General features: G+C 52.1%; 38 protein-coding genes and 7 tRNA genes. 12 read left to right on the top strand and 33 right to left on the bottom strand.

Going from position 1 to position 44808, the window contains the following annotated elements:
- The first annotated feature begins 499 nt into the window (after positions 1-499).
- The 8 genes from WH50_RS15325 to WH50_RS15290 all read left to right on the top strand — a co-directional run bounded on the left by WH50_RS15325 (position 500) and on the right by WH50_RS15290 (position 8171).
- Entirely contained in the window at positions 500-1018 is a 519-nt protein-coding gene (locus WH50_RS15325; RefSeq protein WP_110188089.1) for a FixH family protein, read from the top strand.
- A 2-nt stretch (positions 1019-1020) separates the two neighbouring features.
- Complete coding sequence (locus tag WH50_RS15320) at positions 1021-3474, top strand: heavy metal translocating P-type ATPase (protein WP_110188088.1); 2454 nt, start codon at positions 1021-1023, stop codon at positions 3472-3474.
- Between the two features lie 5 nt (positions 3475-3479).
- A complete protein-coding gene (ccoS, locus tag WH50_RS15315; RefSeq protein WP_110188087.1) occupies positions 3480-3719 on the top strand; it encodes a cbb3-type cytochrome oxidase assembly protein CcoS in 240 nt (79 codons plus the stop codon).
- Positions 3716-4405, top strand: a complete 690-nt coding sequence (locus WH50_RS15310; protein WP_110188086.1) for a sulfite exporter TauE/SafE family protein — start codon at positions 3716-3718, stop codon at positions 4403-4405. The genes ccoS and WH50_RS15310 overlap by 4 nt, the downstream gene beginning before the upstream one ends.
- A 67-nt stretch (positions 4406-4472) precedes the next feature.
- Positions 4473-5879, top strand: a complete 1407-nt coding sequence (hemN, locus tag WH50_RS15305) for an oxygen-independent coproporphyrinogen III oxidase (RefSeq protein ID WP_110188085.1) — start codon at positions 4473-4475, stop codon at positions 5877-5879.
- Between the two features lie 243 nt (positions 5880-6122).
- On the top strand, positions 6123-6896 hold the full coding sequence (fnr, locus tag WH50_RS15300) for a fumarate/nitrate reduction transcriptional regulator Fnr (protein ID WP_279305940.1): 774 nt from the start codon (positions 6123-6125) through the stop codon (positions 6894-6896).
- 178 nt (positions 6897-7074) lie between these two features.
- A complete protein-coding gene (locus tag WH50_RS15295) occupies positions 7075-7608 on the top strand; it encodes an adenine phosphoribosyltransferase (RefSeq protein WP_104154205.1) in 534 nt (177 codons plus the stop codon).
- A gap of 254 nt (positions 7609-7862) precedes the next feature.
- Entirely contained in the window at positions 7863-8171 is a 309-nt protein-coding gene (locus WH50_RS15290; protein WP_110188090.1) for an ArsR/SmtB family transcription factor, read from the top strand.
- A 51-nt stretch (positions 8172-8222) separates the two neighbouring features.
- Here WH50_RS15290 and WH50_RS15285 read toward each other — a convergent pair whose 3' ends face one another.
- From WH50_RS15285 to leuC, 18 genes are all read right to left on the bottom strand, one after another.
- Positions 8223-10964, bottom strand: a complete 2742-nt coding sequence (locus WH50_RS15285; RefSeq protein ID WP_110188083.1) for a bifunctional acetate--CoA ligase family protein/GNAT family N-acetyltransferase — start codon at positions 10962-10964, stop codon at positions 8223-8225.
- Between the two features lie 179 nt (positions 10965-11143).
- Positions 11144-11599: a flagellar basal body-associated FliL family protein gene (locus WH50_RS15280; RefSeq protein WP_104154210.1), complete on the bottom strand. Its 456-nt coding sequence runs from the start codon at positions 11597-11599 to the stop codon at positions 11144-11146.
- Positions 11596-12819, bottom strand: coding sequence for an O-succinylhomoserine sulfhydrylase (locus WH50_RS15275; protein ID WP_110188082.1), 1224 nt, complete (start codon positions 12817-12819; stop codon positions 11596-11598). Before WH50_RS15275 ends, WH50_RS15280 begins: the two co-directional genes overlap by 4 nt.
- Before the next feature lie 219 nt (positions 12820-13038).
- Positions 13039-14553, bottom strand: a complete 1515-nt coding sequence (gene purF, locus WH50_RS15270) for an amidophosphoribosyltransferase (protein ID WP_110188081.1) — start codon at positions 14551-14553, stop codon at positions 13039-13041.
- A 67-nt stretch (positions 14554-14620) separates the two neighbouring features.
- Positions 14621-15115, bottom strand: coding sequence for a CvpA family protein (locus tag WH50_RS15265; protein WP_104154214.1), 495 nt, complete (start codon positions 15113-15115; stop codon positions 14621-14623).
- Positions 15116-15211: 96 nt separating this feature from the next.
- Entirely contained in the window at positions 15212-15865 is a 654-nt protein-coding gene (locus tag WH50_RS15260; protein WP_110188080.1) for an SPOR domain-containing protein, read from the bottom strand.
- Positions 15866-15989: 124 nt separating this feature from the next.
- Complete coding sequence (folC, locus tag WH50_RS15255) at positions 15990-17279, bottom strand: bifunctional tetrahydrofolate synthase/dihydrofolate synthase (RefSeq protein WP_110188079.1); 1290 nt, start codon at positions 17277-17279, stop codon at positions 15990-15992.
- Between the two features lie 178 nt (positions 17280-17457).
- Positions 17458-18351 (bottom strand): acetyl-CoA carboxylase, carboxyltransferase subunit beta, encoded by an 894-nt coding sequence (gene accD, locus WH50_RS15250; protein ID WP_104154218.1) that lies wholly within the window; start codon positions 18349-18351, stop codon positions 17458-17460.
- Positions 18352-18442: 91 nt separating this feature from the next.
- Positions 18443-19246 carry a tryptophan synthase subunit alpha gene (gene trpA / locus WH50_RS15245; RefSeq protein ID WP_110188078.1) on the bottom strand — a complete coding sequence of 268 codons (804 nt, stop codon included), beginning with the start codon at positions 19244-19246 and terminating at the stop codon, positions 18443-18445.
- A 9-nt stretch (positions 19247-19255) separates the two neighbouring features.
- Positions 19256-20476 (bottom strand): tryptophan synthase subunit beta, encoded by a 1221-nt coding sequence (trpB, locus tag WH50_RS15240; protein ID WP_243410125.1) that lies wholly within the window; start codon positions 20474-20476, stop codon positions 19256-19258.
- A complete protein-coding gene (locus tag WH50_RS15235) occupies positions 20460-21089 on the bottom strand; it encodes a phosphoribosylanthranilate isomerase (RefSeq protein WP_110188076.1) in 630 nt (209 codons plus the stop codon). The genes trpB and WH50_RS15235 overlap by 17 nt, the downstream gene beginning before the upstream one ends.
- A 123-nt stretch (positions 21090-21212) precedes the next feature.
- Positions 21213-22055, bottom strand: coding sequence for a tRNA pseudouridine(38-40) synthase TruA (gene truA / locus WH50_RS15230; RefSeq protein WP_110188075.1), 843 nt, complete (start codon positions 22053-22055; stop codon positions 21213-21215).
- Between the two features lie 144 nt (positions 22056-22199).
- A complete protein-coding gene (locus tag WH50_RS15225) occupies positions 22200-24620 on the bottom strand; it encodes a FimV/HubP family polar landmark protein (protein WP_110188074.1) in 2421 nt (806 codons plus the stop codon).
- A gap of 241 nt (positions 24621-24861) precedes the next feature.
- On the bottom strand, positions 24862-25881 hold the full coding sequence (locus WH50_RS15220) for an aspartate-semialdehyde dehydrogenase (RefSeq protein ID WP_110188073.1): 1020 nt from the start codon (positions 25879-25881) through the stop codon (positions 24862-24864).
- Between the two features lie 295 nt (positions 25882-26176).
- Complete coding sequence (gene asd, locus WH50_RS15215) at positions 26177-27289, bottom strand: aspartate-semialdehyde dehydrogenase (RefSeq protein WP_110188072.1); 1113 nt, start codon at positions 27287-27289, stop codon at positions 26177-26179.
- A 208-nt stretch (positions 27290-27497) separates the two neighbouring features.
- Entirely contained in the window at positions 27498-28577 is a 1080-nt protein-coding gene (gene leuB, locus WH50_RS15210) for a 3-isopropylmalate dehydrogenase (protein ID WP_110188071.1), read from the bottom strand.
- A gap of 141 nt (positions 28578-28718) precedes the next feature.
- The gene (gene leuD / locus WH50_RS15205; RefSeq protein WP_110188070.1) at positions 28719-29357 is read right to left on the bottom strand and encodes a 3-isopropylmalate dehydratase small subunit; all 639 of its coding nucleotides are present in this window, start codon (positions 29355-29357) and stop codon (positions 28719-28721) included.
- Between the two features lie 10 nt (positions 29358-29367).
- Entirely contained in the window at positions 29368-30792 is a 1425-nt protein-coding gene (leuC, locus tag WH50_RS15200) for a 3-isopropylmalate dehydratase large subunit (RefSeq protein WP_110188069.1), read from the bottom strand.
- A 173-nt stretch (positions 30793-30965) separates the two neighbouring features.
- On the opposite strand from leuC, the gene WH50_RS15195 reads away from it, so the two are divergent.
- The 3 genes from WH50_RS15195 (at position 30966) to phaC (ending at position 34209) form a co-directional block, all read left to right on the top strand.
- Positions 30966-31847 (top strand): LysR family transcriptional regulator, encoded by an 882-nt coding sequence (locus tag WH50_RS15195; RefSeq protein WP_110188068.1) that lies wholly within the window; start codon positions 30966-30968, stop codon positions 31845-31847.
- Positions 31848-32001: 154 nt separating this feature from the next.
- Positions 32002-33129 carry a poly(R)-hydroxyalkanoic acid synthase subunit PhaE gene (locus tag WH50_RS15190; protein ID WP_110188067.1) on the top strand — a complete coding sequence of 376 codons (1128 nt, stop codon included), beginning with the start codon at positions 32002-32004 and terminating at the stop codon, positions 33127-33129.
- 12 nt (positions 33130-33141) lie between these two features.
- The gene (phaC, locus tag WH50_RS15185) at positions 33142-34209 is read left to right on the top strand and encodes a class III poly(R)-hydroxyalkanoic acid synthase subunit PhaC (protein ID WP_110188066.1); all 1068 of its coding nucleotides are present in this window, start codon (positions 33142-33144) and stop codon (positions 34207-34209) included.
- 100 nt (positions 34210-34309) lie between these two features.
- Here the strand turns inward: phaC and phaR are convergent, their stop codons facing one another.
- The 3 genes from phaR to rpsA all read right to left on the bottom strand — a co-directional run bounded on the left by phaR (position 34310) and on the right by rpsA (position 37754).
- Positions 34310-34801, bottom strand: a complete 492-nt coding sequence (gene phaR, locus WH50_RS15180) for a polyhydroxyalkanoate synthesis repressor PhaR (RefSeq protein ID WP_104154239.1) — start codon at positions 34799-34801, stop codon at positions 34310-34312.
- 577 nt (positions 34802-35378) lie between these two features.
- Positions 35379-36023, bottom strand: coding sequence for a hypothetical protein (locus tag WH50_RS15175; RefSeq protein ID WP_110188065.1), 645 nt, complete (start codon positions 36021-36023; stop codon positions 35379-35381).
- Between the two features lie 78 nt (positions 36024-36101).
- On the bottom strand, positions 36102-37754 hold the full coding sequence (rpsA, locus tag WH50_RS15170; RefSeq protein WP_104154245.1) for a 30S ribosomal protein S1: 1653 nt from the start codon (positions 37752-37754) through the stop codon (positions 36102-36104).
- A gap of 328 nt (positions 37755-38082) precedes the next feature.
- Here rpsA and WH50_RS15165 point away from each other — a divergent pair, with 328 nt between their 5' ends.
- A complete protein-coding gene (locus WH50_RS15165) occupies positions 38083-38394 on the top strand; it encodes a hypothetical protein (RefSeq protein WP_133251337.1) in 312 nt (103 codons plus the stop codon).
- A 12-nt stretch (positions 38395-38406) separates the two neighbouring features.
- Here the strand turns inward: WH50_RS15165 and WH50_RS15160 are convergent, their stop codons facing one another.
- The 12 genes from WH50_RS15160 to WH50_RS15105 form a co-directional block, all read right to left on the bottom strand.
- Positions 38407-39153, bottom strand: coding sequence for a hypothetical protein (locus WH50_RS15160; RefSeq protein WP_110188063.1), 747 nt, complete (start codon positions 39151-39153; stop codon positions 38407-38409).
- A 127-nt stretch (positions 39154-39280) separates the two neighbouring features.
- A tRNA-Ala gene (locus WH50_RS15155) sits at positions 39281-39356 on the bottom strand.
- Between the two features lie 11 nt (positions 39357-39367).
- Positions 39368-39443: transfer RNA gene (locus WH50_RS15150), tRNA-Glu, on the bottom strand.
- A 17-nt stretch (positions 39444-39460) separates the two neighbouring features.
- Positions 39461-39536: transfer RNA gene (locus tag WH50_RS15145), tRNA-Ala, on the bottom strand.
- A gap of 11 nt (positions 39537-39547) precedes the next feature.
- Positions 39548-39623: transfer RNA gene (locus WH50_RS15140), tRNA-Glu, on the bottom strand.
- A gap of 14 nt (positions 39624-39637) precedes the next feature.
- A tRNA-Ala gene (locus tag WH50_RS15135) sits at positions 39638-39713 on the bottom strand.
- 11 nt (positions 39714-39724) lie between these two features.
- A tRNA-Glu gene (locus WH50_RS15130) sits at positions 39725-39800 on the bottom strand.
- A gap of 16 nt (positions 39801-39816) precedes the next feature.
- Positions 39817-39892: transfer RNA gene (locus tag WH50_RS15125), tRNA-Ala, on the bottom strand.
- A 124-nt stretch (positions 39893-40016) separates the two neighbouring features.
- Positions 40017-41504, bottom strand: coding sequence for a glutamate--tRNA ligase (gene gltX, locus WH50_RS15120; RefSeq protein WP_110188062.1), 1488 nt, complete (start codon positions 41502-41504; stop codon positions 40017-40019).
- 188 nt (positions 41505-41692) lie between these two features.
- Entirely contained in the window at positions 41693-41983 is a 291-nt protein-coding gene (locus WH50_RS15115; RefSeq protein ID WP_207780331.1) for an Rdx family protein, read from the bottom strand.
- A gap of 17 nt (positions 41984-42000) precedes the next feature.
- Positions 42001-43239, bottom strand: a complete 1239-nt coding sequence (locus tag WH50_RS15110; protein WP_110188060.1) for a CaiB/BaiF CoA transferase family protein — start codon at positions 43237-43239, stop codon at positions 42001-42003.
- The gene (locus tag WH50_RS15105; RefSeq protein WP_110188059.1) at positions 43239-44414 is read right to left on the bottom strand and encodes an acyl-CoA dehydrogenase; all 1176 of its coding nucleotides are present in this window, start codon (positions 44412-44414) and stop codon (positions 43239-43241) included. Before WH50_RS15105 ends, WH50_RS15110 begins: the two co-directional genes overlap by 1 nt.
- Positions 44415-44808: the final 394 nt, after the last annotated feature.

Here is a 44808-nt window from a genome sequence, read left to right as displayed (position 1 = left end):
CCGTTTTATCGGGCCGGTGCAATAACCTAACAGGCTGTTGAAAAACGTTATCGAGGCAGCAGAGACAAGGAAATACCCCGAGGGCACAAGAAACAGGCGAAAAAGCGGAGTTTAGTGGACTAAATGAGCATTTGACTCGCTTTGCTCGCCCCTTCGGGGCCGTGCTAAAGCACGTTCAGCCTTCGGCTGTGAGCCTGTTTTTGACGCGGTATTCGGCAACGCAGATAGATTTTCAACGACCTGCTAAGGTGGGTAGCCAGAACGAATCCAGACGCTGGCGACGCACTTGAATTTTTACTCGCCTCCAGCCGCAGGTCAGTTTCTGAGAACGTGCTGACGATCTCACGAGCGGGAGCCAAGCAAGGTGAAAAGTGCTGAGGAAGCGGAGTTTGGCTGTCCTGAATGAGTATTCCGCAGGGCTTTTCAACGCAGTGTGGCCGACGCACAGCAGATCGTGAACATGTTCTGATATGCGCCGGCCTGACAACAGGAGTGGATCATGCCTAGTGTAGAAGGCGCTAAACCCTGGTATCGACAACCCTGGCTGTGGTTTGTCCTGACGCCAGTGATGGCCTCAATGGTAGTGGGCTCGAGCTTTGCCATTATCTCTGCCTATACCTTTGATGGTGTGGTCAAGGATGAGTACCGCATTGCAGCCAAGGACACACTGGCTGTCACCGCCAAAACCGACAAAGCGCAGTCACTAGGGCTGCACGCCACCGTCAAACTGGATGACATGACCGGAGAAATCGTTGCTGACCTGCAATCGACCCAGATTAGCTTCGACTACCCACAGACCTTGCTGCTGGATATTGTGCATCCGACCGACCAGCATGGTGATCTGGTGCAGCCTCTGCGGCAGGTGGCGGGTGGCCATTATATTGGCCAGCTGGGGCATACCCTGCTGGGCAAGCGCTATCTGGTTCTGCATCCGCAGGATGACAGCTGGCGTGTGCAGGCCGAACTGCATCCACCCTATACCGAACCCGTCACACTCACCCCTCAGCGTTTCAACTGACGATGCCCCATAGCTGCTTTCATTGCGGTCAACCGCTGCCTGCTGATACCACCTGGTTCGTGACGGTTGGGGGCGAGCCCAAACCCATGTGCTGCCCCGGTTGTCAGGCCGTCTGCCAGACCATCATGGATGCAGGCCTGGGTGACTACTACCAGCACCGGCAGCAGGGTAATCTGCCAGCTGATCTGGCGCCGCAGTCGCTGACCAGCGAGCTGAGTGATGAGCTGCAGCTGTTTGACCAGCAGGCGCTGCAACAGGATTTTGTCGAAGATACCGGGCAAGGACACAAACGAGCCGTATTTATTGTCGAAGGAATTACCTGTGCTGCCTGCATCTGGTTGCTGGAACACAGCCTCAGAAAGATACCCGGTGTAAAGCAGGCAACGGTGAACCTCACCACGCATCGCGCCACCCTCGAATGGCATCCTGATCAGGTGCTGATAAGCCACCTGCTCGGCACTTTCTACCGACTTGGCTACAAAGCGTACCCCTATCAACCCGATGCCGAGGAAGCGCGCAATATCAAGGAAAGCCGCAGTGCGCTATTCCGCCTTGGTGTCGCCGGTATCGGCATGATGCAGGTGATGATGTACGCAGTTGCCCTTTACGCTGGCGCACTGCAGGGCATGGAAACCAAACAGGCGCAATATCTGCGGCTGATCAGCCTTATTATCACCACCCCTATCGTCTTCTATTCCGCGCAACCCTTCTTTATCGCTGCCTGGCGTGATCTGCGCAGCCGTCACCTGACCATGGACCTGCCCGTCTCCCTGGCTATCGGCATTGCTTATCTGGCCAGCCTGTGGTCAACCTTTGCAGGAGGGGGTGCGGTCTACTTTGACTCCATCACCATGTTCACCTTCCTGTTATTGCTCGGCCGCTTTGTGGAAATGCGCGCCCGCCACCGCATGGGTAAAAGCGGCAACCAGTTAAGTTCCATTCTGCCCACCAGCGCAGTGCGCCTGAACAGTGAAGGTGAACAACGTGTGGCGGCAAGAGACTTACTGGCGGGTGATCGTATTCTGGTCAAACCCGGCCAGCTGATACCCGCTGACGGCATGGTCGAGTCGGGCCATAGTACCGTTGACGAGGCCATCATTACCGGCGAATCGGTGGCTATCGTCAAAGCGCCCGGCTCTCAGGTGCTGGGCGGTGCGATGAATGTCACCAGCCCGCTGACCATCAGGGTGCAGAAGGTTGCGCAATCCACACGCGCCTCTGCCATTGCCTTTCTGCTTGAGCGCGCCTTTGCGGACAAACCCCGTACCGCGATTATTGCCGACCGGGTAGCAAGCCGGTTTGTACTGGCCGTGCTGATCGTATCAGCGCTGGTGGCCATTGTATGGAGCGTGATTGATCCGGCAGATGCCTTCTGGGTCACGCTGTCAGTGCTGGTGATCACCTGTCCCTGTGCACTGTCTCTGGCCACTCCCACCGCGCTGACTGCAGCAACTACGGCATTGCGTCAGCGTGGTTTTCTGATTACACGAGGACATGTGCTGGAAAGTCTGGCCAGCATCACGCACGTGGTATTCGACAAAACCGGCACGCTCACGGAAGGCAAGCTTGTGCTGCACACCACCCAGCCTCTGACTACCATGAGCGCCGCAGACTGTCGCGTGATCGTTGCCGCACTGGAACAGGGGTCAGAGCATCCTATCGCCCATGCGTTCAAACCCTATCAGGAAAAAGCAGCAGACAATCTGCAGAATCATGTCGCTCAGGGCGTCGAAGGCAGTATTGCCGGTACCGTCTACCGCTTTGGCAAAGCGGACTTTGCTGCCGAAAAGCTAGCCACAACGCCTGCCTCCCCGTCGGAACACGGCCAGTGGTTATTGCTCTGTGATGAGTATCAGCCGCTGGCGTGGTTTCAGCTGACCGACGCTTTGCGCCCTGAAGCTCATGAGGTGGTCAGCCAGTTATTACAGCGAGGTATTCATGTCAGCCTGCTGAGCGGTGACCAGCCTGCCCCCGTTGCGGCCGTTGCGGCACAGCTGAATATTTCAAACTGGTTTGCCGGTGTTTCACCTGAGCAGAAGCTGGAAAAAATCACAGCGCTGCAGGCTGCGGGCGAACAGGTATTAATGGTCGGTGACGGCATCAATGATGTGCTGGTTCTGGCCCAAGCTCAGACATCGGTCGCCATGAACCAGGCAACCGATCTGGCCAAAACCAGTGCCGACAGCATGCTACTGAGAGCCGACCTGCGCCTGCTGCTACAGGCCATGGAGGTTGCACAACAGACCCGCCGCATCATCTGGCAAAATATCGGCTGGGCCATTGGTTACAACCTGCTGGCATTACCTCTGGCAGCATCAGGAATGATCCCGCCCTATCTTGCTGCTGTCGGCATGGCCAGCAGCTCGCTGATAGTGGTGTGCAATGCCATGCGCCTCGGTCGGGACAAAAGGCTCACTACACCAAACTCCCCCTCCCTTTCCACCCAGCCTGCGTGAGTGCCATGGACATAATGTATCTGTTGATTCCTATCGCGCTGCTGTTCATCGGGCTGGCCATGTATTTCTTTTTCTGGTCCGTCAAGAACGGTCAATATGACGATCTTGACAGCCCGGCACACCGCATTCTGTTTGATGAAGACAAAGACATGATTCCTCCTGCCCCCTACAGAGGCGAGCATGAAGAGCAGGCGCAAGCAGAAGTCTCTGGCGCCAAGCATGACGATTCACGGCAGCAACCATGATCAGTCTGGACCTGAGCGCGGCTTTTCTTATCGGCCTGATGGGGGGCATGCATTGCTTTGGTATGTGCGGGGGCATCATGACCGCGGTAGCAATACAAGCACCCACTGCTCAACGCCTACCCCTGACCACTGCCTACAATCTGGGGCGTATCAGCAGCTATATGCTGGCCGGTGCTGCCAGCGGGGCACTGGGTGCCACACTGGATTTACACCAGTTTCCGATATTGCGCCTGCTGGCCGCTGTGATGCTGATTCTGATGGGCCTGTATCTGGCTGGCTGGTCAACATGGCTTAGCCATGTCGAACAGGCTGGCCGCGGTCTCTGGCGCTGTATCAGCCCCCTGGGGAAACGCTTGCTACCCGTCAGGAACGTCCGGCAGGCGCTGGCTCTCGGCATGATCTGGGGCTGGCTGCCCTGCGGGCTGGTGTACAGCACCCTGACCTGGAGTCTGGCCAGTCACTCCTGGCTGGATGGCGCCCTGATCATGGGTCTGTTCGGGCTGGGGACGCTGCCGGTGATGCTCGCCACCGGCTGGTTCTCCCATAGTTTGAAAGGACTGGTGCAACAGCAGTGGTTACGCCGTCTCGGGGGGATGCTGATACTGCTGTGGGGCTGCTATAACCTGAGCCTCACCCTGCCCTCCATGATTCCTGCACTTCCTTTACATCTTTCTGTCAGCCATTGATCTGGATCATGCTGAGGTGTAACTGAGCTATCTATACTTTGCCGTGGAGCTAAACAGGAGCCAAACTGTGAGCCACGTCAATCTTTCTCCCTTACCCGACCTGCATCCTGTCTGGGTGCCGGAACTGATCAGCCGCTATGACAGCGCTGGTCCCCGCTACACCTCATACCCGACCGCGGTGGACTTTCGTACTCTGGAGGGCAACGACATCCTGCAGCATGCTGCGGCCAGTATTCGCGCCGAGGCACCGCTATCGCTGTATTTCCACATCCCCTTTTGTGAACACGTCTGCTATTACTGCGCCTGCAACAAGGTCATTACACGTCAGCACCAGCGTGTCAGGCCCTATCTGGACAAGCTCTATCAGGAAATAGCCTTCTATGCTGAACGTTTTGCTGGAGGGCGTGTTGTTGAGCAACTGCATTTTGGTGGTGGCACTCCCACCTTCCTGAGTGACACGGAGTTGCAGGAAGTGATGGCAGTCATCCGGCGCCATTTCACTCTGCGTGATGATGACCTGGCCGATTACTCCATCGAGATCGACCCCCGCACTGTGACTGGCGAAACCCTGAAGGTATTGCGTGATCTGGGCTTCAATCGCCTGAGTTTCGGTATTCAGGACACCAATCCCGCCGTTCAGACTGCGGTTAATCGCGTACAGCCTATCGAGCAGGTGGCCGAGCTGCTGCAACAGGCCCGTCAACTGGGATTCCGCTCGATCAATTTCGATCTGATCTACGGTCTGCCATTACAGACCCCTGACAGCTTTGCCGAAACCCTGGAAACCGTTATTGCCCTTTCGCCTGATCGACTCTCTGTATTCAACTATGCTCATCTTCCTGATCGCTTCCGCCCGCAGCGGCATATACGCACTGAAGACCTGCCAACACCACAGATGAAACTGAGCATTCTGCAGCACTGTATAGAACGCCTGGATCAGGCAGGCTATCAGTACATCGGGATGGATCACTTCGCCAAGCCGGACGACGAACTGGCGATGGCACAACGTGAAGGTAAGCTGCATCGCAACTTTCAGGGCTATACCACTCGTGGAGACTGTGAGCTGCTGGCCATGGGTGCATCTTCCATTTCCCAGGTGGGTGATACCTACTTCCAGAATATGCACGATGTGGGGCAATGGTCTGACGCTCTGGACAATCAGGGCAATGCGATTTGTAAAGGTATTCAGCTAAGTTACGACGACCGTGTACGCCGCGCGTTGATTACTCAACTGATCTGTCACTTCCAGTTGGATACCGCAACCTTCGGTGCAACCTGGCAGATCAACTTCGATGAGTACTTTGCAAAAGAGCTCAATGCGCTCAGTGGACATATAAACGATGGTCTGATATCCATAAGCGCTGGCTCTCTGACAATATTGCCACCAGGACGACTGCTTATCCGGTCGATCTGTATGCTGTTTGACAGCTACAGGCAAGCACAGATTGAACAGCGTTTTTCTCGGATCATCTAAGAACGCGTTCACGACCTGCTGCGCGTCGGCCACACAGCGTTGAAAAGACCTTCGGATGCTCATTTAGGACAACTAAACTCCGCTTCCTCAGCTCTTTTCACCTTGTTTGGTCTTAGCTCGCAAGATCGTGAACATGTTCTGATAAGTCCAGAGATTTTTTTCCTTCACCTGTGCACGCACATACACCATACTGTCACACCTGACAGTTGGTTCATTTTTTAAATTACGTGCAGGGAAACGATTATGGCTGAGCACCCCCACATGGAACCGATCATTCGTAATATCAAACAGGCTCACTGCCAGCATTGCAGCCTGAACTCTCTGTGTCTGCCGCTATCCCTGAGCTTTACCGAGATGGATCGCCTGGATGGCATCATCGATAAAAGCCGCCCGCTGAAGAAAGGCGAACATCTGTTCCGTCAGGGTGATAATTTCTCATCCGTTTTTGCCGTACGCGCCGGTGCCATCAAAACCTACACGGTTACCGATGAGGGTGAAGAGCAGATTACTGGCTTCTATCTTCCCAGTGAGCTGCTGGGACTGAGTGGCATCCACGAATCACAGTACCCGGTTTCTGCCAAAGTGCTGGAAACCACTACTGTCTGTGAAATTCCCTTTGAGAAGCTGGATACCCTTTCCGGGCAACTACCGGAGCTGCGGAAAAACTTGCTACGTACCATGAGCAAAGAAATTCGTGAAGAACAGCAAATGATGCTGTTACTGAGCAAGAAGAATGCTGATGAACGCGTAGGTACCTTCCTGGTGCGTCTATCTCAACGATTCAAACTGCGTGGTTTCTCTGCTACTCATTTCCGTCTGCCCATGTCACGTAACGAAATCGGCAACTATCTGGGTCTGGCAGTAGAGACAGTGAGTCGTATCTTCACCCGCTTCCAGAAAAATGAACTGATCGCGGTTGAAGGCAAAGACATTCGTGTGATTGACCTGAGCGGCCTTTATGCCGCAGCGGGTGAGTGTGAACACGTAGACACCCATGTACTTGCCAAGCAAGCCTGATAAGTGATAGCCGCCTGTGAGCGATGAGGCTGACTCAAAGCAGACTCTTCGCGAGCAGGCAGCGGGTTTCTCAGCCAGCCAGTTTGAGGTAACCTAGGCAGGAATTATCCATTCGGTTTATTCCGGCCATCTGATCCTGCCCTGTGCAGGATTTTTACTCTCTAAGGATCAACCAACCATGGCTTTTGATGCTTCCTACGTAAAGTCAGTGATTCGTGCCCTGCCTGACTGGCCTGAGCCTGGCGTCACTTTCCGTGATATCACGCCCATTTTTAAAGATCCTAAAGCATTACGCACAGTGACTGACGGCTTTATTGAGCGCTACGTCACTTCCGATATCACCCACATTGCCAGCATTGACGCACGTGGCTTTCTGGTGAGTGCCATTCTTGCTCACCAGCTCAATAAGCCGCTCATTCTGGTACGCAAAAAAGGCAAACTGCCCGGCGACACCATCAGCCAGTCCTATGACCTTGAGTACGGCAGTGCAACCCTGGAAGTACAGACTGATGCCTGTGGCCCCGGCGACAAAGTACTGATTTTTGATGATCTGATCGCCACAGGTGGCACCCTGATTGCCGCCTGCTCGCTCGTCCAACGCCTAGGCGGCAGCGTCAGTGAAGTTGCTTCCATCATCGACCTGCCAGGTTTGCAAGGTTCCCAGAGACTGCAAGACTCCGGCGTGTCAGTATTCTCTCTGATTGCATACTGATGCTGAGCTCGCTCCGGATGCCGGAGCGAGCCTTTCCCGGAACAGCTCATCGCTTTTAGCCGCCAGTCTTGATACGCATCAGCACACCCTTCCCGGCTAAATTGCACAGCTCCCTTCGATACAGTACGATGTTGCAAGATGTAACCGAGCACAGAGTGCTGACAGTATCTTCTGAAAATCCTTTGTCTCCAGACTCTGCTGTTTGAGGAGAACATTGTTTGAATAGTGCCACTCAGCCAAACGCCACCTATGGCATGACACCAGAAACGCTGGAAATGATGAAAAGGAATGCCTCTGGCGCGGCTAAAGTCCTCAAAGCACTAGCCAATGAAAGCCGTCTTCTTATTTTGTGCTATCTGGATGGCAAGGAGCTTTCGGTCACAGAACTCAATACCTGCCTTGATCTCAGTCAGTCAGCACTGTCACAGCATCTTGCTGTGCTGCGCCGGGATGGGCTGGTTAAAACCCGGCGAGAATCCCAGACCATTTACTATTCCTTGTCCGGTGATGTCGCCAGTCAGATTATCCGCACACTTCACGACACCTATTGCCCTGAGATGTAAGCAGGCTGAAACCGCACTTCTCTTGCACATAGGCATATGAACCTGACGACATCACCCCAACGATAAGCGATGGAACTGCCAGTCCTCTTGAGGCGGGTTAAGAGGTAAGCGCATATCCACCACCTCTTCTTCAGCGTTGTAGGAATTCTGAAAGCCAAGTGACTTGGCCAGCTTCTGCATGCCCAGATTCGTCGGCAATGTTGACCCCACCAACTGCAACGTGCCCCGGCTGCGGCAATACTCGGTGATCTTGTTCATCAGCAGCCGCCCTAACCCCTCTCCCTGCATGTCATCCCGGATCACAATCGAAAACTCCGCTGTAACGTTATCCGGGTCGGTGATGGCACGCACCACGCCCAATGTCTCGTACTCGTAGCTCTGGTCTTGCTTCAGTGCGGTCGCGATAAAAGCCATCTCTCGGTCGTAGTCAATCTGTGACCAGTTTGCCAGTTCAGAATGATTGGGTACTGAGCGACTGTAGAAATAGCGCAAACGCACGGTTTCCGGGCTGAGACTTTTATAGAACTGCAGATGTGCTGGCTCGTCTTCGCCCCGAATGGGCCGCAGCTCCACCTCTCTGTTGCTTTTCAGCAATGTAGCCCACTCACGCAAATGCTCCGGATAGGCGGGAATGCATAAGGGTACCGGCTCTCCCAGCGAGACACTGACGTCGACAGCGAGTAATCCTTGTTTGTTTAACAACAGTGGATTGATCTCAAGTGCTTTGACCACCGGCAAGTCCACCACCAGCTGCGATAGCTTGACCAGCATCTGGCACAGGGTATTGATGTCCTGATCAATCCTGTAGCTGTTTTCCTGAATAATCCGGTGCACTCTGCTTTGCTCGATCAGCAAGCGAGCCAGCGACATGCTCAGAGGTGGCACCCCTAACTGACGATCACCCAGAACATCAACGGTGTAACCACCCACACCAAAAACGATCAGCGGACCAAAAACCGGATGCTGGGTTATGCCCACATGCATCTGCATGGATTGAAAGCCACGTTTCATCTGCTGAACGACAAAGCCATCCAGCTCGTTGTCCTGATAGCGCTCACGCATACGATAATCGAGGCGAGTGACGCGGCGTCGGATCTCGTCCTCTGAATACATATCCAGTGCCATGTCCTGCCAACGTTTGGTCAATAGCTGGTCATAGGCAAAGGGATAGCGATTGTCCTTGTGCAGAGCCTTGACTGCGACCCCCTCCTCGTAAAACCGCCCGACTTTTAGCACTTCTTCAACTGAGGTCGCGTAAGAAGAATGAGCAGAGGGAATACCGTAGTAGTTGACCAGCTCCATGGACTCGGCATGGGTAAGGTAGTCCCGGCCACTGCTATGAATACCATCCACCAGCGCTTTGGCACGCATGCGATGAATGGACTGCTCCTGCAGTACATAGTTGGGTGGCGTTTGTCGCGTCACTTCCTGATTGCGGCGGTATTCAACCATGTGCATAAAGCCTTCTACCGCTTTTTCAGGAGTGATATAGGTCGGAATACCTGCGGCACTTAACAAGTTACGTGCCGGTATGGCACTGGCTCTTCCCATCCAGCTGGTTAGTACCTGGGTGGATGCAGACTTCTGCACCCTGATAATCGCTTCAGCCGTCTGTACGCAGGGCGCCAGACGAGTCGGTGCATGAATCATCAGCACCGCATCCACATTCGGATCACGACTGACAATCGACAGCGCCCTGGCAAACTGCTCAGGCGTTGCCGTCGCATTGAGATCAACAGGATTAGCGCGACTCCAAAAAGGCGGTAGCACCTCAGCCAGATCAGCAACGGTCTGCTCTGACAACTGCGCCAGCTTGCCACCTTTACGTATCAAGGCGTCGACCGCCAGTGCATTCGGCCCCATGCCGTTGCAAATCAACGCCAGCCGGTCACCTTTCAACGGCTTGCTGCGGCTTAGCGTCTCCAGCGCATTAAAAACTTCATCAGAGGTTGTCACCCGCACGACCCCTGCCCGGCGCAACACGGCATCGTAGACCTGATCTTCACTGACGACACCACTGTCCACTGCACTCTGTAATGCCCCAGCCTGATGCAGAAAGGCACTTTTCAGAATGAGCACCAGTTTATTTCGTGCTGCCGAGCGTACCGCCGAGACAAAGTGTCGGGCATTGGTAATACGATTGAGCTGCAACACGATGGACTGGGTATATGGATCCGCCGCGAGGTAATCGATGATGCTGGGCAGATCGACATCGACCGAGTCGCCAATGGTAAGAAAATGGGAGAAGCCAATCCCCTGACCTGTCGCCCAGTCGATCATGGCGGTACCGACAATACCGGACTGGCCGACGTAGCCCACTTTCCCTTTCAGTACATTGAGATGGCTGTAACTGGCATTCATATTGTGGCCAGGAACCAGTATTCCCAGACAGTCTGGCCCCATGATGCGAATACCATAGGGCTTCGCAGCTTCTTTAACCGCCTCACGCAGGGGTCGGCTTTCCTCGCCCTGAGCAAGATAGCCACCACTCAGAATAATGGCAGCACGTACCTCGCTGGCACCAAGCTTACGAATCAGTTCCGGAACACGCTCAGGAATAGAGCAAATGACCGCCAGATCTGGCAGTTCAGGTAAGTCGGCAAAACCCCGATAACAAGGAACACCGAATACGGTTTCCGTTGCCTCGCGGTACACCACATAGAGATGCCCTTCAAATCCGCTTTCCTGCAGATTCCGAACGACCACGCCGCCGAGATTATCAGGCTCCTCCGTGGCACCAAAGACCACGATGGATTTTGGTTTGAAGAATCGTTTGAGGTATTTGGTACTCAATTCATCTCTCCTGACCATAAGTAAGCGGCATCTGCTCCCCATACTCCGGAGCACATCGGTCCACTACACCTGATAACTACCCATCCGTCTTAGCAGCAGATAATGACATTACGGCTGCAAAGGCAACACCATGCATTATGGGGTGGCGAATCTGACAAGCCGTTGATCAATATCAGAGATCATTGTGCCTTACGATCAACCCACAGATGATCGACCAGCACACGCTGAATCTGCATCTTGGGATCTTCTTCCTGCAAGCCCTGATTGACGAAGTCCCGCACCTGCATCAGCACCAGCTCACGGCTGCGTTCATCCTTTACTGACTGCATATTCACCTGAGCCAGAGCGAGATTGAGATAGTGTTGTACCAGTGGCATGTGAGACTGCAGACGCTTCTTGGCATCCACAGAAGCGGCCTCTAGCGTAATGGAGATATCCATGCGCACCGCACCCGGCACCGCGAGCTGTGTCTCAGGAACCTGTAGAAAATGCTCCGGAATCGGGTCGCGATTTCCTGACGGGGAAATCGCGCCTTCAAACTGCAGTACCTTGGCGAAGTCGGAGTTATCCGACTTGTCACAGCCTGCCAGCAGCAGGCATACGGCGACGCCAAGGTAGCGCAGGCGGACGGTCATAGATGGTCAAGACCACGTGCCAGATCAGCTTTGATATCGTCAATATCTTCCAGACCAACGGAGACACGAATCAGGCTTTCCTTGATGCCTGCTTCAGCTTTCGCTTCGGCAGTCATCTTGCCGTGTGTCGTTGTTGACGGGTGAGTAATCGTGGTTCGGGTGTCCCCCAGGTTACCCGTAATGGAGATCATGCGCGTGCAATCAATAACCTTCCACGCCTCGTCCTGCCCACCCTTCACCTCAAAAGCAAGCAAACCACCAAAACCTTTCTGCTGACTACGCGCCAACTCATGCTGTGGATGGCTCTTAAGACCAGAGTAATACACCCTGGATACCTTGGGATGCTGTTCCAGCCACTCAGCCAACTCCTGTGCACTGGCACTGTGTGCCTGCATACGAATACGCAGTGTCTCCAGCCCCTTGAGGAATACCCAGGCATTGAATGGGCTCATACTCGGGCCAGCGGTACGCAAGTAGCCGAATACTTTCTCCATGTCCTGATGGTTACCAATCACCACCCCACCCAGGCAACGCCCCTGTCCATCGATATATTTGGTGGCAGAGTGCACCACAATATCTGCACCCAACTTCAGAGGCTGTTGCAATGTTGGTGTCAGAATACAGTTATCGACTGCGACTTTGATGCCATGTGGACGTGCGATGGCAGCCAGTGCACGAAGATCAGCCACTTCGGCCAAGGGATTGGAAGGGGTTTCAAGAAAGAACAACTTGGTGTTGGGTTGCACTGCGGCTTCCCACTCTTGCGGCTTGTTCACATCCACATAAGTGGTCGTGATACCAAACTTACCCAGATATTTGTCGAACAGAGCAATGGTCGATCCAAACACGCTACGAGAGCAGACGATATGATCACCCTGCTCCAGCATCCCCAGTGTCAGGCTGGAAATGGCCGCCATCCCGGAAGCGGTCGCGACGGCACGCTCACCACCTTCCATCGCTGCAATACGCTGCTCAAAAGTACGGACAGTGGGATTGGTGAAACGAGAGTAGATATTGCCATCGGCATTTGGGAATCGGCGTGCAGCTTCTGCCGCACTGCTGAATACGAAGCTTGATGTTGGGAAAATCGCTTCGGCATGCTCAGCTTCCATGGTCCGCACATGTCCAGCGCGCACTGCCAGAGTATCTTGCGCTGCCCCTTCGAGGTCATTTTGCAAACGGGCCAGAGGATCATTAGAAGAAAAAGACTGCTCAGACATTTGCGGTAAATCTCCACATAAATAGACCAGCCGTGACGACACACAGCCTGACGGTCAAATGACGGATACGATACCAATTCCTGCCAGTATTAATCCAGCACGGCAGTGACTCCGCGTGTGGCCAGTTAACACAAATAACTCGCTAAACGAGCGATGCTCACAAATGACAACGCCACCCGAAGGTGGCGTTGTCATTTAGTCAATATCTGTCCCGCACATTTAGCTCAGGCGTTTGAGCATGTCTGCGGTTTCATTGTCACCAAGCTCTTCGTCAAATTTGGCGCCATCGTTACGAGCCGCTTCCAGTTTGGCAAAATACTGCTCATCAACGTCACCAGTAACGTAGTCACCATCAAATACAGAGCAGTCAAACTGGATCGCGGGCGTATCGGCACCGGCCGTTGATTCAATCAGATCACCAAGATCCTGATATACCAGCCAGTCAGCACCAATGTACTCAGCCACTTCTTCGTCGGTACGGCCGTGACCGACCAGCTCTTTAACTGCTGGCATATCAATACCGTAAACGTTTGGATAGCGAATGGCAGGAGCGGCCGAGGCGATGTAGACCTTCTTAGCGCCACACTCGCGTGCCATCTCAATAATCTGTCGTGAAGTGGTTCCACGCACGATAGAGTCATCCACCAGCATGACAACACGATCGCGGAATTCGAGCTCAATCGGGCTCAGCTTCTGCCGGACGGACTTCTCACGAATTTTCTGCCCGGGCATGATAAAGGTACGACCGATATACCGGTTTTTGACAAAGCCTTCACGCATCTTCACGCCCAGCTTAAGCGCCATTTGCATGGCCGCTGTACGGCTGGTATCGGGAATAGGAATGACAACATCAATATCATGTTCGGGACGTTCACGCAGAACCTTGTCTGCCAGAAACTCGCCCATACGCAGACGAGCTTTGTAAACAGAAATACCATCGATAATGGAGTCAGGACGCGCTAGATAGACGTGTTCAAAGATACATGGGCGGTATTCGGTGTGTTCTGCACAGACTTGGCTGAACAGCTGTGCATCTTCACTGAGGAAAATCGCTTCACCGGGTTTAACGTCACGCAGCAACTTGTAGCCACCGCCAATCAGTGCACAACTTTCGGATGCCACCATGTACTCAGGCTTACCAGCGGTCTCGCGCACACCAATACACAGAGGACGAATACCGAAGGGATCGCGAAATGCCAGAATGCCATAGCCGGTAATCATGGCCACAACAGCATAAGCTCCACGAACACGCTTGTAGACCTGGCCCATGGCACTGAACAAATCTTCCGGCGTCAGCTTGAGCTTGTGCAGAATCTGCAGCTCGTGAGCCAGAATATTGAGGAGCACTTCGGAATCCGAAGAGGTATTTAAATGACGCAGATCCTCACGGAACAGATCTGCTGCCAGCTCTTCGGTGTTAGTCAGGTTGCCATTATGAGCAAGAGCAATACCGTAGGGAGAGTTGACATAGAAGGGTTGGGCTTCAGCGGAGCTTGAACTGCCAGCGGTGGGATAACGCACATGCCCGATACCGATGTTACCTACCAGCTGCTTCATGTGACGGGTGCGGAAAACATCTCGCACTTGCCCATTGTCCTTGCGCAGGAAGAAGCGCCCATTCTGACTGGTGACCATCCCGGCCGCATCCTGGCCACGATGTTGTAGCACCGTAAGTGCGTCAAATATTTCCTGGTTAACATGGGAATTGGCAACGATGCCGACAATACCGCACATGAAATACACCTCAGTTGAACATGCTTAGCCAGCACCGCTTTCGGGCAGGCATCTGTCAGTGAAACTATCAGCTTCCTACTGACAGTATGGCTCCCGACACATCTTTAAGAAGGCCAAGAGACCAGGACTCCATCATCTTGAATTCAGGCACCAGTCGTGACGACTGCCACCAGTAGTCATTGACTACGGGCGTGTAAGATAACAAGGCCACCGCTACCACAATCAGCACACACCCCCGGGCAATCCCGAAGGCCATGCCCAGCACGCGATCAGTTCCACTTAAACCCGTCGCTTTCACCAGCTCTCCGACCAGGAAGCCAATCATCGCGCCGACAATCAGCGTAATGATAAACAGGGCGATGAACGCTGATGCCACCCTGATGGAGGGTGTTGCTATATATGGGGTCAGGAGCACACTAAGCTGGTCTGTGAACAGGCGGGCAATTACAAATGCCACGATCCAGGTCAGCAGAGATAAGGCTTCGCGCATGAAGCCGCGCGTCAGGCTGATCAGTCCGGAGACTCCGATGACCCCAAGAATCACCCAATCCGCCCAGTTCATTTACTACTCCTATCCCGATGGCGTGCGCATTCTAGCAGAAGCGCCTATACAGATCACTGGCTTTGAAAAATCGAACCACTTGGTTGATTTTTGCCGTTATTTCGGCACCTGATAACGTACGATCATCGCATCCAGCTTCACCTGTTGCTTGATCTGCGCACGAATGCTTTCCAGCTTGCCACGATCCAACTCGGGGCCGACGAATACCCGGTGCAATGTGCCATCAAAGCTCTGATAGGCCTTGAATCCGGAGTCCATCAGCTTTTTCTGCAAGCGATCCGCATTGGTCTGATCCTTGAAGCTCGCTAACTGCAAAGCCCAGGCAGCGGGCACCCCCTGAGTATCCATCTGCACCTGCGGTGCAGTCTCCTTAATCGCTTTAGGCTCAGCTGGTGGCGGCGCTACCGCAGGTTTAGGAGCAACTGTTTCAGCTACGACCGGCTGAGCAGGCTGAGCAGGCTGAGCCACCGATGGAGGTGGGGGAACGACAAGCTTGGTAGCATCTGCACTCTCAACACTGGGCTCAATGCTGCTATTCGCCACCGGAGGAACCGTTTCATCCAGTTCAGATACCGGCTGCTGAGGCTGATAGGTATCAATCGCAGGCACCGCCGGACGAACCGGCATAGCCTCTGGTACCGGTGGTAAAGAAGGCAAACCTGCACCATCCCAAAAACTAACTGCCCAAAACGCAACCACGATCAATAATGCAGCACCACCAATAATTCGGTGCCGAAGCTCAATTGGCATAGGTAACTCCTCCCCTTCCGCAGGGAACCACACAATATTCCGTTAACGAATCCAACTAATATCTAAAAAGGCCGGGTGAAGCACCTCCTCACCCGACTACCTGCCCATTGACAGCACAAATACATTAGCCTGCGAGCATTTTCTCCAGTGCCATCGACACGGTATAGAAAGAACCAAACACAACAATCAGGTCATCGGCACTACTGACATTAATCAGTGCACTGAGAGCCTCTTCCACTGTATCTGCCTGAGCAATCGACGCCTCAGAGGTCAGGTGAGCTACACGTCTGGCCATCCCTTCTGCGGTTTGACCGCGTGCACCCTGCAATGTCAGCAGTTGCCAATGGCCAATTGAGCTGGCCAAAGCGCCTAAAACACCCTCGATATCTTTGTCAGCCAGCATTCCGCACAACGCATGGACCTTACGGCCCTTTGCATTCCGAGCGAGCCACTTTGCCAGATGTCTTGCCGCTTCCGGGTTGTGGGCGACATCCAGCAACCAATGACGATTCTGCCACTCCATATGCTGAAAGCGCCCTGTCAGGGTCGCATGACTCAGAGCATGGCGACACTGTTCATCAGTCAGCTCAATGCCAAGCCATTTAACCGCTTGCAAGGCCGGAGCCATGTTTCTGACCGGTAGCTGAGGAGCCGGGATGTGATCCACATACCAGGGCCGACCATCCGGTAGCTGTCCGTAACAACGATAATCACCATTGCCCTCATCGATACCAAAGGATTCACCGATTTTCATCAGACGAGCTGCAATTGTCTGTGCATGCTCGGCCAGAGACTGCGGCACATCAGGCTCAGCACACAGCGCCAGGCGATCTGGCCGGAATATACCTGCCTTCTCAAAGCCGATAGCCTCACGATCACTGCCCAGCCAGTCCGTGTGATCCAGATCCACTGAAGTCACTATGGCAACATCACCACTGACGATATTAACTGCATCGAGGCGGCCACCAAGCCCGACTTCCAGCACCGCCAGATCCAGATTCGCGCCTGCCAGCAGCAGTAGCGCAGCAAGGGTTCCGAACTCAAAATAGGTGAGCGAGATCACCTCGCCCTGCTGCGACAGCGCTGTTTGACAGGCCTCAATGCGCTCAAACACCGCGCACAGCTGCTCATCAGTTACACTCTTGCCTTCAATCGCGACACGCTCGTTGTAACGCAGAAAATGAGGTGAGGTATACGTGCCTGTTTTCCAGCCTGCAGTCATAGCCAGCTGGCTGATATAGGTTAAGGTTGAGCCCTTGCCATTGGTGCCGCCAACCACAACCACCTTTTTAGCAGGCTGCGGCGCTCCCAATGCTTGCCACACCTTCTGTACCCGATCCAGACCCAGATCTATCGCTGATGGGTGCTGTTGCTCCATCCAGGCCAACCAGTCATTAAGTGTGCGCTGTGTCATTATTGAATCCACTGGGATAAACCCTGCCAAAGCCAATCATCTTCCCGGCAAGCGTTTCTGTACGTTAACAAAAATAACGCCGACTCCATCAACCCTGATCGGATCAACGGAAAGTCGGCGACATTAGGGTGCCAGACTCAGCACCACAGCACTCCGGAGGCTTTCACCCCGGCCACTGTTATTCCTCTGCTTCTTCCTGAACTTCCTTGATTTCAGGAAGATGGCTCAATTTACGCAGAATCGAACCCAGACGCTCGCGCATCTGTTTGCGGTGCAGAATCATGTCCAGAGCACCATGACTCAGCAGGAACTCACTGCGTTGGAACCCTTCTGGCAGTTTCTCACGCACCGTCTGCTCAATAACACGGGGGCCGGCGAAACCAATCAAAGCATTGGGCTCGGCCACGTTCAGATCACCCAGCATCGCCAAGCTTGCAGACACGCCACCAAAAACCGGGTCGGTCATGACAGAAATATAGGGCACACCGTTTTGCTTGAGTTTTTCCAGTGCGGCACTGGTCTTCGCCATCTGCATCAGAGAGAACAGTGCTTCCTGCATGCGCGCACCACCAGAAGCCGCGAAGCAGATCAGGGGAATACGCTCTTTCAAAGCATGCTGGGCCGCACGCACAAAACGTTCACCTACCACCGACCCCATGGAGCCGCCCATGAAGTTGAACTCAAAAGCCACAGCAACAACCGGCATACCATCCAGGGTGCCACTCATTGCAATCAGTGCATCCTTCTCGCCAGTCTCCTTCTGGGCAGCCACCAGGCGATCCTTATAGCGCTTGGAGTCCTTGAACTTCAGACGATCACTGGGCTCAACATTCGCACCGATTTCTGCCCGATTTTCCGCATCCAGAAAAACATCCAGACGACGGCGAGCACTGATACGCATGTGATGATCGCACTTCGGACATACATCCAGATTCTTTTCCAGCTCGGGGCGATACAGCACCGCCTCACACTTCGGGCACTTCTTCCACAACCCTTCAGGTACAGATGAGGTTGAGGTTTTACGCTGCACCCGAACGAGGGAAGGAACGATTTTTTCTAGCCAGTTACTCATAGATTCTCCGCACCAACCTTGCGAACTGCGATTGCTCTTCAAACACTGGCAGTGTCCACAGCTCGCCGGCCAGCATCATTTCTTAACTCAGTCAGGCATCCATCGCTTCGCGCATGCTGCGCAATATGGCGGGCACTTCCTGCAATAACGCGGCCCTGTCCTGCTGCAACTCGGCCATCTTGTTGACCAGTACACTTCCCACGATGACACCATCGGCTACCGCTGCGACTGCCTTGGCCGATGCTGCATCGCGAATACCAAAACCAACCCCCACCGGCTGACTGACGTGCTGGCGAATGAAGCCAACTCGCTCAGCCACTTCGGCAGTATTCAGCTGGGCAGATCCTGTCACGCCTTTAAGTGATACGTAGTATACGTAACCAGAACCCGCCTTGCCGATTGCCTCAATTCGCTCAACCTTGCTGGTAGGCGCCAGCAGGAAAACCAGATCCAGACCATGAGCCTGCATCAATGCAGGCACATCATCGGCCTCTTCTGGGGGCATATCGACCAGCAACACGCCATCCACACCGGCGGTGGCGGCCTGCTCGGCGAACGCTTTATATCCCATCATTTCTACAGGATTCAGGTATCCCATCAAGACAACAGGCGTAACCTCATCCTGAGCACGAAATGCTTTGACCATCTCCAGCACATCTGCCAAGCGAGTGCCGTGTGCCAGTGCCCGCTCGCAGGCTAACTGAATGACCGGACCATCTGCCATGGGGTCTGAAAACGGCACGCCCAGTTCGATAATGTCAGCGCCCGTGCCAACCAGAGCATGCATCAGGGGGACTGTGAGATCCAGGCCACCATCACCAGCAGTGATGTAAGGAATCAGCGCCTTACGATTCGCCGCTGCGAGGCGAGCGAAACATCCTGAGATACGGCTCATTACTACTCCTTAGATCTCGATGCCATCAATGCCGGCAACGGTATGAATATCTTTGTCGCCACGACCCGACAGGTTAACGACAAGAATCTGATCCTGAGACATGGTCGGGGCAATTTTGATTGCATGGGCAACTGCGTGGCTTGACTCAAGGGCCGGCATAATACCTTCAATGCGAGTCAGCATACGGAATGCATTCATTGCTTCTTCATCGGTCGCAGCTACATATTCAGCTCTACCGGTATCTTTCAGCCACGCATGTTCAGGTCCAACGCCAGGATAATCAAGACCAGCCGAAACCGAATGTGTACCCAGAATCTGGCCAGCATCATCAGCCATCAGATAAGTGCGGTTGCCATGCAGCACACCTGGGCGTCCTGCGGTCAACGGAGCGGCGTGCTGACCTGTTGCCAGACCCAGTCCGCCCGCCTCGACACCAATCATTCTTACGCTGGCATCCTCGATAAAGGGATAGAACAGCCCGATGGCATTCGATCCACCACCCACGCACGCGACCAGGGCATCTGGCAGACGACCGATTTGCTCCAGGCACTGCTGACGGGCTTCGCGGCCGATGACGGACTGAAAATCACGAACCATTTGCGGATAGGGATGAGGGCCTGCTGCGGTACCAATGATGTAGAAAGTGCTATCAACATTGGTAACCCAATCTCGCATGGCCTCATTGAGAGCGTCTTTCAGCGTGCGCGTGCCAGACGTGACAGGGACCACCGTGGCACCCAGCAGCTTCATACGATAAACGTTGAGTGCTTGACGGCGAATATCTTCCTCACCCATGTACACCACACACTCCAGCCCGAGGCGCGCGGCGACAGTTGCGGATGCCACTCCATGCTGACCAGCTCCCGTTTCAGCGATGATGCGTGGTTTACCTATTTTTTTGGCCAGTAAAGCCTGGCCAATTGTGTTGTTAACCTTGTGCGCACCGGTGTGATTAAGGTCTTCCCGTTTCAGATAAATCTGCGCACCACCCAACTCTCGGGACAAACGCTCAGCATGATAGAGAGGCGATGGACGGCCCACATAATGCTTCAGATCACGATCAAATTCGGCGATGAACTCGGGGTCTTGCCACAAACGCTGATACGTCTCGGTAAGTTCTTCCAGTGCCGCCATCAGGGTCTCAGACACAAAGCGGCCACCATAGGGGCCAAAGTGTCCTCGTTCGTCAGGCAGACTGACCAACGCTTTCAGATCAACTTGCGTCACCACGTAACACCCCTTGTACAAATTGAGAAATGAGAGCGGCATCCTTCTTGCCTGGAGCAGACTCGACGCCACCACTGACATCGACGGCATAAGGTCTTACCCCGCGTACCGCGATATCAATATTATCCGGTGTCAGGCCACCCGCTAGAATCACAGGTTTGCCCACGTTATCTGGCAATACTTGCCAGTCAAAAGTAAGGCCTGTTCCTCCTGGCATACCCGGCATATAGGCATCTACCAGTAAAGCCTGTGCTGAGGAATAGGTTTGAGCCAACGCTATCAGGTCCGTCCCCGGCTTCATCCTGACGGCCTTTATATAGGGCAAGGAAAACGACTCGCAATAGGCTGCATTCTCATCACCGTGAAATTGCAGCAAGCTAAGTGGAGCGATACTCAACACTTTTCTTACTTGCTCCGGCGCTTCGTCCACGAACAAGCCAACACGCTCTACGAAAGGTGGCAACGCCTGGCAGATAACACGACAGAGAGCAGCATCAATAGCTCGCTTGCTCGGTGGGTAAAACACAAACCCTAAAGCATCCGCTCCAGCTTCAACCGCCGCCAGAGCATCCTCGACACTTCGCATACCACAAATTTTGACGCGTGTTCGGGTCATGAAATGCTCGTACCGTCCAAGATAAATGAGTTGAATCCGAGAAAACCGAGATTAATCAAGGTGCCAGATGTTAGCAGAACTACTTGCTGATCCCAATAGAAAGGCAACCCTACCCCGCATGCACTAGCCCTCACCGAAACTGCCCAGAAAATTAGGGCCGGGAGCCTCTTGCGGCAGGATGAATGACTCCGGGTATACCGCACGCACCAGATAAAGGCCAAAAGGCGGTGCGGTCACCCCTCCCAATCGGCGATCCCGAGCATCCAGTACCTCCTTAGCCCACAGAGGCTCAGCCTCACCTGCACCAATCTTTATCAGTACACCTGCAAGATTGCGGACCATATGATGAAGAAAAGCATTCGCCCTTACATTCAATACGATCAGATTGCCTTGCCGCACAACATCCAGTTGCTTCAAGGTCCGCACAGGACTTTTCGCCTGGCACTGAACAGCACGAAAGGAAGTAAAATCATGTGTACCGACAAGATGACGCGCCGCTTCTTGCATTCGCGCCACATCCAGCGGGCGATAATCCCAAGTCAGATGTCGATTGAGCAAGGCGGGCTGTACTCTGTGGTTATAAATTACATAACGATATTGACGCTCTACTGCAGAAAAGCGTGCATGAAAATCATCAGCCACTTCTGTGGCCCAGCGCACACTGACATGATGGGACAGATGGGTGTTGGTACCCATGATCCAGGCCCGTGGATCACGAACAGCCGTCGTATCAAAATGGACCACCTGCTCGCTGGCATGGACTCCTGCATCTGTTCGGCCAGCACACACGACTGCAACGGCCTCATTGGCAACCTTACTGAGCGCGCGCTCCAGCTCTGCCTGCACACTGGCAACACCCGACTTTTGCGCTTGCCAGCCATGATACTCACTGCCGTTATACTCGACACCCAAGGCAATACGAAAAATCTTTGGAGAAATCTCCAGCGACGAATGTGAATTGGTCATTAAGCGTTCTGAATCAGATAAAAAAACACACATTGAAAACAGCCGAGGGCTGTACAGGAAAACACAAGACCGGCGACTTGGCCGGTCTTGTCACTATCTGCAACCCACTCCGATGAGCGGCGTACAGCTATACAATACTCACCTTTAAACCAGCGATGCGAGGAGCTCTTCCGCTTCCTGCTTCTGACTTTCAGACCCCTCTATCATGACCTCGTTCAGAATATCGCGGGCACCATCCGCGTCTTCCATATCAAGATAGGCTCGTGCCAGGTCAAGCTTGGTGGCCACTTCATCAGCCCCGGACAGGAAGGTAAAATCTTCATCGCCCAACGCTTCCTCTTCGACGAATCCGTCCTGATCAGCTTCAGCCAGCAACGCATTGAGTTCATCGTCCAGGCTAAGCAATTCGTCCTCAGATTCCTCAACCGGCTCCTCTTCAACCAGTACATCGGAGCTATCCGGCTCCTCCAACTCACTCAGATCAGCGACATCTTCAAGGTCGGGTATTTCAAGATCAGTATCCATGTCATCAGGATCAGTCTGACCAAGCAAACTATCGATATCATCCTGAGCAGGGTTATCGTCACGATCGACAGGCAAGTCAAGATCATCGCTATTTTCAATGTCACCCAGATCAGTATCCAGGCTTGCGAGATCCGGTTCATTCAACAGCGTCTGAACAAACGCTTCTTCATCCTGGTCGGGCGTGTCGCTTACTTCCAGATCGACACTTTGCGCCAGATCCTGCTCATCAAACTCTCCGATCTGTCGCGACGACTCCTGTTCATCTGCCTCATCAACGTCATCCAGATCGACATCTCCGCCCTCCTCGATACTGGAGGTCATGTCGACAAAGTCATCCTCATGGATATCTTCGATAGGGCTGGGCCGGGCGGGCTCTGGCTCAACAGCCATATCGCCATCATCGACCTGATTGAAGGGGTCGTCACTGTCGATATCCAGATCCAGATCATCATCCAGAAGATCATCAAAGCCCTCGAGCGGATCCAACTCAGCAAAACTGGCCGCAGGCGCAGCTGGCGCCTCACGCACTGGCTTTGGCTCTTCCACCTCAGGCATCATGGCAGCTGCCACAGCAGCACCTGCGGCTACACCGGCTGCCGTCATTGCGCCATCATTGTTACGCATCTGCTCTTCCAGCTCTTTACGGATGCGCTCAAAACCATCGTCGTCTTTCCTGGCCTTACGTCGCATCAAGGCTAACACGCTGACCAGAAGCGCAACCAACCCCGCACCCGCCCCAATCAGATAAGCTGTCGGGATACTGCTGAACATATTCTCGGTTGAAGTCGTCTCAGTAGCAGAAGCAGGCGGCTCGCCAGTCTTCTCCGCCAGCAACTTTTCCAGCCGTTCACGCTCTGCCATTTCTTTGTCACGCTGCTGTTCAGCATCACTCAGTGATGCCTGCAAGGAAGCAAGCTGATCATCCTTGGCCTTGAGCAGTTTTTCGATGGTGTTGACCTGAGCAGTTAGCGCATCCAAACGACTGGACAGATCGGCCTTTTCCCGCTCACTTTTATCGAGTGACTCCTGCGCCAGACTGAGCTTGTTCTCGATATCCTCGTACTGCGCCTTGAGCTGACTTGCGTCCCCCTGCCCTGACATGTTTGCAGCGGCCTTGCCGTCACCTGAGTTCATCAATCGCAGTTGGCCTTCCTCTTTGGCCACCGCAGGGACTTCTTTGGGTTTAGTGGACGCAGGCTTATTCGAGGTCAGTGCCGCCTTAGCTGGCGTTCGACTGCGCCAAAGCTGATTCTGACGCGCTACTTCCTTCAACGCATCATCGAAATTGAGTTTGCGAATTTCCTGCAGCGTCGGTACCTGCAGTGAGGCCCCCTTACGAACACGATTGATGTTGCCATCAATAAACGCCTGAGGATTTACACGTTGAAAAGCCAGCACCACCTGTTGAGGGCTCACACCATTGGGTCGATTACGCGTAGCAATCGTCCACAGCGTGTCATTGCGCCCCACTTTCACAGACTTACCAGGAATGGAAGATGTCTGGCCTTTGGGCTCAGCCTTGACTTCTCGGGCGGCTCCCTCATCAGCGCTTGCCCCTAGACGCCCCCCAGTAAAAGGTTGATCTGGCGTTGAAAATCCTGAGTTGGCGTGCGCCCCTTCCGGCAAATCGCCTACTAATTTGACACTGGGCGCCGGGGGATCAAAAAAAAGGGTGTACTCACGTGCGAGCTTCCCTTGTGGCCAGCTCACCTCAACAACGAAGTTCAGGTAAGCATCACGCATCGGTTGGCTGGACGTCACCTGGATAAATGCCTGATTACCACGCTGCATTAAGCGAAAACGCAAATTGGACAGGATAGCAGAAGGTTGAATGCCAGAGACTTTGAGAACCTGCTGATCTGCGAGCTGAACTTTAAGCTGCGAGAGGTCTAAGCCAGCCACATCATTGAGGGGCAGCTCAGCAATCAGAGGCTCATTGAGGAATGACCCCAGAGAAGCGTCCCCCAGTGTCAACGCCCAGACCGACCCTGTCTGCAGGGCACCAACAAGCAGGATACCGGTTGTGAGTTTACGCAGCATTCGACGTCCTAACCCTCTCTTATCCTTTTAGCTGGCATCAGTAGCACTGAAGTTTCAGCAAGCTAGCTGCTGAATCTATACGGAACAACTTAAATCGAGTGGAGATCGCTGATAAGCACTGACTGCTATGTCGTTGAGTTGACAGGCATTACCGCGGCAAACGTTTGGAGTATATGCATAGTGCGGGCCGGTGTCTAACACCGCCCCGACAAGGCTCCTAAGCGTTTCTTGACTGAGAGTGTTACAGATAGCTGGAAATCAGCAGCTCCGCAATCTGCACACTGTTGGTTGCAGCCCCTTTGCGTACGTTATCGGACACAACCCAAAGGTTCAAACCCAAATCATCTCCTGTACGCTGACGTAATCTGCCCACCCATACCTGGTCATTACCTGCGGCCTCATTGGCAGGTGTGGGGTAACCGTCATTCATCAGACTGACACCCGGCGCACTGGCCAATAGCTCACGCGCCTGTTCAAGGGAAATGGCAGCTTTTGTACGCACATGAACAGCTTCTGAATGTCCGAATATAACCGGCACTCGCACGCAGGTAGGGTTAACGATGACAGTGGAATCACCCAGAATCTTTTTCGTCTCGTTAACCATCTTCATTTCCTCACCGCTGTAGCCATCATCAAGCAGCACATCAATGTGTGGCAGCACATTAAAGCCAATTGTGGTTGGCAGCACTGAGCAGGGCGCATCTTCACGCCCCTTACCACTCATCATATGAATCGTCTGCTTTACAAGCTCTTCTACAGCTTCACGGCCCGCACCAGAAACCGCCTGGTAGGTAGCCACATCAATATGACTGATACCTACAGCATCATAGATTGGCTTCAAGGCAACCAGCATCTGGATAGTGGAGCAGTTGGGGTTGGCGATGATCTTGCGGTGCTTGAATTCAGCTACAGCCTCGGGATTGACCTCCGGCACCACCAGAGGTACGTCAGCATCAAGCCGAAAAGCACTGGTGTTATCAATGACTACCGCACCAGCGGCGGTTGCCTTGGGAGCATAAGTTTTTGATACGTCGCTACCCGCAGTAAAAAATGCAATGTCGGCCTGAGCGAAGTCAAACTTTTCCAACTCCTGCACTTTGACTGAACGCTCGCGGAAATAGATCACCTTACCCAGTGAACGATCACTGGCCAGCAGGAACAGTTTACCTACTGGAAACTCGCGCTGCTCCAGCACTTCAACCAAGGCTTCGCCAACGGCACCGGTAGCTCCGACGATAGCGATATTGAATAGCTTGCTCATAGCTAACCTCTGATACATAAAATGTGACACTGCATTGGACCGCGCGAACAGCTACGCAACGTAATGACTGAAAGCACCGGCTCTACAGCAAAATGACCGCGCACTTTATCGACTTGCTCGACACAACACAAGAAATGCCGTCTTGAATGACAACTGACGCTGCCATCTCAACTCCCAACAACAGCTAAAACAAAATGACCCGGATTAACCGGGTCATCAAATAGATCTGCACATCTATGGTGCACGAGCATTAGCGTTATTACCACAGATGCGCTTATGCGTTCACAGCCGCCTATCAATCTTCCAGTAGGATGCGCAGCATACGGCGCAAAGGCTCTGCAGCACCCCACAACAGCTGATCACCCACGGTGAAAGCACCCAAATATTGCGGACCCATATTCAACTTGCGCAGGCGCCCTACAGGCACACTCAAGGTCCCTGTCACCGCAGTGGGAGTCAGTTCCTTCATGGAGATATCGCGGTGATTGGGAACAACTTTCACCCAGTCATTATGGCTGGCCAACATTCCTTCGATATCAGCCAAAGGAATATCCTGATTCAGTTTGATGGTCAGCGCCTGACTGTGACAGCGCATGGCCCCAATACGAACACAGATTCCATCGACAGGAATCGGGTTACCTGTCCGCCCCAGAATTTTGTTTGTTTCCACCTGACCTTTCCACTCCTCCTTCGACTGGCCGCTCTCAAGCTCCTTGTCAATCCAGGGGATAAGGCTTCCAGCCAGTGGAACGCCAAAGTTGTCCGTGGGGAAAGCGTCAGATCGCATAGCTTGTGCGACTTTACGATCAATATCGAGAATTGCACTTGAGGGCGTTTCCAGTTCAGAGGCGACTGCACTTTTCAACGCGCCCATCTGATTCAGCAGCTCACGCATATTCTGTGCACCTGCGCCAGATGCAGCCTGGTAAGTCATGGCACTCATCCATTCGACATACCCTTTCTCGAACAGACCACCCAATGCCATCAACATCAGACTGACCGTACAATTACCGCCAATGTAATTCTTCACACCTTTGTGCAGAGCATCTTTAATGACATTGCGGTTAACCGGATCAAGCACGATCACGCTGTCCTCTGCCATTCGCAACGAAGAGGCAGCATCGATCCAGTAACCTTTCCATCCCTCAGTGCGCAAGCGAGGGAACACATCATTAGTGTAGTCACCACCCTGGCAGGTAATAATGACGTCCATGGCTTTCAGGTCTTCAATACTGAAGGCATCTTTCAGCGTAGGAATATCCTTGCCAATAGATGGACCCGTCTTGCCTACCTGGGAGGTGGTGAAGAATACAGGCTCGATCAGATCGAAGTCTTTCTCTTCCAGCATACGCTGCATAAGGACGGAGCCTACCATGCCCCGCCAACCAACCAGACCAACACGCTTCATGGACATCGTTCTTCTATCTCACAGAATAGCGAGGCAAAAGCTGCCTCCTTCATTTTCATTTTTATAGCGTGGCACCGTAATGTCAGATTTGCGCTTTGTTGCCGCAAACCGAACTACCGCCCAACATTAATAACTCACACACATTAATGGTAAAAGCTGCACAACGGCAGCTTTTACTGCTTGGCGAAAACACCAGACAATCAATGAATCATTGCTGCAAAGCAGCTACAACAGCATCACCCATTGCTTGTGTACCGACCTTCTGCATACCTTCAGACCAGATATCGGCAGTACGAAGATTCTGGTCCAGTACATCACTGACAGCCTTTTCAATAGCATCAGCAGCAGAGCCTTCATTAAAGGTGTAGCGCAACATCATGGCAGCAGAAAGAATGGTTGCCAAGGGGTTCGCGATACCCTGCCCTGCAATATCAGGAGCAGAACCATGGCATGGCTCATACATCCCCTTGTTATTAATATCCAGCGATGCTGATGGCAGCATACCGATAGACCCTGTCAGCATTGCAGCCTCATCAGACAGGATGTCTCCAAACATGTTGCCCGTTACCAGCACGTCAAATTGCTTGGGTGCACGTACGAGCTGCATCGCGGCGTTATCGACATACATGTGGCTCAACTCAACATCCGGATACTCCTTAGCCACTTCTTCCATGACGTCACGCCAAAGCACCGTCACTTCGAGAACATTCGACTTATCGATGGAGCACACACGGCTGCTACGCTGGCGCGCAAGACTGAAAGCGACATGGGCGATACGGCGAATTTCCGACTCAGAGTACACATAGGTATTGAAGCCTTCCTTCTCACCGTTTTCCAGGGTGCGTATGCCGCGTGGCTGACCGAAGTAAATACCACCAGTCAGCTCCCGAACGATCAGAATATCCAGCCCAGACACCACTTCAGGTTTCAAAGTAGATGCATGAGCAAGCTGAGGATAAAGAATCGCCGGCCGCAGGTTTGCGAAGAGTTTCAGGCCAGAACGAATACCCAACAGGCCACGCTCAGGACGCTTGGCAGTTTCGACTTTGTCCCATTTAGGTCCGCCCACCGCACCCAGTAAAATTGCGTCCGCCTGTTTGGCCGCCTCCAGTGTACTCTCAGGCAAAGGCAAACCGGTCGCATCAACCGCAGCCCCGCCAAGCAACCCCTCCGAAAGCTCAATACCGAGATCAAAACGCTGATTGACTACATTAAGCACCTTGACAGCTTCAGCAATAATTTCGGGCCCAATGCCATCACCAGGCAATACCAACACTTTCTTGGTCATTGTTACCATTCCACCTTGAACACATTGATCAGCCAAGAGTTAGCCTGGCTATAAACGTCAACGCTTCCTGACCAGACTGGAGGTCAGGAAGCGCCTGGACAGTGATCTGTCTCTAAAAAACTTCACAGGTATTTGGGGGCGCTATACAAACAACCAGGGCGCTTGCTGCTTCCTTTTTTCTTCGTATGACGTGATTGCCTCAGCGTGCTGTAACGACAGACCGATCTCATCAAGCCCGTTCAGCAAACAATGCCGGCGGAACTGGTCGACATCAAACGCTAACTCAACACCATCAGGCTTGCGTACTACTTTTTTCTCAAGGTCAACGGTCAGCTGGTAACCTGGTGTGCTCTCAACTGCCCGGAACAGCTCATCAATATCGTCTGCAGCCAGGACGATAGGTAATAACCCATTTTTGAAGCAGTTATTGAAGAAAATATCCGCAAAGGAAGGGGCTAGCACCGCACGAAAACCATAATCATCCAGCGCCCAGGGAGCGTGCTCACGACTGGAACCACAACCGAAGTTCTCACGCGCCAGCAGAACGGAAGCACCTGCATAACGAGGCTGGTTCAGCACAAATTCCTTATTCAGCGGACGAGTACTGCAATCCTGATCAGGCTGACCTTCATCCAGATAGCGCAGCTCATCAAACAAGTTCTTACCAAAGCCAGTACGCTTGATAGATTTAAGGAACTGCTTGGGAATAATCATATCGGTGTCAACGTTGGCGCGATCCAGCGGAGCAACGATACCGGAGTGAATGGTAAATGCTTTCATTCTTTTCCCCTCAATTCATCCACTCGCGAACATCAACAAAATGCCCCGCAATCGCGGCGGCAGCAGCCATGGCAGGGCTGACAAGGTGTGTCCGCCCACCAAATCCCTGTCGACCTTCAAAGTTACGGTTCGATGTAGAGGCACAATGCTCGCCGGCACCCAACTTGTCGGCATTCATGGCAAGACACATTGAGCAGCCTGGTTCACGCCATTCCAGCCCGGCCTCAACAAAAATCTTGTCCAGACCTTCTGCTTCGGCCTGAGCCTTTACCAAGCCAGAACCAGGTACTACCATCGCCTGTTTCAATGACGCTGCTACTTTTTTACCTTTAACCACAGCAGCGGCTTCTCGCAGATCCTCAATACGGGAGTTCGTGCAGGAACCGATGAATACTCTATCGAGCGTAATGTCCTGAATTCGCTGATCCGCTTCCAAACCCATGTAGCGTAGCGCTCGCTCTATCGCCATACGCTTGATACCGTCCTGCTCCTGCGCAGGGTTAGGCGCTTTGCCGTTAACATCTACCACCATTTCAGGAGAGGTACCCCAAGTCACCTGTGGCTCGATGTCAGCAGCATTCAATACCACAACCCGATCAAACTCCGCATCAGCATCAGAGTGCAGCGTCCGCCACTCAGCAACAGCAGCATCCCACTGTTCAGCTGTGGGCGCAAAAGGACGCCCTTTCACATAGTTGATGGTGGTTTCATCCACGGCAACCATACCTGCACGAGCACCAGCTTCAATGGCCATGTTACAAATCGTCATGCGGCCCTCCATGGAAAGTCCACGAATGGCTTCGCCCGCAAACTCAACGGCATACCCTGTACCGCCAGCCGTTCCGATTTGCCCGATCACATAAAGAACCAGATCTTTGGCGGTCACACCTGCTGATAGAGTGCCATCGATGCGGATCAGCATACTCTTCATCTTTTTGGCGACCAGACACTGGGTTGCCAAAACATGCTCAACTTCTGAGGTGCCAATACCGTGGGCCAGCGCACCAAAAGCACCATGGGTTGAGGTGTGTGAATCACCACAGACAACCGTCATACCCGGCAGTGTTGCCCCTTGTTCAGGGCCAACCACGTGCACAATCCCCTGACGTTCGTCACCCATCTTGAATTCGAGAATGCCAAACTCTTCACAGTTAGCATCCAGCGTTTGCACTTGGGTCTTTGACACAGGGTCAGCAATACCTTCTATTCCAAGAGCTCGCTCCTTGACGGTCGTCGGAACGTTGTGGTCAGGAGTAGCCAGGTTATTTGCCAGACGCCATGGCTGGCGGTCAGCAATGCGCAGCCCCTCAAAAGCCTGCGGAGAAGTCACTTCATGCAACAGATGGCGATCGATGTAAATCAATGCACTACCATCATCATTCTGGCGCACCAAGTGAGCGTCCCAGAGTTTGTCGTATAACGTTTTTCCAGCCATCGGGATTACCTCATCAGCACGGTACCGCGCTCAGGAAAAGTGCCTGCTTGCACACCAGTGGCGCCGCAGTTGGCTCATCACTTATTCCGAAAGAGCACGCATTTCTTATGGCTTTTATGCTAAGGGCCGCTCTAAAATAAAACAAATTCATAATTTTTATCAGATGAATTCCTATGGGGAATACTTTCGATACACAGGCTCTGCAAGCCTTTATTACAGTGGCGGAATGTCAGTCATTCTCATTGGCAGCACACCGCCTCTTTCTCACCCAACCCGCCGTCAGCAAGCGCATTGCTGCTCTGGAAGAACAGGTAGGGCATCGACTCTTTGACAGAGTTGGGAGACAGATACAGCTGACCCAGGCCGGCCAGCTGCTGCTCAAGCGAAGCTACGCACTATTCGACATGATGGAAGATACCCGGAGAGACCTGGACAACCTTAGCGGAGAAATCAGCGGCCCTCTGACATTAGCCACAAGTCATCATATTGGCCTGCACCGACTTCCTCCGTACTTGCGCCACTACTCCCGAAGCCATCCAAAGGTAAAACTGGATATCCATTTTGGTGAATCGGAAAAGGCCTATGAAGGCGTATTACAGGGCTATCTGGAGATGGCGGTCATTACCTTAGCTCCCGACCCTGACCCGCGCTTGGAAAGCGTCCTGCTCTGGCAGGATGAGCTGTGTTTTGCAGTTAGCCCCGAACACCCCCTTGCCTTGCTACCAGAACCCACACTGGGTGACCTGGAGACATACGCAGCCATTCTTCCCGATCAGTCAACATTTACCAGGCAACGGGTGGAAAACATACTGCAAAGCAATGGCGTCAAACTGAACCTTGGCGTCAATACCAACAATCTGGACACTATCCAAATGATGGTCGAAATTGGTCAGGGATGGAGTTTACTCCCCCGCAATTTAACGCAGTCATTGACCGTGCTACCTTTGCTGGATACCAAAATAGAGCGACCATTAGGGTACATTCGTCACAAGGAAAGGACATTGTCCAATGCAGCCCAAGCGATGATGCACTTACTGGCGACACCGTTGCCATAGGCATAAAGACTAGCAAAGCGTCAAGCTACTTGCCGTCACATGCATCTGAGCACCTTGATACACAACGCTAGAATTTGTGCTACTGATCAGGGATTTGTGCATCGCGACATGCTATTAATAGCCAATCGCCAACTTGATTCCAGAGGAGGAGAACATGGAAGCCAATTCGCTTTTTGGCCTAGATAAATGGCTAGAAACGCAAAGTGATTACTGGAAAAAACTAGCAGAGGGTAGCAGCCAGTCCTTCAGCAATCCATGGCAAGGAATGTTTGACGGGTGGCAAAAAATAGCCAAGGAAAGCCTTGAATCCCTTTCTGCAGACGTATTCTCACAAGGAAGCAAACAAACTGACTGGTTCACGCGCAGTGGTGAAGAACTTCTTAAAAACTGGCAAAACTGGCATGACGCCAGTCACGCTGAGCAGCTCATTTCCGAATTCAGCAACATGATGCAAAAGCAGGTGATCGAAAATCTGCTTAAAGAGTTCTCTCTTCCAGACCAGCTTTCTTCATTATTCAAAACCCATAGTTTTCAGGATGACCTGCTGTTCGACAATGCTTTCATGAACAGCCTGAAGAATCATCTGGATATCCCCAGCGTTGGAAGCAATCGTGAATTTCAGGAGAAACTACAGCAAGGCGGCAAACTGTGGCTGGAATTCCAAGAATGCCTTACCCGCTACACCGAGCTTTATAGCAACATCAATGCCGACACCAGCAAACGCATGCTGGAGAAGCTTAACTCAGGCGGCATAGAAATCACCTCGCTTGGTGAGCTTCACGACCTCTGGGTGGACTGCTACGAGGAATGCTATAAAAAGCTGGTATTTACCACGGAGTATCGCCACGCTCATGGCAAAGTCAGCAACGCCTTTATGGCGCTGCGCAAATACAACATTGAAATTCGTGACCTTCAACTTAAAACCCTCGGCATGCCTACTCGCCTGGAAATGAATACCGCTCTCAAGCGCCAGCATGATGCCCGGAAGCAACTTAAAGGCATTAACAAAGAAGTCACTTCTCTAAAAGAAGAGATCAATGAACTGAAGAAACTTTTGGTAGCACAGGCTGAGCAGATCCAAGCATTGACCACAAAAACAACGACAACCACCTCTAAAGTGTCAGGCTCAAGCAGCCAAAAACGAGCAACCAGCGCAAAAACAATACCCTCTTCCGAAGAAACTGCTGCAAGCAAGACTTTAGCTACAAGCACACCCTCTCCACGCAAACGCAGCACCAACCATTCAGCGAAAAAGACGACTGGCGAAGCAAAAGGCGAATAAGGGAATACCCTCATGAAAGGCTTGAAACTTGACCCGCACAAAATTGCAGAAGAGTTGACCGAATTTAACGCCAATCTATTTAAGAGCTTCCAAACTATTCAACAGATTCGCGATATTGACGTTGGCACTAATCCCAAAGAGTGCATTTATCAGGAAGACAAACTCACCCTTTTCCATTATTCATCCCCGATAAAGAAAAAGGTGAAGACACCTCTACTTATTGTCTATGCCTTGGTAAATCGCTACTACATGGTTGACCTACAGCATGACAGGTCATTAATTAATGGCTTACTTTCTGCAGGTATAGACGTTTATCTTATTGACTGGGGGTACCCTGATCCAGCAGATCGCTATTTAGACCTCGATGACTATGTCAACGGTTATATTGATAACTGTGTCGATGCAGTTCTTAAAAATAGTAAACAAACAAAATTAAATATTCTTGGTATATGCCAGGGAGGCACACTCTGTCTCTGCTACACTGCGCTCCACGGTGAAAAAGTAAAAAATCTTATCACCATGGTTACCCCAGTAGATTTCCATACAGAGGACAATTTGTTATCTCATCTTGCAAGAGAAGTAGATACTGACCTTGCGGTAGATACCTATGGCAACATCCCTGGAGTTGTACTCAATGATGCCTATAACTCGCTGATGCCGATGCGATTAGGCATTCAGAAAAACTTGGGGATGCCAGCGAATCTGGAAAGCCACGACAAGGCTCTCAACTTCCTGCGCATGGAGAAATGGATATATGACAGCCCAGACCAAGCAGGAGAGGCGTTCCGCCAGTTCATCAAGCAATTTTTTCAACAAAATTTATTGATCAAGGGCGAAGCAAAAATCGGTGACGACATAGTTGACCTTGCAAAGATCAGCCAGCCCGTCCTCAATATGTACGCAACCCATGATCACCTGGTGCCGCCGTCAGCTTCCGTCGCATTAAAAGACTATGTCAGCACCGAGGACTACAACGAATTCGCTTTCAAAGCTGGCCATATCGGGATATTTGTCAGTGGCAGAGCACAAAGGGACGTACCAGAGGCAATCTATGATTGGCTTTTGTCGCGAGACAAATAACCAGAAATAAACAAAGAACTGATAGCATAAATAAAAATGCCCACTTTCGAATTAGCGGGCATTTTTAGCTATATCCAATTAAATATCTATTTTTCTACAATCAACTGTCGGAGCCGTTTTCTGGCTCAGACTCGTCTTCACCACCATTTTCAGCAGCCTTTCTTCTATCAAAACCTTGCGCAAACATTTGCCACATCGCCATATTCTGATCTGCGATACGGTTCATCACATTCAATGGATTCGCAGCAGACATCATTGACTCAACCTGCTCACGAATACGTTCCTGATGCTCCAGAAAAGCACCTACGCTATGCTCGAGATATTGAGCCATCAAACCTTGCATGCTGTCACCGTAAAAACGGATAAGCTGCTGCAAAACCTGATTGGTCAACAGCGCACTACCGCCCTGTCCTTCCTGCTCACTAATAATTTGCAATAAAATATTTCTAGTCAGATCGTTACCCGTCTTGGAGTCTTCAACCTTAAAGGGCTCATTATCCAGAACAAGCTGCTTTACATCTTCCAAGGTGATGTAGCAGCTACGAGATGTGTCATACAGACGACGGTTCGTGTACTTCCTGAGAATTCTCATACTTACCCTGACTATTTGAATTATTAGACGCTAACCTCGAACACCCGAATCTCGTCGCACCTCCAGCCCAACCACAGGTAAATGTGCAGACACCAACGTAGGTTAATGTACTTCATGCACTGCAACATCGCCAGTTTGAGACTTGAGGCGAGATTAAAATAGCTGATATCAAACGGTGAGTCACTGTAGCAGGGACTCATATGACAACCACGTAAACATAAAGCACAGCCAGCGTTGATGCAGACCCTCTGTTTTGCATCCATCTTATATAACTAAAATTTCTAACAAGAAACAAAGTGAGGGAACATAAGGCCTAGCAGGCACCATTAGACCTTAGTATAATTAGCAAGCCGACGCCGAACACACCAAGGAAATGAGGTTAGCCATGAACATGCACTTCGCTCGAACAGATGAAGAAGACAACGTGTACATATTGTCCAACAATTGACTTCTTCACTTAAAAATAAAGCGACTATTCAGTCGCTTTATTTTTATCCGAAACCTACCTGGACAGAGTTATTTTCCTTAGCCACAGCACACTCAACAGCGTGACCATAGCCATTCACACACGCGAAAATCAGTGAAAAACCACCCCTACCGGGCGGACTCGCGTGCGTACATTGTCAAACTCTTCTCGCAGCTCGCTCAAAGGTCGCAGGCCAAAATCTAAAGGATCTGCAGGTAGTTGATACCAGTTCAATGTGGCCACACGAGTCATCATGTCATATTCCCCGATGAAAGCATCAAGGTAGTACATGACCGCCTCAACTCGTGCATCTTCATCCAAGCCTCTGAAATCACTAATAAACAGGCTTAGATGCAGTCGGTCTGAGCGACTGATATGAAACCATACATCACCCAACTGTAACGGTACGTCGTCCGTCTCAATAACGTTAGGGATATCAGATAAGCGATCATGAAACGCCGACACGCGCACATTATTAAGCAGCGGAGCAGCTTGCACTAATGTCATTACACTGGCGATGGACTCGGCATACCCATCACAGCCAATAACCATCTCCAAGACCTCTTGCGTCAAGCCTCTTGCCATATGCAAAGTCAGGTTTTCATCGATCTGCTTCAGTAACCGCTCATAACTATAAACAATGTCATCAACGTGAACATGAGCTGCACCTGAACGATTAACCACCCAGTCAATAGTGGATTCTACCTGACTCCAAAAGGCTTGGATCAGCTCGTCATTTGAGGCTTGGTCTAGCATGAAGGTGAACCTGGGGACTATATGCAAAAACACAAGAAGGCCGCACTAGGCGGCCCTCTTAACCGGACTAATTAAGTATTAGCCCTGATTTGCCATCTGCTGTTTGATCAGATCGCCAATGGTAGTAGGACCAGAGGTCTCAACTTCCTGATTGCGAACATCACGCAGTGCTGCGCGCTCTTCAGCGGCTTCCAGCGCTTTAACAGACAGAGAAATCCCACGCTGCTTGCGATCAACGTTAACGATCAGAGCCTCAATGCTGTCGCCAACATTCAGACCAGCAGTATCGGACTTCAGAACGCCTTCGATGCCTTCGGCCAGTTCAACAACGGCTTCTTTATCGCTGACGATTTCTTTTACAGTACCGGTAACTTTGGAGTTTTTACCATTCTGAGTAACAAACTCAGAGAACGGATCACTTTCCAGCTGCTTGATACCCAGAGAAATACGCTCTTTCTCAGGATCTACAGCCAGAATAACGGCCTCAACTTCGTCACCTTTCTTGAACTGACGCAGCAGTGCTTCGTTATCAGCATCCCAAGACAGATCAGATACGTGTACCAGACCATCCAGATCCCACTCCAGACCAACAAACACACCAAAGTCGGTGATAGTCTTGATCTTGCCCTGTACCTTGTCGCCAGCCTTATAAGTGCTGGAGAAGCGTACCCATGGGTTTTCCTGGCACTGTTTCAGACCCAGAGAGATACGACGACGAGCAGTATCGATATCCAGGATCATAACCTCAACATCATCACCAACCTGAACTACTTTGGATGGATGGATGTTTTTGTTGGTCCAAGACATTTCAGAAACGTGCACCAGACCTTCGATACCCTCTTCCAGAGCAGCAAAGCAACCGTAGTCAGTCAGGTTAGTCACAACCGCCTTAACTACTGCACCAGAAGGATAACGTGCTTCGATATCATCCCAAGGATCGTTGCTCAGCTGTTTCAGACCCAGTGACAGACGACCGGTTTCACGATCAAACTTGATGATCTTAACAGTCAGCTCATCGCCAGGAGTCAACATTTCGCTCGGGTGGCTGATACGCTTCCACGCCATATCGGTGATGTGCAGCAGACCGTCTACGCCGCCCAGATCAATAAAGGCACCGTAGTTAGTGAGGTTTTTAACGATACCGTTAACAACCTGACCTTCTTGCAGAGAAGCCAGCAGCTCATCGCGCTGAGCACTGTTTGCAGCTTCCAGAACAGCACGGCGAGAAACAACGATGTTGTTGCGCTTTGCATCCAGCTTGATCAGTTTGAACTCAAGCTCTTTGCCTTCGAGGTAGTCAACATCACGCACTGGACGCACATCTACCAGAGAACCTGGCAGGAAGCCCTGAATGTTCATGATGTTTACAGTGAAACCACCTTTAACCTTACCGCTGATAACACCTTTAACAGTGCTATCACCTTCAAAGGCTTTCTCAAGAACGTTCCAAGCTTCAGCGCGCTTGGCTTTTTCACGAGACAGACGAGTTTCACCAAAGCCGTTTTCAACCGCTTCCAGAGCAACCTTGATCAGATCGCCAACGTTAACTTCCAGCTCACCTTTTTCGTTCAGAAATTGGCTGCGTGGAATAACTGACTCGGATTTCAGGCCAGCGTTAACGGTTACCCAGTCACTGTCAATTGCAACGATTTCACCCTCAACCAGGGCGCCAGGCTGCATTTCCAGCTCTTTAAGGGAAGCTTCAAAGAGTTCGGCAAAAGATTCAGTCATGTTAGATTCCGATTGAGATCACATAGTGATCAGGTTCACCTGCCAGCCAGTAGTAACAGGGGTTGACAATATTAGTCCGGAGGGGCGCACTGGCACGTAAATCCCAACCCGGCACAAGTCGCGCAACATTATACAGAAAACTATTCTGATGAACAATTAGACAACCAGCCTCTCTACTACAGACTTCTTATAGACGAATATTCCACCCCTTCTAAACTTACTCAATATCTGCACCACGACTTGATAGCCAAACTGCCATCTAAAGACTATAATAAGCCTCATTTTTTCAACCCACCCAATGACATCGCTGCAGGCGGAGAGTTTTACGTTGGATCTCGAAACCCAAATAGCCAAACTGCAGGCTCTGGAAGAAACCATCAATCGCGAGAAGCAGGAACGCCTTGCCGAGCTGAGCAAAGAAATTGAGGACAGCAGTTCCCAATTGAAAGAAGAGCTCAAAGAGCAGGCCAAGAGCAAGCGCGATAAGGACAAACAGCGCCAGGAAACTTACGAACAATTCCAGACCGAAAGAGAGCAAACTTATCTGGACAAGAAAGCCGCCAAAGCAGCTGAAAAACGAGCTCGCGAAGAAGCCAAGCGCGCAGCTGCACTAGGCAAGATGCGCAAAAAAGGCGAGTAATCCTCTAGAGGATCACCCCGCCGGCATCAAATCCCTGGCCACGTACTCATCCAGACTCCTCTTACAGGGGAGCAGCCCCTTTACCAGGTCTGACTGCAGAGGCGTGGCCATATCTTCTTGCCCCTTTTCGATATAATTCCGCAACTTATTGCGCTCACTCGCATCGTTTGCAATAACATCTACCGCATCCGCCACACAAAACGCATAGCGCGACAACCCGGTCCGAATCAGCTGATCACGCTTTCGCGGCGTTAAAAGCACACCATACTCAGCAACGATTCGCATATATTCACGGTAAGCCATCACCCCCATCAGTTCCTTTTGATAACCCGTAAACACCTGCAACTCCGGAACCTGATTTAACAAACCAAGCAGCGCAGACTGCGTCACCCCTTGAGGCAACACTGGAGCAGAGTAAACATCTAACTTAGACCGCAACTCACCCACTTGTTTTTTGTAAGCATCCACCTCGCCCTGCAACTTGGCCACCTGACCAATAAGCACCTGCTTTTCCGCCTGCAAACCGGTAATTATTTGTGCTTGAGTTGACCGTGAAGGCTGCGGCACCGCATCAGGATTCATAGGAACCCTCTGCTCCTCAGCAACAGGCCCCTGAGCAAGAGGCACAACTTTATAGCCAAAATCCTGAAACGACTCTGCACCCTGCTGATGCAAACTCTCTGCATTTACAAGAAAATACACCACAACTGCAGAAACAACAGCCACCAATACACCAGAAGCCACAACCAAACGCTTCATACCACCCCTTCCTTCTGCCAATCGACACTAACGCTGCCAGAACAATACAGACAAGGCAAGAAACGCGAAAAGCCTGAAATCAGGCAGGCACATCATTTTTTTGATTGAGAATATTGATAATAAAGATTGGTGGAGCTAAGCGGGATCGAACCGCTGACCTCTTGCATGCCATGCAAGCGCTCTCCCAGCTGAGCTATAGCCCCATCTCAAAAGATGGCGTCCCATAGGGGGTTCGAACCCCTGTTACCGCCGTGAAAGGGCGGTGTCCTAGGCCACTAGACGAATGGGACATACTGGATTGTCCTTTTGGTGGAGCTAAGCGGGATCGAACCGCTGACCTCTTGCATGCCATGCAAGCGCTCTCCCAGCTGAGCTATAGCCCCATCTCAAAAGATGGCGTCCCATAGGGGGTTCGAACCCCTGTTACCGCCGTGAAAGGGCGGTGTCCTAGACCACTAGACGAATGGGACATGGATTGTCCTTTTGGTGGAGCTAAGCGGGATCGAACCGCTGACCTCTTGCATGCCATGCAAGCGCTCTCCCAGCTGAGCTATAGCCCCATCTCAAAGGATGGCGTCCCATAGGGGGTTCGAACCCCTGTTACCGCCGTGAAAGGGCGGTGTCCTAGGCCACTAGACGAATGGGACATACCCGCAAGAAGATTGGTGGAGCTAAGCGGGATCGAACCGCTGACCTCTTGCATGCCATGCAAGCGCTCTCCCAGCTGAGCTATAGCCCCTAACCTTGTTGCGGGGCGTATAATAATGAGCCCCCTCATTCATGTCAATAAGATAATAAAAAAAGAACCTATGTATCTCAAAGACTTACGTCGAAACGACCGCAACGGAGACTCTCAGCAACCATCAATCTGCCGAAGCAAGAGCCGTATACTCTTTCTCCCAGGCTTTGGCTTCTTTTTTGGAAGGACCACCCACAACATCCAAAGCACTACGCAATCGCGCACGCGTGAGATCAGCACCCAGAATTGCCATTGCATCAACCACCGAGAAGGTAGCCGAAGTACCTGCAATGGCAATAAACAGCGGGAAGAAGAAATCACCTACTTTATAACCCATCGCCTTTGAGAGCTCGCTCAGAGTTGCAAAAAGGCTGTCCTTATCCCAGTAACGCTGAGTATCCATTTTCCACGATGCGAACTGAAGAATACGACGCACATCTTCGTGCTGCAGTTTCTTGTGCTCAAAATCACCTGCAGACACTTTGATCAAACCACTGAGCAAGTGACCCGCTACAGGCAGCACATCACTAAAAGTACCCACGCGTGGCTGAACGTGCGGTATAGCCTGGCGTAAATAGTCCAGATTCAGGCCCCACTCCAGATAGCGCTGAACAAATTGATCGGCGTTTAGCTCACGCAACCACTGCCCGTTCAACCAGCTCAGTTTTTCCAGATCGAAAATGGGGCCACCCAATGAGACACGCTGGATATCAAAATTCTCAACCATCTCAGCCAAGCTGAACTTTTCACGCTCATCCGGCATAGACCAACCCATTCTGCCCAAATAATTAAGCAGCGCCTCAGGCAGATAGCCCATGCGGCGATAGAAGTTAATGCTGGTGGGGTTTTTGCGCTTGGACAACTTGGTCTTGTCCGGGTTACGCAACAACGGCATGTGACAGAGCACTGGCGCCTGCCAACCGAAATATTTGTACAACAGCAAGTGCTTGGGCGCGGAGTTGATCCACTCTTCACCACGAATGACGTGCGTGATCTGCATCAAATGATCATCCACCACGTTCGCCAGATGATACGTGGGCAGACCATCTGCCTTAAGCAGCACCTGCATATCCACCTGAGCCCATTCGATCTCAATCTGGCCACGAAGCATGTCTTCAAACACGCACACGCCTTCTTCAGGCACCTTCATACGCACAACATAAGGCTCGCCAGCAGCAATACGCTTTTGCACTTCTTCAGAAGACAAGAGCAGCCCGCGACCATCATACTTTTGTGGTAACCCCAGAGCCTTCTGCTCCTCCCGCATCGCATCCAGCTCTTCAGCAGTTGCGAAGCAATAAAATGCATGGCCGTCACGAACCAGCTGATCTGCATACTGCCGATAAATAGCGGAGCGTTCGCTCTGACGGTACGGGGCATGAGGACCACCCACATCAGGCCCCTCAGACCATTCAATACCCAGCCAGCGCAGAGAGTCCAAAATCATCTGCTCTGATTCGGGAGTACTACGTACCTGATCCGTATCTTCGATACGCAGAATGAACTCGCCACCTTGCTGACGCGCAAACGCCAGATTGAAAAGGGCGATATAAGCGGTACCTACATGGGGATCACCAGTAGGAGACGGAGCGATACGAGTACGAACAGTCATGATCAGGTTAATTACTCTAGATGAATGAAGCTGAGCGCCAGTGGATATCAAAAGCTGGACTCAGGCCAGAAAAGAAAAGGAGTCCGGCAGAGCTGCCAGACTCGAATTGGACAGCATTATAAGCAATGACGGCAGGTATCGCACCCGCCGTCACGCTACCAGCCTGTGGCTTAGAGGTAGCCGATTATCTAAGGCAGGTCCGCTGTGCTGACTTTGTCGATATGCCCAAGATCACGTGATGGGTCGATGCGATCGCGAACGCGCTGCTTGATTTCTTTCGCCTCAGGGAAACCATGATCCTCAACCCGACACCAGATCTGTTCAGCATTGAGGTAAATTTTAAACGTCCCTTTGCCTGACGGACGCAATGAGACCTCTTCAAGATCAGCTTCAAAAGTAGATAGCAACTCCTGCGCTATCCACGCGGCCCTCAGCATCCAGCGACACAACGGACAATACTCGATGACAACCCGCGCCATACCACCTCTATAAACAGTCATTCTTCAGAAACCAGCCCTGCAGGCCGCCCCACTACACCTGCGTCACTATACGCATCGAACTCCTCCTCACCAATGCCTAGCCAGGTCGACAAAACATCACGCCCATGCTGACCCAGCAATGGTGGTGCGGATTCATACTCAACGGGAGATGCCGAGAGCCTCAGAGGGCTAGCTACAAAAGCTTGCTCACCGGCTAGTGAATGATGCATCGACACTTTCATCTTCCGATGCTTCACCTGAGGATTGGCAAATACCCGATCCAATGTATTGATGGGGCCACAAGGCACATTGGCGATTTCCAGGCATTCAAGCCATTCATCAAGCTTCCGCTGAAGAAAAATTTTCTGCAACGCCTCCACCAACGCATCACGATGCACCACTCTGGCGGAGTTGGTAGCAAAACGATCATCACTCCCCCACTCCGGCATTCCCAGCACATCACAGCAACGACGAAACTGCTCATCATTGCCTACTGCCAGCATCAGATGACCATCACTTACGGCAAACACCTGATAAGGCACTATGCTCGGATGAGCGTTGCCGCGTCGTTCAGGTGCCACTCCCGTGGCCAGAAAATTCATACCCTGATTGGCTAACGTCGCGACCTGAACATCAAGCAAAGCCAAATCAATGTATTGACCCTCACCACTGTGCTGGCGTTGATGTAACGCCGCCAGAATGCCAATAGTGGCATAGAGGCCAGTGGAAATATCTGTCAACGCCACCCCCACTTTCGCTGGCTCCCCCTCAGGATCACCGGTCAAGCTCATCAATCCGCCCATAGCCTGAATCATGGCATCATACCCAGGTCGCTGAGCATATGGCCCTGTCTGTCCGAAGCCAGTGATGGAGCAATAGATCAGTCGGGGATTGAGCAACTTCAAACTCTCATAGTCCAGACCATATCTGGCCAGCCCACCTACCTTGTAATTTTCAACCAGAACATCAGCCTTGAGTGCAAGCGCCCTCACCAGGGCTTGCCCCTGCGCTGATGAAATATCAATGGCTACCGACTGCTTGCCTCGATTAGCACTCTGAAAGTAAGCCGACTCGCCACTGTCGATGCCGTTCTCATCAAGCAAGTTAGGCGGCCCCCAGTGGCGGGTATCATCGCCCTCACCGGGGCGCTCAACCTTGACCACCTCCGCTCCCAGATCGGCAAGAATTTGTGTCGACCAGGGCCCTGCGAGCACTCGGCTCAGATCAAGCACTCTGACACCGCTCAAGGCCTTCATTACTTGAATGCCTGCAAGCCAGTCTGAGCACGCCCCAGAATAAGGGCATGTACATCATGAGTACCCTCGTAGGTATTAACCGCCTCCAGATTCATCATGTGACGAATGACGTGATACTCATCAGAAATTCCGTTACCACCGTGCATATCTCTCGCCACACGGGCAATTTCCAGCGCCTTGCCGCAGGAGTTGCGCTTGATCAGGGAAATCAACTCAGGCGCACACTGCTCTTCATCCATCAGACGACCGGCGCGCAAGCACGCCTGCAAACCGATGCTGATTTCCGTCTGCATGTCAGCAAGCTTTTTCTGGATCAACTGCGTTGCCGCCAGAGGACGATCAAACTGTGTGCGATCCAGACAATATTGACGCGCCTGCATCCAGCAAAACTCAGCCGCCCCCAACGCTCCCCAGGCAATGCCATAGCGCGCTTTATTCAGGCAGCCAAAGGGCCCCTTCAATCCCTCAACATGGGGCAACAGATTCTCGTCAGGCACAAAAACGTTATCCATTACGATTTCGCCTGTGATCGAGGCGCGAAGGGAGAACTTACCTTCAATTTTTGGCGTACTCAGCCCTTCCATACCACGCTCAAGCACAAAACCGCGGATGACGCCCTCCAGTTTGCCCCACACCACTAACACGTCCGCAATCGGCGAATTGGTAATCCACATCTTGCTTCCGGTAACGCGATATCCACCTTCTACCTTGATCGCCCGGGTTTTCATGCTGGCTGGATCAGAGCCCGAGTCAGGCTCAGTCAGACCAAAGCAACCGACCCACTCACCGCTGGCCAATTTCGGCAGGTAACGCATTCGCTGCTCTTCACTGCCATAGGCATAGATTGGATGCATCACCAGCGAAGACTGCACACTCATGGCGGAGCGGTAGCCACTATCGACTCGCTCCACTTCACGAGCGACCAGCCCGTAACACACATAATTGACATTGGCGCAGCCATATTTCTCAGGCAAGGTTGCGCCCAGCAACCCTAACTCACCCAGCTCGTTCATGATCTCGCGATGAAAATGCTCATGACGGTTGGCCTCTCTTACCCGGCTGAGCAACTTGTCCTGAGCGTAATCATGCGCCGTCTGCATGACCATCCGCTCCTCGTCACTTAACTGATCCAACAACAGGAACGGGTCTTGCCAGTTGAAAGAGACCTTTGACATGCAGCACCTCAAAATGTCGATATTTTTATGAAATGTGGTTTTTATTGCATTACAAAGACAAAGCGTAGCCAAATTTATAGGCTCTACAAGGCATCTTTTGTCTAGCAGGCTGTTGAAAAACGTTATCGAGGCCGCCGAGACAAGGAAATACCCCTAGGGCACAAGAAACAGGCGAAAAAGCGGAGTTTAGTGAGCTAAATGAGCATTTGACTCGCTCCGCTCGCCCCTTCGGGGCCGTGCTAAAGCACGTTCAGCCTTTGGCTGTGAGCCTGTTTTTGACGCGGTATTCGGCAACACAGATAGATTTTCAACGACCTGTTAAGCCGACACGCAGGCGCTACACACGTCCCTCTCTCCCTGAGAGAGGGCAGCCACACGCTGCACATCTGTATCA

Origin of the sequence: Pokkaliibacter plantistimulans, assembly GCF_003194385.1 — a bacterium.
Taxonomy (GTDB): Bacteria; Pseudomonadota; Gammaproteobacteria; order Pseudomonadales; family Balneatricaceae; genus Pokkaliibacter; species Pokkaliibacter plantistimulans.
Note: the sequence above shows the minus strand (reverse complement) of the source record. Positions and strands in the feature narration are given on the sequence as shown.

Excerpts from the sequence above, each read along its gene's own strand:
- purF (WP_110188081.1), bottom strand. The coding sequence starts at position 14,553 with ATGTGCGGTATTGTCGGCATCGTTGCCAATTCCCATGTTAACCAGGAA.
- WH50_RS15320 (WP_110188088.1), top strand. The coding sequence starts at position 1,021 with ATGCCCCATAGCTGCTTTCATTGCGGTCAACCGCTGCCTGCTGATACC.
- WH50_RS15310 (WP_110188086.1), top strand. The coding sequence starts at position 3,716 with ATGATCAGTCTGGACCTGAGCGCGGCTTTTCTTATCGGCCTGATGGGG.
- leuD (WP_110188070.1), bottom strand. The coding sequence starts at position 29,357 with ATGAAAGCATTTACCATTCACTCCGGTATCGTTGCTCCGCTGGATCGC.
- accD (WP_104154218.1), bottom strand. The coding sequence starts at position 18,351 with ATGAGTAACTGGCTAGAAAAAATCGTTCCTTCCCTCGTTCGGGTGCAG.
- phaC (WP_110188066.1), top strand. The coding sequence starts at position 33,142 with ATGAAAGGCTTGAAACTTGACCCGCACAAAATTGCAGAAGAGTTGACC.
- rpsA (WP_104154245.1), bottom strand. The coding sequence starts at position 37,754 with ATGACTGAATCTTTTGCCGAACTCTTTGAAGCTTCCCTTAAAGAGCTG.
- WH50_RS15280 (WP_104154210.1), bottom strand. The coding sequence starts at position 11,599 with ATGACCGTCCGCCTGCGCTACCTTGGCGTCGCCGTATGCCTGCTGCTG.
- WH50_RS15160 (WP_110188063.1), bottom strand. The coding sequence starts at position 39,153 with ATGAAGCGTTTGGTTGTGGCTTCTGGTGTATTGGTGGCTGTTGTTTCT.
- leuB (WP_110188071.1), bottom strand. The coding sequence starts at position 28,577 with ATGACCAAGAAAGTGTTGGTATTGCCTGGTGATGGCATTGGGCCCGAA.
- asd (WP_110188072.1), bottom strand. The coding sequence starts at position 27,289 with ATGAAGCGTGTTGGTCTGGTTGGTTGGCGGGGCATGGTAGGCTCCGTC.
- WH50_RS15220 (WP_110188073.1), bottom strand. The coding sequence starts at position 25,881 with ATGAGCAAGCTATTCAATATCGCTATCGTCGGAGCTACCGGTGCCGTT.
- folC (WP_110188079.1), bottom strand. The coding sequence starts at position 17,279 with ATGACACAGCGCACACTTAATGACTGGTTGGCCTGGATGGAGCAACAG.
- leuC (WP_110188069.1), bottom strand. The coding sequence starts at position 30,792 with ATGGCTGGAAAAACGTTATACGACAAACTCTGGGACGCTCACTTGGTG.
- WH50_RS15115 (WP_207780331.1), bottom strand. The coding sequence starts at position 41,983 with ATGGCGCGGGTTGTCATCGAGTATTGTCCGTTGTGTCGCTGGATGCTG.
- gltX (WP_110188062.1), bottom strand. The coding sequence starts at position 41,504 with ATGACTGTTCGTACTCGTATCGCTCCGTCTCCTACTGGTGATCCCCAT.
- trpA (WP_110188078.1), bottom strand. The coding sequence starts at position 19,246 with ATGAGCCGTATCTCAGGATGTTTCGCTCGCCTCGCAGCGGCGAATCGT.
- ccoS (WP_110188087.1), top strand. The coding sequence starts at position 3,480 with ATGGACATAATGTATCTGTTGATTCCTATCGCGCTGCTGTTCATCGGG.
- WH50_RS15235 (WP_110188076.1), bottom strand. The coding sequence starts at position 21,089 with ATGACCCGAACACGCGTCAAAATTTGTGGTATGCGAAGTGTCGAGGAT.
- WH50_RS15260 (WP_110188080.1), bottom strand. The coding sequence starts at position 15,865 with ATGCCAATTGAGCTTCGGCACCGAATTATTGGTGGTGCTGCATTATTG.
- WH50_RS15290 (WP_110188090.1), top strand. The coding sequence starts at position 7,863 with ATGACACCAGAAACGCTGGAAATGATGAAAAGGAATGCCTCTGGCGCG.
- fnr (WP_279305940.1), top strand. The coding sequence starts at position 6,123 with ATGGCTGAGCACCCCCACATGGAACCGATCATTCGTAATATCAAACAG.
- WH50_RS15265 (WP_104154214.1), bottom strand. The coding sequence starts at position 15,115 with ATGAACTGGGCGGATTGGGTGATTCTTGGGGTCATCGGAGTCTCCGGA.
- WH50_RS15275 (WP_110188082.1), bottom strand. The coding sequence starts at position 12,819 with ATGTCTGAGCAGTCTTTTTCTTCTAATGATCCTCTGGCCCGTTTGCAA.
- WH50_RS15225 (WP_110188074.1), bottom strand. The coding sequence starts at position 24,620 with ATGCTGCGTAAACTCACAACCGGTATCCTGCTTGTTGGTGCCCTGCAG.
- phaR (WP_104154239.1), bottom strand. The coding sequence starts at position 34,801 with ATGAGAATTCTCAGGAAGTACACGAACCGTCGTCTGTATGACACATCT.
- WH50_RS15325 (WP_110188089.1), top strand. The coding sequence starts at position 500 with ATGCCTAGTGTAGAAGGCGCTAAACCCTGGTATCGACAACCCTGGCTG.
- WH50_RS15175 (WP_110188065.1), bottom strand. The coding sequence starts at position 36,023 with ATGCTAGACCAAGCCTCAAATGACGAGCTGATCCAAGCCTTTTGGAGT.
- truA (WP_110188075.1), bottom strand. The coding sequence starts at position 22,055 with ATGACCAATTCACATTCGTCGCTGGAGATTTCTCCAAAGATTTTTCGT.
- WH50_RS15195 (WP_110188068.1), top strand. The coding sequence starts at position 30,966 with ATGGGGAATACTTTCGATACACAGGCTCTGCAAGCCTTTATTACAGTG.
- WH50_RS15110 (WP_110188060.1), bottom strand. The coding sequence starts at position 43,239 with ATGAAGGCCTTGAGCGGTGTCAGAGTGCTTGATCTGAGCCGAGTGCTC.
- WH50_RS15105 (WP_110188059.1), bottom strand. The coding sequence starts at position 44,414 with ATGTCAAAGGTCTCTTTCAACTGGCAAGACCCGTTCCTGTTGTTGGAT.
- WH50_RS15190 (WP_110188067.1), top strand. The coding sequence starts at position 32,002 with ATGGAAGCCAATTCGCTTTTTGGCCTAGATAAATGGCTAGAAACGCAA.
- WH50_RS15295 (WP_104154205.1), top strand. The coding sequence starts at position 7,075 with ATGGCTTTTGATGCTTCCTACGTAAAGTCAGTGATTCGTGCCCTGCCT.